57 protein-coding genes, 1 pseudogene and 1 other annotated feature (2 of these 59 cut by a window edge) are annotated in these 56261 nt (G+C 53.8%); of the genes and pseudogenes, 39 read left to right on the top strand and 19 right to left on the bottom strand.

All coding sequences use genetic code 11. The features are described 5' to 3' along the window. Window positions 1-873, bottom strand: the 5' portion of a protein-coding gene (locus tag KXU80_RS13325; RefSeq protein ID WP_219838682.1) for an NAD(P)-binding domain-containing protein. The gene continues 444 nt to the left of window position 1, outside the view; 873 of the gene's 1317 nt are visible here — the first part of the coding sequence; its start codon is at window positions 871-873; its stop codon lies off the left edge, out of view. Between the two features lie 577 nt (window positions 874-1450). Here KXU80_RS13325 and KXU80_RS13320 point away from each other — a divergent pair. The 6 genes from KXU80_RS13320 to KXU80_RS13295 all read left to right on the top strand — a co-directional run bounded on the left by KXU80_RS13320 (window position 1451) and on the right by KXU80_RS13295 (window position 7442). Next, window positions 1451-2800, top strand: coding sequence for a glucose-6-phosphate isomerase (locus tag KXU80_RS13320; protein WP_219838681.1), 1350 nt, complete (start codon window positions 1451-1453; stop codon window positions 2798-2800). A gap of 9 nt (window positions 2801-2809) precedes the next feature. Continuing rightward, entirely contained in the window at window positions 2810-3442 is a 633-nt protein-coding gene (locus KXU80_RS13315) for a YigZ family protein (protein WP_219839026.1), read from the top strand. Between the two features lie 216 nt (window positions 3443-3658). Beyond that, window positions 3659-4462, top strand: coding sequence for a sulfate ABC transporter permease subunit CysT (gene cysT, locus KXU80_RS13310; protein WP_374987787.1), 804 nt, complete (start codon window positions 3659-3661; stop codon window positions 4460-4462). Beyond that, complete coding sequence (locus KXU80_RS13305; RefSeq protein ID WP_219838679.1) at window positions 4459-5256, top strand: sulfate ABC transporter permease subunit; 798 nt, start codon at window positions 4459-4461, stop codon at window positions 5254-5256. The genes cysT and KXU80_RS13305 overlap by 4 nt, the downstream gene beginning before the upstream one ends. Before the next feature lie 3 nt (window positions 5257-5259). Then, window positions 5260-6324, top strand: coding sequence for a sulfate/molybdate ABC transporter ATP-binding protein (locus KXU80_RS13300; RefSeq protein ID WP_219838678.1), 1065 nt, complete (start codon window positions 5260-5262; stop codon window positions 6322-6324). A gap of 38 nt (window positions 6325-6362) precedes the next feature. Continuing rightward, on the top strand, window positions 6363-7442 hold the full coding sequence (locus tag KXU80_RS13295; RefSeq protein ID WP_219838677.1) for a sulfate ABC transporter substrate-binding protein: 1080 nt from the start codon (window positions 6363-6365) through the stop codon (window positions 7440-7442). 73 nt (window positions 7443-7515) lie between these two features. On the opposite strand, the gene KXU80_RS13290 is transcribed toward KXU80_RS13295, so the two are convergent. Then, entirely contained in the window at window positions 7516-8661 is a 1146-nt protein-coding gene (locus KXU80_RS13290; RefSeq protein WP_219838676.1) for a stalk domain-containing protein, read from the bottom strand. Window positions 8662-8871: 210 nt separating this feature from the next. Here KXU80_RS13290 and KXU80_RS13285 point away from each other — a divergent pair, with 210 nt between their 5' ends. Beyond that, window positions 8872-9924, top strand: a complete 1053-nt coding sequence (locus tag KXU80_RS13285; protein WP_219838675.1) for a YeiH family protein — start codon at window positions 8872-8874, stop codon at window positions 9922-9924. Window positions 9925-9999: 75 nt separating this feature from the next. On the opposite strand, the gene KXU80_RS13280 is transcribed toward KXU80_RS13285, so the two are convergent. Further along, entirely contained in the window at window positions 10000-10803 is an 804-nt protein-coding gene (locus tag KXU80_RS13280) for a Cof-type HAD-IIB family hydrolase (protein ID WP_219838674.1), read from the bottom strand. 76 nt (window positions 10804-10879) lie between these two features. Next, on the bottom strand, window positions 10880-11740 hold the full coding sequence (locus KXU80_RS13275; protein WP_219838673.1) for a helix-turn-helix transcriptional regulator: 861 nt from the start codon (window positions 11738-11740) through the stop codon (window positions 10880-10882). A gap of 131 nt (window positions 11741-11871) precedes the next feature. Between KXU80_RS13275 and KXU80_RS13270 the strand changes: the two genes are divergently transcribed. From KXU80_RS13270 to KXU80_RS13260, 3 genes are all read left to right on the top strand, one after another. Then, a complete protein-coding gene (locus KXU80_RS13270) occupies window positions 11872-12819 on the top strand; it encodes an aldo/keto reductase (RefSeq protein ID WP_258171379.1) in 948 nt (315 codons plus the stop codon). A gap of 212 nt (window positions 12820-13031) precedes the next feature. Then, window positions 13032-14474, top strand: coding sequence for a S41 family peptidase (locus tag KXU80_RS13265; protein ID WP_219838672.1), 1443 nt, complete (start codon window positions 13032-13034; stop codon window positions 14472-14474). Window positions 14475-14566: 92 nt separating this feature from the next. Further along, complete coding sequence (locus KXU80_RS13260; RefSeq protein ID WP_219838671.1) at window positions 14567-16069, top strand: IMP dehydrogenase; 1503 nt, start codon at window positions 14567-14569, stop codon at window positions 16067-16069. Between the two features lie 68 nt (window positions 16070-16137). Here the strand turns inward: KXU80_RS13260 and KXU80_RS13255 are convergent, their stop codons facing one another. Further along, on the bottom strand, window positions 16138-16497 hold the full coding sequence (locus KXU80_RS13255; protein ID WP_219838670.1) for an antibiotic biosynthesis monooxygenase family protein: 360 nt from the start codon (window positions 16495-16497) through the stop codon (window positions 16138-16140). Window positions 16498-16515: 18 nt separating this feature from the next. Then, window positions 16516-17124, bottom strand: a complete 609-nt coding sequence (locus tag KXU80_RS13250; protein WP_219839024.1) for a DUF2087 domain-containing protein — start codon at window positions 17122-17124, stop codon at window positions 16516-16518. A gap of 758 nt (window positions 17125-17882) precedes the next feature. Here KXU80_RS13250 and KXU80_RS13245 point away from each other — a divergent pair. Next, a complete protein-coding gene (locus KXU80_RS13245) occupies window positions 17883-18578 on the top strand; it encodes an MBL fold metallo-hydrolase (RefSeq protein WP_219838669.1) in 696 nt (231 codons plus the stop codon). On the opposite strand, the gene KXU80_RS28050 is transcribed toward KXU80_RS13245, so the two are convergent. From KXU80_RS28050 to KXU80_RS13230, 4 genes and pseudogenes are all read right to left on the bottom strand, one after another. Beyond that, a complete protein-coding gene (locus tag KXU80_RS28050) occupies window positions 18567-18959 on the bottom strand; it encodes a WYL domain-containing protein (protein ID WP_258171456.1) in 393 nt (130 codons plus the stop codon). The genes KXU80_RS13245 and KXU80_RS28050 overlap by 12 nt on opposite strands. A 424-nt stretch (window positions 18960-19383) precedes the next feature. Next, window positions 19384-19446, bottom strand: a pseudogene (locus KXU80_RS28045) (hypothetical protein); the annotation flags it as partial. Between the two features lie 82 nt (window positions 19447-19528). Beyond that, on the bottom strand, window positions 19529-20614 hold the full coding sequence (locus KXU80_RS13235; RefSeq protein ID WP_219838668.1) for an RluA family pseudouridine synthase: 1086 nt from the start codon (window positions 20612-20614) through the stop codon (window positions 19529-19531). A gap of 190 nt (window positions 20615-20804) precedes the next feature. After that, the gene (locus KXU80_RS13230; protein ID WP_219838667.1) at window positions 20805-21638 is read right to left on the bottom strand and encodes a phytanoyl-CoA dioxygenase family protein; all 834 of its coding nucleotides are present in this window, start codon (window positions 21636-21638) and stop codon (window positions 20805-20807) included. Between the two features lie 168 nt (window positions 21639-21806). Here KXU80_RS13230 and KXU80_RS13225 point away from each other — a divergent pair, with 168 nt between their 5' ends. The 7 genes from KXU80_RS13225 (at window position 21807) to KXU80_RS13195 (ending at window position 29613) form a co-directional block, all read left to right on the top strand. Then, window positions 21807-22688 carry an AraC family transcriptional regulator gene (locus KXU80_RS13225; RefSeq protein WP_219838666.1) on the top strand — a complete coding sequence of 294 codons (882 nt, stop codon included), beginning with the start codon at window positions 21807-21809 and terminating at the stop codon, window positions 22686-22688. A gap of 140 nt (window positions 22689-22828) precedes the next feature. After that, window positions 22829-24361: a stalk domain-containing protein gene (locus KXU80_RS13220; RefSeq protein ID WP_219838665.1), complete on the top strand. Its 1533-nt coding sequence runs from the start codon at window positions 22829-22831 to the stop codon at window positions 24359-24361. A 119-nt stretch (window positions 24362-24480) separates the two neighbouring features. Continuing rightward, window positions 24481-26298 (top strand): B12-binding domain-containing radical SAM protein, encoded by a 1818-nt coding sequence (locus KXU80_RS13215; RefSeq protein ID WP_219839023.1) that lies wholly within the window; start codon window positions 24481-24483, stop codon window positions 26296-26298. A gap of 34 nt (window positions 26299-26332) precedes the next feature. Then, a complete protein-coding gene (mgrA, locus tag KXU80_RS13210; RefSeq protein ID WP_374987768.1) occupies window positions 26333-27361 on the top strand; it encodes an L-glyceraldehyde 3-phosphate reductase in 1029 nt (342 codons plus the stop codon). A 69-nt stretch (window positions 27362-27430) separates the two neighbouring features. Next, a complete protein-coding gene (locus KXU80_RS13205) occupies window positions 27431-28159 on the top strand; it encodes a DsbA family oxidoreductase (RefSeq protein ID WP_219838664.1) in 729 nt (242 codons plus the stop codon). 228 nt (window positions 28160-28387) lie between these two features. Beyond that, window positions 28388-28561: a hypothetical protein gene (locus KXU80_RS13200; protein ID WP_219838663.1), complete on the top strand. Its 174-nt coding sequence runs from the start codon at window positions 28388-28390 to the stop codon at window positions 28559-28561. 125 nt (window positions 28562-28686) lie between these two features. After that, window positions 28687-29613 carry a phosphotransferase gene (locus tag KXU80_RS13195; RefSeq protein WP_258171455.1) on the top strand — a complete coding sequence of 309 codons (927 nt, stop codon included), beginning with the start codon at window positions 28687-28689 and terminating at the stop codon, window positions 29611-29613. A 92-nt stretch (window positions 29614-29705) separates the two neighbouring features. On the opposite strand, the gene KXU80_RS13190 is transcribed toward KXU80_RS13195, so the two are convergent. Genes KXU80_RS13190 through KXU80_RS13180 form a run of 3 tightly spaced genes read right to left on the bottom strand, consistent with a single transcriptional unit; the run spans window position 29706 to window position 31160 of the window. Continuing rightward, entirely contained in the window at window positions 29706-30077 is a 372-nt protein-coding gene (locus KXU80_RS13190) for an EamA family transporter (protein WP_219838661.1), read from the bottom strand. Further along, complete coding sequence (locus KXU80_RS13185; protein WP_219838660.1) at window positions 30074-30436, bottom strand: DUF2304 domain-containing protein; 363 nt, start codon at window positions 30434-30436, stop codon at window positions 30074-30076. Before KXU80_RS13185 ends, KXU80_RS13190 begins: the two co-directional genes overlap by 4 nt. 19 nt (window positions 30437-30455) lie before the next feature. Beyond that, a complete protein-coding gene (locus tag KXU80_RS13180; RefSeq protein ID WP_219838659.1) occupies window positions 30456-31160 on the bottom strand; it encodes a glycosyltransferase family 2 protein in 705 nt (234 codons plus the stop codon). 151 nt (window positions 31161-31311) lie between these two features. Between KXU80_RS13180 and KXU80_RS13175 the strand changes: the two genes are divergently transcribed. The 3 genes from KXU80_RS13175 to KXU80_RS13165 all read left to right on the top strand — a co-directional run bounded on the left by KXU80_RS13175 (window position 31312) and on the right by KXU80_RS13165 (window position 34593). Beyond that, window positions 31312-32547 carry a glycosyltransferase family 39 protein gene (locus KXU80_RS13175; RefSeq protein ID WP_219838658.1) on the top strand — a complete coding sequence of 412 codons (1236 nt, stop codon included), beginning with the start codon at window positions 31312-31314 and terminating at the stop codon, window positions 32545-32547. Between the two features lie 116 nt (window positions 32548-32663). After that, window positions 32664-33725 carry a hypothetical protein gene (locus tag KXU80_RS13170; protein WP_219838657.1) on the top strand — a complete coding sequence of 354 codons (1062 nt, stop codon included), beginning with the start codon at window positions 32664-32666 and terminating at the stop codon, window positions 33723-33725. A 4-nt stretch (window positions 33726-33729) separates the two neighbouring features. Continuing rightward, window positions 33730-34593, top strand: coding sequence for a DUF8832 domain-containing protein (locus KXU80_RS13165; protein ID WP_219838656.1), 864 nt, complete (start codon window positions 33730-33732; stop codon window positions 34591-34593). 78 nt (window positions 34594-34671) lie between these two features. Here the strand turns inward: KXU80_RS13165 and KXU80_RS13160 are convergent, their stop codons facing one another. The 4 genes from KXU80_RS13160 to KXU80_RS13145 are packed head-to-tail and all read right to left on the bottom strand — an operon-like array spanning window position 34672 to window position 37677. Beyond that, window positions 34672-35637 carry a type I phosphomannose isomerase catalytic subunit gene (locus tag KXU80_RS13160; RefSeq protein ID WP_219838655.1) on the bottom strand — a complete coding sequence of 322 codons (966 nt, stop codon included), beginning with the start codon at window positions 35635-35637 and terminating at the stop codon, window positions 34672-34674. A 49-nt stretch (window positions 35638-35686) separates the two neighbouring features. Next, the gene (locus KXU80_RS13155) at window positions 35687-36082 is read right to left on the bottom strand and encodes a VOC family protein (RefSeq protein ID WP_219838654.1); all 396 of its coding nucleotides are present in this window, start codon (window positions 36080-36082) and stop codon (window positions 35687-35689) included. A 36-nt stretch (window positions 36083-36118) separates the two neighbouring features. Then, entirely contained in the window at window positions 36119-36709 is a 591-nt protein-coding gene (locus tag KXU80_RS13150) for a tRNA 5-(aminomethyl)-2-thiouridylate-methyltransferase MnmM (protein ID WP_219838653.1), read from the bottom strand. Next, entirely contained in the window at window positions 36709-37677 is a 969-nt protein-coding gene (locus tag KXU80_RS13145; protein WP_219838652.1) for a tRNA modification radical SAM protein MnmL/YtqA, read from the bottom strand. The genes KXU80_RS13150 and KXU80_RS13145 overlap by 1 nt, the downstream gene beginning before the upstream one ends. A gap of 314 nt (window positions 37678-37991) precedes the next feature. Here KXU80_RS13145 and KXU80_RS13140 point away from each other — a divergent pair, with 314 nt between their 5' ends. Further along, window positions 37992-38177 (top strand): hypothetical protein, encoded by a 186-nt coding sequence (locus KXU80_RS13140; protein ID WP_219838651.1) that lies wholly within the window; start codon window positions 37992-37994, stop codon window positions 38175-38177. Window positions 38178-38330: 153 nt separating this feature from the next. Next, window positions 38331-39113, top strand: a complete 783-nt coding sequence (gene trmB / locus KXU80_RS13135) for a tRNA (guanosine(46)-N7)-methyltransferase TrmB (protein ID WP_219838650.1) — start codon at window positions 38331-38333, stop codon at window positions 39111-39113. On the opposite strand, the gene KXU80_RS13130 is transcribed toward trmB, so the two are convergent. Continuing rightward, window positions 39032-39580: a phosphatase PAP2 family protein gene (locus tag KXU80_RS13130; RefSeq protein WP_219839021.1), complete on the bottom strand. Its 549-nt coding sequence runs from the start codon at window positions 39578-39580 to the stop codon at window positions 39032-39034. The two genes, trmB and KXU80_RS13130, sit on opposite strands and share 82 nt — an antisense overlap. Window positions 39581-39827: 247 nt before the next feature. Between KXU80_RS13130 and KXU80_RS13125 the strand changes: the two genes are divergently transcribed. From KXU80_RS13125 to KXU80_RS13100, 6 genes are all read left to right on the top strand, one after another. Then, window positions 39828-41006: a glycosyltransferase family 4 protein gene (locus KXU80_RS13125; RefSeq protein WP_219838649.1), complete on the top strand. Its 1179-nt coding sequence runs from the start codon at window positions 39828-39830 to the stop codon at window positions 41004-41006. A 331-nt stretch (window positions 41007-41337) separates the two neighbouring features. Further along, window positions 41338-42576, top strand: a complete 1239-nt coding sequence (locus tag KXU80_RS13120) for a glycosyltransferase family 2 protein (protein ID WP_219838648.1) — start codon at window positions 41338-41340, stop codon at window positions 42574-42576. Window positions 42577-42672: 96 nt separating this feature from the next. Then, window positions 42673-42811 (top strand) — a sequence feature (ribosomal protein L20 leader region). Further along, window positions 42775-43359, top strand: coding sequence for a translation initiation factor IF-3 (infC, locus tag KXU80_RS13115; protein ID WP_219839020.1), 585 nt, complete (start codon window positions 42775-42777; stop codon window positions 43357-43359). (Overlaps the previous feature by 37 nt.) 23 nt (window positions 43360-43382) lie before the next feature. Further along, entirely contained in the window at window positions 43383-43586 is a 204-nt protein-coding gene (gene rpmI, locus KXU80_RS13110; RefSeq protein WP_219838647.1) for a 50S ribosomal protein L35, read from the top strand. 32 nt (window positions 43587-43618) lie between these two features. After that, window positions 43619-43978: a 50S ribosomal protein L20 gene (rplT, locus tag KXU80_RS13105; protein ID WP_219838646.1), complete on the top strand. Its 360-nt coding sequence runs from the start codon at window positions 43619-43621 to the stop codon at window positions 43976-43978. A 212-nt stretch (window positions 43979-44190) separates the two neighbouring features. Further along, the gene (locus tag KXU80_RS13100) at window positions 44191-44601 is read left to right on the top strand and encodes a hypothetical protein (protein WP_219838645.1); all 411 of its coding nucleotides are present in this window, start codon (window positions 44191-44193) and stop codon (window positions 44599-44601) included. Window positions 44602-44641: 40 nt separating this feature from the next. On the opposite strand, the gene KXU80_RS13095 is transcribed toward KXU80_RS13100, so the two are convergent. Next, window positions 44642-45088, bottom strand: coding sequence for a GNAT family N-acetyltransferase (locus KXU80_RS13095; protein ID WP_219838644.1), 447 nt, complete (start codon window positions 45086-45088; stop codon window positions 44642-44644). Between the two features lie 550 nt (window positions 45089-45638). Here KXU80_RS13095 and ilvB point away from each other — a divergent pair. The 10 genes from ilvB to sigI all read left to right on the top strand — a co-directional run. Next, window positions 45639-47384: a biosynthetic-type acetolactate synthase large subunit gene (ilvB, locus tag KXU80_RS13090; protein ID WP_219838643.1), complete on the top strand. Its 1746-nt coding sequence runs from the start codon at window positions 45639-45641 to the stop codon at window positions 47382-47384. Continuing rightward, entirely contained in the window at window positions 47381-47866 is a 486-nt protein-coding gene (gene ilvN, locus KXU80_RS13085) for an acetolactate synthase small subunit (RefSeq protein WP_219838642.1), read from the top strand. Before ilvB ends, ilvN begins: the two co-directional genes overlap by 4 nt. A 132-nt stretch (window positions 47867-47998) precedes the next feature. Continuing rightward, on the top strand, window positions 47999-48991 hold the full coding sequence (gene ilvC, locus KXU80_RS13080; protein ID WP_219838641.1) for a ketol-acid reductoisomerase: 993 nt from the start codon (window positions 47999-48001) through the stop codon (window positions 48989-48991). Between the two features lie 149 nt (window positions 48992-49140). Then, a complete protein-coding gene (locus KXU80_RS13075) occupies window positions 49141-50685 on the top strand; it encodes a 2-isopropylmalate synthase (protein ID WP_219838640.1) in 1545 nt (514 codons plus the stop codon). A 497-nt stretch (window positions 50686-51182) separates the two neighbouring features. Then, complete coding sequence (locus KXU80_RS13070; RefSeq protein ID WP_219838639.1) at window positions 51183-52541, top strand: sensor histidine kinase; 1359 nt, start codon at window positions 51183-51185, stop codon at window positions 52539-52541. After that, entirely contained in the window at window positions 52538-53197 is a 660-nt protein-coding gene (locus tag KXU80_RS13065) for a response regulator (protein WP_219838638.1), read from the top strand. The genes KXU80_RS13070 and KXU80_RS13065 overlap by 4 nt, the downstream gene beginning before the upstream one ends. A gap of 305 nt (window positions 53198-53502) precedes the next feature. Next, the gene (leuB, locus tag KXU80_RS13060; protein WP_219838637.1) at window positions 53503-54582 is read left to right on the top strand and encodes a 3-isopropylmalate dehydrogenase; all 1080 of its coding nucleotides are present in this window, start codon (window positions 53503-53505) and stop codon (window positions 54580-54582) included. Window positions 54583-54765: 183 nt separating this feature from the next. Further along, entirely contained in the window at window positions 54766-55314 is a 549-nt protein-coding gene (locus KXU80_RS13055) for a peroxiredoxin (protein WP_219838636.1), read from the top strand. 163 nt (window positions 55315-55477) lie between these two features. Next, entirely contained in the window at window positions 55478-55903 is a 426-nt protein-coding gene (locus KXU80_RS13050; RefSeq protein ID WP_219838634.1) for a hypothetical protein, read from the top strand. A gap of 108 nt (window positions 55904-56011) precedes the next feature. Beyond that, window positions 56012-56261: the 5' end (the start) of an RNA polymerase sigma factor SigI gene (gene sigI, locus KXU80_RS13045; protein ID WP_219838632.1), read on the top strand. Its footprint extends 572 nt past the window's final position; only the first 250 of its 822 coding nucleotides appear in the window; it begins with the start codon at window positions 56012-56014; the stop codon falls past the right edge of the window.

Raw genomic sequence — 56261 nt, 5'->3', positions numbered from 1 at the left:
CTTATTGATCCACTGCTCGTAGCTGTTTGCCAGCGCTGAGAAGTCCAAATCACCGAGCCCCATGGAATCGCCGACCTGGTACAGGCTTTTTACCGTCTCCAGAACCGGCGTCGGCGTCTTCAGTTCATCCGACAACGTGGAGGCAAGGCGCAGATCCTTCAGCATGAGACCAAGCGAGAATTGGACGCTGAAATCACGGTCCAGCAGCTTCTGTGCTTTCAGATCGGCCGCTTTGCTTGCTGCGCCGCCGGACTGTACAAGCTCGAGGAACGATTTGGCATCAATGCCGCCGCTCGCTGCAATCGCCATCCCTTCCACAAGCGCGGCCAAATTGATGCCGACGATGGTGTTATGGGCTAGCTTCGCGGTAGAGCCGCTGCCGCTCGGCCCCATCGGAATGACTTTGCGTCCCATGGTGAGAAGGAGGTCCTTTACTTTATGAATGACCTCGATTTCGCCGCCGACCATAAACACCAGTGCGCCGCTTTCGGCTGCAGGCTTGCTTCCGGTAACCGGCGCATCGAGGAAATCGCCGAATTTTGCTGCCGTATCCTTATGGATTTGGCGGGAGAGCGCAGGAGAAATCGTGCTGCTGTCAATGACGATTGTGCCGGGCATCAGCGAACTGAGCAGACCGTTCTCGCCATAATAAACAGCGCGGATGGAATCGTCGTTGCTGATCATGGTAATGATGACTTCCGCCGTACGGGCCACTGCGGCGGGGGAATTCGCCGTATCCGCGCCAAGCTCGATCAGCTTGTCCGCTTTCCCAGGCGTGCGGTTATAGACCGTCACGGGGTAGCCTTTGCGAAGCAGATTGGCGGCCATCGGCTCACCCATAACGCCTAAACCGATAAATCCGATTTTGAACATGCCATCTTCATCTCCTTGTTTCCGTATGTAGGTTTCCCCCATTTTAACATAATTTCAGAGGAAGCTGTATCGACCCGGCTTGCCTTGTTTTTGGCTAAGAAATCCATTATTCTTAACCTTAACGAAATGGGATTCGTTCATACGCGCAGCAAAAAGAGCAGAAACTAAGGTGCGGCTTTCGAAGCGAGTTTTTGCTCGCAACGAGGAATAATCAGGAAGTGCCGCAAAAACTAAGCCTATGCTTCCGAAGCGAGTTTTGCTCGCTACGAAGAATAATCAGGAAGTGTCGCAAAACTAAGCCTATGCTTCCGAAGCGAGTTTTGCTCGCTACGAAGAATAATGAGGAAGCTATCGCAAAACTAAGCCTATGCTTCCGAAGCGAGTTTTTGCTCGCAACGAAGAATAATCAGGAAGTTTCGCAAAAACTAAGCCTATGCTTCCGAAGCGAGTTTTTGCTCGCAACGAAGAATAATCAGGAAGTTTCGCAAAAACTAAGCCTATGCTTCCGAAGCGAGTTTTTGCTCGCAACGAAGAATAATCAGGAAGTGTCGCAAAAACTTTTAGGAGGTTCAACCCCATGACGAAAGCAGTTACATTTGATTACAGCAAAGCGCTTGGTTTTATCGGCCAGCATGAGATTGATCATTTGGCAGGACAGGTTCGCACGGCTCACGAGCAGCTTCGCAGCGGAACGGGCGCGGGCTCCCATTACCTCGGCTGGATCGACCTGCCGACGAACTACGACAAAGAAGAATTTGCCCGCATTCAGAAAGCGGCCGCGAAAATCAAATCCGACTCCCAGGTGCTGATCGTGATTGGTATCGGTGGTTCTTATCTAGGCGCTCGCGCGGCTATTGAAATGCTGTCACACTCGTTCTATAACCTGCTGCCTAACGAACAGCGCCAGACACCGCAGGTGCTGTTTGCCGGCAACAATATCAGCTCTACATACGTTACGCATCTGCTCCAATTGCTTGAAGGCCGCGACTGGTCGATCAACGTGATTTCCAAATCCGGCACGACGACGGAACCGGCCATCGCATTCCGCGTCTTCCGCGAAGCGTTGGAAGCGAAATATGGCAAAGCAGAAGCGCGCAAACGGATCTACGCGACGACGGATCGCGAGAAAGGCGCGCTGAAGAAGCTGGCTAATGAAGAAGGCTACGAGTCGTTCGTTATTCCGGACGATGTCGGCGGACGTTATTCCGTGCTCACCGCGGTAGGGTTACTGCCGATTGCAGCTGCAGGGATCAACATCGAAGAGATGATGCAAGGCGCGGCGGACGCATCGCGTGCCTACAACAATCCGAACCTGGCCGAGAACGAGGCCTACCAATACGCTGCTGCCCGCAACGCGCTGTACCGCAAAGGCAAAGCGACCGAGATTCTCGTGAACTACGAGCCTGCGCTTCACTTCGTATCGGAATGGTGGAAACAGCTGTACGGCGAGAGCGAAGGCAAAGACTACAAGGGGATTTTCCCGGCGGCAGTCGACTTCTCGACGGATCTGCACTCCATGGGTCAATTCATTCAAGAGGGCAACCGCAATATCTTCGAAACGGTCATTCAAGTCGAGCAAGTTGCCGAGCAAATCTCGATTGGGCATGATGAAGCAGATCTGGACGGCCTCAACTTCCTGACCGGCAAAACGATGGACTTTGTAAATAAGAAAGCTTTCGAAGGCACGCTGCTTGCGCATACGGACGGTCAAGTGCCGAACTTCGTCGTGAATATTGCGGACATGAAGCCTTACACGTTCGGCTACCTGGTTTATTTCTTCGAGATCGCCTGCGGCATCAGCGGCTATCTGCTGGGCGTGAATCCCTTCGATCAACCCGGCGTTGAGGCGTACAAGAAGAACATGTTCGCACTCCTCGGCAAGCCGGGCTACGAGAAAGAGAAAGCCGAACTGGAAGCTCGGCTGTAATTGCCGTTCATGTTAGATAGCTACCGGACGCTGCGCCAGCAGGGGAGCCAGGAAATCGTAATCAAGAAATCGCGGTTTATCGGTTACGGCAAGCCTGTTGCCTCCGAAGCGGAAGCGGTCGCGTTCATTGAAGAACTGAAGAAGCTTCACTGGAACGCGACGCATAACTGCTCGGCGTATGTCATCGGCGAGCGCGACGAATGCCAGAAGCAGTCCGACGACGGCGAGCCGAGCGGAACGGCGGGCAAACCGATTCTGGAAGTCATTAAGCACCAAGGCCTTAAAAATGTCGTCATCGTCGTAACCCGTTATTTCGGCGGTATTATGCTTGGAGCAGGCGGGCTGATTCGTGCGTATACGGACGGAGCGGTCACGGCCATTGCAGCAGCCGAACCGATCACGAAGCTGCTCCACCGCGAAGTCATTGTCGATGTCGATTATACGTGGTACGGCAAGCTCGAGAATGAATTTCACGCGCGAAACGTACGGATCGGCGATACGGCATTCTCGGATCGGGTTGTAATCGCGTGCTTGCCCGAAGCGCGGGAGGCGGAGCGATTTGCAGCCTGGATTACGGATTTGACGCAAGGTCAGGCGCGGATCAGCATCGGCGAAGATAAATATTATATTGAAGGCGAATAATCATCGGCCTTCATGACAGCAAACACCCCGGCGATTCCAAGCGCCGGGGTGTTTGCCGTTTGGCAAAAAGACTAGTTTACTTCGAATAATAAGGATTGACTAGACGTTCTGCCCTCTGCTAAAGTATTAATACCAAGTAAAATAATAGGGATTACAAATTGGACTACGCGATTCCTCAAGGAAAGCGTCGGGAGGTAACTCAGCTTGAATTTCATAATGCGCGGCCGCTTGTGGAGCTTCGGTTTTCGCAGCACGATTATGCTCTATTTCATTCTGCTGATTGTACTGCCGATTATCGGGATCTACTCGCAATCGTTTAAACTTGGCTGGCTTCCCTTCTGGGAAAGCATTTCGGACCCTCTGGCGTGGGAAGCCGTACTTCTCACCGTTAAACTGTCCGTTATTGCAGCGGCCACGAATGTGATTCTTGGCACGTTGATTGGTTGGGTGCTGATTCGCTACCGGTTTCCGGGGCGCAGAGTTTTGAACAGCTTGGTCGATTTGCCGTTTGCGCTGCCGACTGCAGTGGGCGGCTTGATGATTTTGCTGCTGCTAGGACCGAACAGCTGGGTCGGCGGCATGGCTGATAAGCTCGGCTTCCAGATTGTCTTTCACGAGCCAGCTATTATCGTGGCGATGGTGTTCGTTACGTTTCCTTTCGTCATCCGCGGCGTACAGCCGCTGCTGGAGGAGCTCGATAAATCGGAAGAAGAAGCGTCTTACACGCTCGGCGCTTCCAAGGCAAGAACATTTTTTCACGTTATTTTTCCATCCATGCTGCCGGGCATTATAAGCGGGGCCATGCTGGCCTTCTCCCGCGCGCTTGCCGAATTCGGTGCAGTCGTGCTCGTGGCGGGCAATATTCCAGGCAAGACGCTGATCGCGGCGGTTTATATCTTCGGCGAAATTGAAAGTGATAACGCGCTAGGCGCCGCGGCCGTTTCCGTGCTGTTATTGACGTTGTCTTTTCTCATTCTTGGGGCCGTCAACCTCCTGCAAGCAAGGAGGCAGCACAAATGAGGAAGCTGTGGATTACATTAACCTATCTGGTCTTTCTGATTTTGCTGATCGCCCCGCTGATCAAGATTTTTACAGGTTCGTGGGAAGACGGCTGGAGCGGCTTTACGGATGCGTTAACGCGCGCCCAGTCCCTGCATGCGCTTATGATGACGGGGCTGATCGTGGTCGTCGTCACGCTGCTGAATACGATCTTTGGCGTGATGCTGGCACTCTATCTAGTCCGCGCCGCATGGCTGCCCCGCCGGATCAAGGGGCTGCTGAACAGCATAGTCGATCTTCCGTTTGCGGTTTCGCCGGTCATCGGCGGGCTTATGATCGTGCTGATGCTGGGACCGACTTCCGTTCTCGGCGCGTTCTTTGAGGATATCGGATTTAAAGTCGTGTATGCGCTGCCGGGAATGATTCTTGCGACTCTGTTCGTGACGTTCCCGTTAATGGTGCGCGAGGTCATGCCCGTGCTGCAGGAAATCGGCGCGCAGCAGGAGGAAGCGGCTTCGACGCTCGGCGCTTACTCGTGGTATACGTTTTGGAAAGTGACATGGCCGTCCATCCGTTGGGGCGTCATCTACGGCGTCGTGCTTACGGTAGCCCGCTCGCTTGGGGAATTCGGGGCTGTGCTCGTCGTTTCCGGGAATATTATGAACAAGACGCAGACGGCGACAACGCTCGTCTACCAGGATGTTGAGAATTTCGACGTGACGTCGGCCAGCAGCGTGGCGCTCGTGCTCGCCGCCTTCTCCGTAGGGCTGCTGCTGCTTATGGAATGGGCGAAGAAGAGAAAGGAAGTGCATTAGACGATGCATATCGAGGTGCGCGGTTTAAATAAACAGTTCGGTGATTTCCATGCAGTGCGCGACGTGAGCTTCGACATCGCCAAAGGGCAGCTGATCGGCCTTCTCGGCCCGAGCGGCGGCGGTAAGACATCCATTCTGCGCATGCTGGCGGGATTGGAATCGCCATCGGCCGGCGACATCGTATTCCACGGTAAGCGGGTGAACGACCTGCCTCCGCAGGAACGCGGCATCGGCTTCGTCTTCCAGAACTATGCATTATTCAAACATATGACGGTCTATGACAACGTGGCATTCGGCTTGAAAGTGAAGAAGGCAAGCAAGGAAGTCATCCGCGAGCGCGTATTGTCGCTGCTTGAACTGACAGGATTGAAGGGCTTCGAGCATCGTTATCCGCATCAACTGTCCGGCGGCCAGCGCCAGCGCGTCGCATTCGCAAGAGCGCTTGCTCCAGAGCCGCAGCTGCTGCTGCTGGATGAGCCTTTCGCGGCCATTGACGCCAAGATTCGCACAGAGCTTCGCACTTGGCTGAAGGATATGATCGAACGGCTTGGCATCACGTCGATCTTCGTTACGCATGACCAAGACGAGGCCATTGAAGTCGCCGATGAAATCATGATTATCAACAAAGGACGTCTAGAGCAGAAAGGGACGCCTTGGGATATATACAAAAACCCGCAAACCCAGTTCGTGGCGAGCTTTATCGGCGAATCGACGATCGTTGAGCGCGTGGAGCAGCTGAAGGGCTTCGAGGAAGCCGCCAATTGGCCGGGCACGCAGGCGCTGATCCGTCCGGAATATATCGAGATCGGCAAGCGCAGCGAATTCCGCATCGCTTCCGCGACGGTGCCGGGCAAAGTAAAGCATCTGCATTTCCGCGGCAGCGAATGGATGGTGGAGGTCATGGTGGGCGATATCAAGCTGATCACCTACCGCTCGTTGGAGAAGGAAGTGCTGCAGCCGGGCGAAGAGGTTAGCGTACTCATTCACCGCGCGTATCTGTTTAACGACAGCGACACCTGGATTATGGAGAACAAGCTGAAGGAAGATCCCATGCCTATTCATATTTAATAGCCAATAACTTGCTAAATAGAAAGTGTGTGTACACTATGAAACCTACCCTAACAAAAGGATGGCGCATCGCGGGTACGGCACTGCTCTCCTTGACGCTGCTGCTGACGGCCGCCTGCGGCAAAGACGGCAACGGAACCACGGCGAACGGAGACGCGCAGCCAGGCGCAGCGGCAAAGGGCGACGTGACGCTCGTCATCGGTGCTTACTCGGTGGCGAAGGATGCGTTTGCGGTGCTGCTTCCCGCGTTTGCGAAGCAGTGGAAGGCGAAGACAGGGCAGACCGTGGCATTTCAGGAATCCTATGAAGCTTCAGGCACGCAGGCTCGCGCCATCGCAGGCGGCTTTGAAGCCGATGTGGCGGTCCTTGCGATGGAGAGCGATATCGGCAAGATCGAGAAGGCGGGCTTCATTACGAATGATTGGCGCAAGGCCGGGGACAACGGCATGATCACGCGCTCGATCGCGGTACTCGGCACTCGCAAGGACAATCCCAAGGGGATTCACGATTGGGAGGACTTGACCCGCAAAGGCGTTAAAGTGCTGTATCCCAATCCGAAGACCTCCGGGGGCGCGCAATGGGACATCAACGCGATGTACGGCGCGGGCCTGAAGGAATCCGAGGCGAGGACGGGCAAGAAGGACCCGGCATATGCAAAAGCATTTCTAGAGCGGATTCACCACAACGTGGAATCGCTCGATAAGAGCGGCCGCGCATCCATGGCGGCATTCGAATACGGGGTCGGCGATGTCATCGTCACCTACGAGAACGAACTGCTCGCGCGAATTAAGCAGGGCGTCCCTTACGAGGTCGTCGTGCCGAAATCGACGATCCTGATCGAGAACCCGGCGGCCGTCGTGGATAAGAACGCCGATAAGCACGGCACGCGCAAGGTAGCGGACGCTTTCGTGGCGTATCTGCACACGAAGGAAGCACAGCATATTTTCGCCGATTACGGTTTCCGTCCCGTTGATCCAACTGTTATGGAAGAGGTCAAAGGCAATTACGTTAATCCGGTGGATTTGTTCGATATTCAGTACCTCGGCGGCTGGGATTATGTGCGCAAGACGCTTTACTCGCCGCGCGGCGTCTGGTACCAAGTGTTGGCCGGCATTTAAAATGGCATAAAGAATGGCCCTGACCGTATGAAGCGGCAGGGCCATTCTTGTGCTTCCGGGCTTTTACTCCCTCTTATTTCGACAACGAGAGCTCCACGGCTTGCTTCGTATAGGTGATTTTCGCGTTCAAAACCTTAGAGAAGAAGGCAAGCGGCACGTATAGCTGGCCGTTCTTTAGCACCGGCGCGGCGCCGAGCGTAAAGGAAGCCTTATCGGTAACGGCGTAGCGGTCCTTGCCCTTCGTAAGCGAAGTCCATGCTTGGCCTTTGCGCACCTCGTATGTGCGGGAAGCCGCATTCCAGCCCAGCTTGAAGCCAAGCGCTTCGGCAAGCGGACGAAGCGGTGCCATAACGACTCCGCCGGCGGCGGTGTAGAGCTTCGTACCATGTAGGCTCTGGCCATCTGCGACGACGGGCAAGGAGGCGATACCTGCCGGAACGGTTACGCCGGTATCGGGAATGACCAGCGCAATTTCAGGCAGGCCGGCGGCGTAAGGAGCAATCTCGTACTGCTGGAACACGAGATAAAGAATGCCGTCCTCCACATAGAACGCTTGTTGATCGGTGATGGATTTGAACGCGTCCTTGAAGAAGTCGGCAGGCCGGGATGCGATTTCGGCTTTTACCGTACGATTGATGATGCTCAGGTAGCTTGGGCCGAACAGCTCCTTCAGCTTGATCGGGGATGCTTTCGCCGTGTTATGAATGTTATACGTATCGACGACGGTTATGCCATGGGCGCCGCCCGTAAAGGTATAGGTCAACATTTTGAACGAAATCACATTACCGCTGTTCTGGCTGCCGTCCGAAATCAGCTCGAATTTGATCGTCGCGCCATAAGGGCGGAATTCATAGGAGCCGTCGGCAGCTGCGGCGTCGTTCTTGGCCTGCTTTGTTATGGCGTCTACGACGGCTTTGGCACGTGCGGCCAAGTTCGCGTTCAGCGCATTCTGGTAGGCCGTGTCTTTCATCCCGCTGATGACGGGTACGTTCAAATCCGTTTCGAGCAGGGCGGTGGATTGTTTCACGCTCTTGCTTGTCAGCTTGACGGCTCCGGTCGGCTGATTGCTCACGACCTGCACGGCTGTCGTGCTGCTCTGAGCCGGGCTGGATGAATCCGCCGCGAAAGCAAGCTGAGCGGATGCGGTGAGGAGAAGCGCAGTGCTCAAGACGGCAATGGATGCGCGTTTCATGGGATGTTTACTTTTTGGCTGGTTCAACTGTAATCCCTCCATAAAGGCTGTTATAGCTCTACTATAGTGGATGCATAGGTTATGAGTGTAACAAAATGGTTACGATCTACGAGTTAACGAGAAACGCATACGAGGCATAACGATCCTTTATCTTTTTCATCAGCAGGATTGATTTCAATTATCAGAGACCGGGCAGTATAATGGGAACCATCTTACTTGTACCGGAGGCGGCTCAGCATGGCAGTTCCCTATACGATCAAGCCGCTTCATTATCTCGCGTTGCTGCTGGGCGCATGCAGGCCGCGCATAGGCGGTATTGCCTTTACGTTCGCGATTGCGGCCGCAGGCTACGGGTTATCGCAATTGCCTGGGCTTCATTATGCCGGCCAGATGGCCTGCGCGATTTTGCTCGCGGTGCTCTATCGTCATTTCCTAGGCTATCCCCATTCGCTTCAGCAGGGCATTCAATTCTCCAGCAAAAATCTGCTCCGTCTCGCGATCATCCTCTACGGCGTTAAGCTCAACGTTAATCAGGTGCTGCAGGAGGGCATGGGATTGCTGGCTCGTGATGCTTGCGTCGTGGTCTTCGCAATCGGCGTCACGCTGCTGTTGGCTAAGTGGCTGCGTGCGGACATGAAGCTGTCACTCCTGCTCGGCATCGGCACGGGAATTTGCGGGGCGGCGGCGATTGCAGCCGTATCGCCGATTCTGCGGGCGAGAGAGGAGGACACGGCCGTCAGCGCCGGATTGATTGCCCTTGCAGGCACGCTGTTCGCGGTCACGTACACGCTCATTCGCCCGCTGCTCGGATTGACGGCGATGCAGTACGGCACCTGGTCGGGCACGAGCCTGCACGAAATCGCGCATGCTGCACTGGCCGCGGCTCCAGCGGGTGAAGACGCGCTGGCACTCGCGCTGCTGGCGAAGCTAGGCCGGGTTTTCTTACTCGTCCCGCTCTGCTTGGCGCTCATCTTCATTCAGCGCCGGATCAGCAAGCGTGCAGGCGGTGCCGGCGAAGAGCAGGCACCCCTCCAATATCCATGGTTTCTGGTCGGATTTGCAGGCATGAGCCTGCTCGGCAGCAGTAGCTGGGGCCAAGCGGTCATTCATGCGGCGCCTGCCGCCATGAACGGACTGACGATGGTTACGACGTTCCTGCTTACGATGGCGATGGTCGGCTTGGGACTGAACGTCAGCCTCCGCAATATGGGCGCTGGGGTGCTGAAGGCATTAGCTGCGATGCTGATTACCTCGCTGCTGCTTGCAATTTGGACGTATGTGTCCATTTAACGAAACATGACAGCACACCGACAAAAAAGAGCCGCAGCTCGGGTCGCATTCGGCTCGGGCGGCAGCTCTTCTTCGTTATACCGTTTGGAGAATAAATTTATCGATGACGTGCTTGACGCCCTCTTCATTGTTCGATTTGGTGACGAACTGCGCGATTTCCTTCAGCTTCGGCAGAGCATTGCCCATCGCGACGCCGAGACCGGCAGCTTCGATCATCTCATGATCGTTCCAGGAATCGCCAATGGCGATGACTTCATCCAGCGTGCAGCCAATATGCTCCGCCATGAAGGCGATCGCATGGCCTTTCGTGCCTTCTTTGTGCGTGACTTCCAGGTAGTGTGCCTTCGATTTCGTAATATGCACCCGATCGCCGATCAAGGGAGCGAGCTGCAGCGCGACTTCGTCCAAACGGGCCGGGTCGTCGATCATGAGCATCTTAGCGGACGGCTGGGCGATGAGCGATTCGAAATCCGGTTCCACGACGAATGGGATATTCGCCAAGGCGGAGTAATCGCGCGCGTACTTGTTGTCCTCCCGGACATAGAGCGTGTCGTTGATGTACAGCTGCAGATAGACGTTGTTCGCCTTGCAGAAAGCGATCAATTCCTTAGCTGCATCCTGAGGGACGTTACGTTCGTACAGCACCTGCTCGTCCAGCAGTGTCTTCACGAGCGAGCCTTGGTACGTGATGATCGGGACGTTCAGCTCGATTTGCTTGGCAATCTTCTTGGCGGACGGGAACATGCGGCCCGTCGCGAGGGTTACAAACACGCCTTGCTCAATGGCGGCTGCAAGCGCGGCCTTCGTGCCTGGCGTCACTTGAATATCATCTGTAAGCAGCGTGTCGTCGATATCGATGGCAATTAATTTGTAGGTCATTCTCTTCCGCTCCTTCTCTCTATAAGCCTCATGCATTTTCATTGATTGTAACGAAAATCGAGGGGGGGAACAAGCGTTATCTTCGTAAAGCGGCGGTTCCCGCGAATTGCCCGCGGTATGCGGTCGGCGTCATGTTCTCGCTTTCCTGAAACCGTTTATTGAAGTAGCTCGCCGTATCGTACCCGGACAATCGGGCGATTTCGCTGACGCTGAGCTCCTGCCGCTCCACGAGCAGCACCTTAGCCCTCTGTATGCGGCACATCGTTAGAAACGCAAGCGGCGTCTGGCCGATGGCGCGGCGAAACGACCGGCAGAACGTATAGCGATTTGTTGCTGCTCGTGCGGCCCAAGCATCCAAGTCGAACGGCTCGGAGGCCGCGGCCTGCAGCTCGGGCAGCAAGGCGAGAATGCGCTCGACGGCCGAGGCGCTTCCGCCGGCCGCGGAGATTGGCTCCGCCTGCTCGATGAATTCCGCAACGATCCCGTACATGAGCATGGCGACTCGGCTGGGCCGCAGAAGCGTATGGCGCTCGATTTCGCCGAGCAGCTCGTCTATGCGGCCATCCAGCTCGGCCGATGTGCGGAGCCGCCAAGCGATGGAACGGTGAAAGCCGCGCTCGGTCAGATCGGTCTGCACGCCGCTGCCGTAGAAATGCACCCATTTGATCTCCCACGGATGATCGGGATGCGCGTAATAAAATTGCTTTTCCTCCGGAAAATAAAGAAAAGCGTCGCCGGCCTTCAGCTCGAATCGTCCTTTCTCGAGCTCGACAAAGCCGCTGCCCGCGGTGATGAGATGCAGATTGAACTCCTGAAGCACGCCCGCAGGACGGCGAACCTCGTGCTTCGTATAAGGCTCATAATGGCCGGCTGATTCGGGAAAACAGTAGAACCGCTCCTTACGCAGCAGGGGAAGTGTAAGATGGTGCTGGGCCACGATATGCTCACCTCTTCGGAAATAAGGTCAATATTGTTTTATGAGAAGCAATATATTTCGATATTATAACGCGAAATCCTCATTTATAATAATCAATATAGCGCAATAGTTAAGGAAGAGGAGCGGAATAGATGACGACAATGAAACGCATTGAAGTAGCAGGCATTCAGCAGGGGATCACGCAGCTTATTCAAGGGTCCATGATGCTGAAGGCGGATGACATGGATTATTCCGGCGAGCTGCTGGATGCCTATGCGGCAGCGGGAGGAAATACGATCGACAGCGGCCATATTTACGGCGCAAGCTCCGCGCAGGCCATCGGCAAATGGATAACTTCGCGCGGTAACCGGAGCGAGATTGTTATTATTGGCAAAGGCGCGCATCCGTACGAGAAGCCGCGCATGACGAAAACCTGCATCCAAAGCGACCTGGTGGAGTCGCTGGAACGGATGGAAACCGACTACATCGATTTGTATATGCTGCATCGTGACGATCCCAATGTCCATGTCGGTTACATTCTGGAAGGGCTGAACGACCAGCTTGCCGCAGGCCGCTGCCGTGCGCTAGGCGCCTCCAACTGGAGCGTCGCGCGCATTCGCGAGGCGAATGCATACGCGGCCAAGCAGGGCATGACCGGCTTTGCCTGCAGCAGTCCTAATCTCAGTCTTGCGCGGCCGAACGAAGCGCGCTGGGCGGGGTGCGTCTCCACGACGGCGGAAGATGAAGCGTGGCATACGGAATCCCATCTCCCGATCCTGTCGTGGTCCTCGCAATCGGGCGGCTTCTTCACGGACCGCTACGCGCCGGAGAAGCGTGACGATGCTGATATGGTCCGCGTCAATTACAGCGAAGAGAATTGGGAGCGTAAGCGCAGAGCAGCCGAGCTTGCAGCCAAATACGGCGTGACCGCCAATCATATCGCGCTGGCCTACGTGCTGAACCAGCCGTTTCCCGTCGCTGCGATCATCGGACCGCAAACGCCTGCGGAACTCCAGGACAGCGTCAAGGCGCTGCCTGTCATACTGACGCCTGGGGAACGCGCTTGGCTGAATTTATCGGCGGAGACTGTTGCACAATAACAGGTGCATGGAACGTACCCTATTGGTGTACCGTTTAGGGAAATAACCGGCGCATCTTTAATCAAGACTCCCCCGCGGGGCGGAAGGACAGGTCTCAAGGCCGGTCCTTTACGCTCGCGGCGGGAGTCTTATTGTCTTTCGGCGGCTGAACTTGCTACCGCACTTGGAATGCGATAGAGTGGGTTACAGGTTCATTTTGGAAGAGGTGTCGTATGAGTATTTATGGCGAGAAAGCGGTCAAACAGCGGCGGCAGGTTAAGCTGGCCGTGCTGATCGTTATTGTTTGTGCAGTGGGGTTCGTGGGAGGACGCTACAGCATGGTGCTGCAGAATCCCATTATAAAGGAAAAGGCATTCGGCAATTTATCGTATTCCTATAAAGAAATTATGAAGGATTACTTAAACGGCGCAGATGCCAAGAAGCTTATCGACGGAGCCTCCGAAGGCATGGTGAATTCTCTCGGGGACCCGTATTCGGTCTTCCTCTCCGGAGAAAAGGGCGAGGCGTACATGCAATCCTATCAGGATCATTTTGTCGGCATCGGCGTGGAAATTCGTCAAGAGGACGGCGCGTATATCATCGACAATCTGATTAAGGGCGCTCCTTCGGCCAAAGCCGGACTGAAGAAAGAAGACGCCATCGTCAATGTTGACGGGAAAAGCGTAAAGGGCTTGGTGTTCGATGACTTGAAAAACCTGCTGCAGGGCAAAGCAGGCACAACGGTTAACATTCAAATTCAGCGGGCGGGCGCAAGCGGGCTTCTTACCATTCCCGTCATTCGGGGCGACGTGCCGGTGCTGACGGTTTCCTCGGAGATGAGAGCAGGGGGAATCGGGGAGATTACGATCAGCCGCTTCGCCGAGAAGACGGCAGAGGAATTTGACGCGGCCGTCAAGAGCCTGCAGAAGCAGGGAATGAAGTCGCTGCTGCTCGATCTTCGCGGCAATCCCGGCGGACTGCTGAATCCAACGATCGAGATCGCGAACCGCTTCGTGCCGAAAGGCAAAACGATCGTGCAAGTGGTCTATAAGGATGAGAAACAAGTGCTGACGCATAAATCGAGTCAGAAGGAGCCGTGGAGGCTGCCGATCGCTATTCTCGTGGATTCGCATACGGCGAGCTCCGCTGAGGTACTGACTGCGGCGCTCAAAGATACGGCAGGCGCGCAGGTTGTCGGCGAGAAGACGTTCGGCAAAGGAATCGTGCAAAACTTCAATCAGCTGAACGACGGCTCCGTGCTGAAGCTGACGGAAGCGCAGTGGCGGACGCCGAACGGCCAATGGATTCATAAGAAGGGCATCGAGCCGAATGTTACGGTGGCGGCACCCGATTACGCGCTGCTTCCAAGATTGGATGCAGGCCTGAAGCTGACGGTCGGCGATTACGGCGACAACGTTGTAACGGTGCAGAAGATGCTGCAGGCTATCGGCTACCAGGTCGGTGCCGGCTTCGGCATTTACAATGCGAGCATGGCGGCAGCCGTCCGCACGTTCCAAGAGCAGGAATCGCTGCCGGTTACCGGGGACATGAACGACCGGACCGCATATCGCATCCTGAATCGCCTGACCGACAAATTCCAGTCGGAAGATCCGCAGCGAAACAAAGCGGTTGAACTGCTCGAAACGGCGGAAAGCGGGTCTGCCGCGGCGAAATAACGGAAATATAGAACTTCCATTGCTTGTTTCAGGGCTCTGTGATATGCTTGTAAAAATTTATTTCGGAACCCATCCAACAGGAGGCGACAATTTTGGCTCACTATTACATGGAACCATCCCGCACCTTCAGTGAATTTCTGCTGGTGCCAAATTTGACGACCAAGGCGTGCAACCCTTCGAATGTTTCGCTGAAAACGCCGCTTGTGAAATTCAAGAAAGGCGAGGAGCCGGCTTACCATCTGAACATTCCGTTCTCGTCCGCGGTTATGCAGGCTGTATCGGATGACCGCATGGCTGTATCGCTGGCGCGCAGCGGCGGCATCTCGTTCATCTTCGGTTCGCAGTCGGTCGAAGGTCAGGCGGAGATGGTCCGCAAAGCGAAGAGCTACAAAGCAGGATTCGTCGTCAGCCGTTCCAACTTAACGCCTAGCCATACGCTGAAGGATATACTGGAGCTGAAGGAGCGCACCGGTCACTCCACGGTTGCCATTACAAGCGACGGATCGCCGAAGGGCAAGCTGCTCGGGATCGTGACGGGACGCGACTACCGCATAAGCCGCGATTCGCTTACGAAGTCTGTCAGCGAATTCATGACGCCGTTCTCCAAGCTGATTTACGGCAAATCCGGCATTACGCTGTCGGAAGCGAACGATTTGATCTGGGATCACAAGCTGAACTGTCTGCCGATCGTTAACGAAGACGGCAACCTGGATAATCTCGTTTTCCGCAAAGACTATGACGAGCATAAAGAAAACCCGTCCGAGCTGCTCGATGCCAACAAGAGCTACATCGTCGGCGCGGGGATTAATACAAAGGATTATAAGGAACGCGTTCCTGCGCTTGTCGCTGCTGGCGTTGACGTTATGGTAATTGACTCCTCCGACGGCTATTCGGAATGGCAGCAAGATACGATTCAATATGTCAAATCAACCTTCGGCGACGTTAAGATCGGCGCCGGCAACGTGGTTGACCGCGAAGGCTTCCTCTATCTCGTCGAAGCAGGCGCGGACTTCATCAAAGTCGGCATCGGCGGCGGCTCCATCTGTATCACGCGTGAACAGAAGGGGATCGGGCGTGGACAAGCTTCCGCCATGATCGAAGTAGCGGCAGCGCGCGACGAATATTTCGAGAAAACAGGGATTTACGTGCCGATCTGCTCCGACGGCGGCATCGTTCATGACTACCACATCACGCTTGCGCTCGCAATGGGCGCGGATTTCGTCATGATGGGCAGATACTTCGCCCGTTTCGACGAGAGCCCTACGCGCAAATTGAAGGTAGGCAACAATTTCGTGAAGGAGTTCTGGGGCGAAGGCTCGAACCGTGCCCGCAACTGGGAACGCTACGATACGGGCGGCAAGGCCGGCCTGATGTTCGAAGAGGGCGTCGACTCCTACGTGCCGTATGCCGGAAGCCTGCATGAGAACTTGAGCAAGACGCTGCACAAAATCAAATCCACGATGTGCAACTGCGGATCGATTTCGATTCCGGAGCTGCAGCGTAATGCGCGGATTACGCTTGTATCGGCGACAAGTATCGTCGAAGGCGGCGCGCATGACGTGATTCTGAAAGAAAACAACATTACCGGCGAATAAGAGCCGGTCAATGCTTCAAAGGCGGTCAAGAATCGATGCTACGATTCTTGGCCGCCTTTTCTTCGAGTTCAAAACAAATATTCCCGCTCCACGCGGCAAATGCGTACGCTGTAGGCGGCATACCAATCGTCCTGCCCTTGCTTCTGGGCGAGAAGATGGGCGGGATTGGCCTTCCAGCTTCGAATGGCCTCGAGCGATGCCCAATAGGAAACGGTGATGCCGACGCCATCTGCTTCGCGGGCGCTCTCCATGCCGAGGTATCCGGGCTGCTCTGCAGCCAGCTCCTCCATGCGCGATGCCATGTCGCCGTAGCCGTTGTCTCCGTCCGTGCGCTCTGAGGTGAAGATGACGGCATAATACGGCGGCTCCGGTGTCCGGGCAATGCCAGGTGACCGGTCGTCACCGCCCTTGCGTTGCTCCTTGTTCATCGAATGAAGCAGCCTCCTTTAGGATAGGTTGTCCCAGCGTTCCCACATTTCCTTCGGATTGCGTTCATACACTTCCTGCTCCCGGTACAAATAAGCGTGCATGATGAACTCCCGGCGAATGGTGGCGAAGTCGGGGTGGAACTGTTGAATAAAGCTGTTTAATTCTTTCTCCGTATAGCTTCGACCTTCCTGCAGCTGATCGGCCAGATGCTCCAGCACGATGCGTTTCTTCTTCAGCTGGGCTGGAATATGCTTCAGCTTGCCGCCTTCCGTAAAGAAATTGCGCAGCACGGACTGCTTCAGCTTCTCGTTCTTCTCATCCATCTCTTGAGGCTCCTTGTCCATATATTGTTCCGGCTTGGCAAGCACAGCCTGAAGCGCGCCTTCATACTGCTTCAAGAAATAAACGTCCAGCGAGAAATAAATCGCATTCTTGTCGCGGCGCTCATGAATGAGGCTGACGGCGCGCAGCTTGGCGGCGTGATGCGTAATGGTAGCGGGGGAGAGACACAGCTTCTCGGCAAGCGTCTGCCCGGTCATCTCGCCCTCCGACAGCAAAATAAGTATTCGAATTCGGTTCGGATCCGCCAGCGCCTTATGATAATTGACGATCTTGTCGAGCTGCATCACAAGCATAAACCGCCTTTCTTATATTAAATAAGTATCTAATTAGATAATATTCTAATTAGATATTCGCGTCAAGTCCCCAGATGCCCATTCATGCCTCGTTCTCAGAATGTGCAAACAACGTTAATAGGGATCCCGCTTGTCTGATGACAACCGGAATCCCTATTGGACCAATCTACAACTATTCAATTGTTTACCGCTCTCCATTTCAAAATGCATAACCACATTTTCAGATTTTGTTTGCTGCAATTCTCATCCTGGAACCCGAATGCCCCGACCTCGTTAATCCGCCTTACTCCTTTCGCGGATCATTCTAGGACATCCTTCGCTGACTCGCTTCAATGGACTATCCCCTCTCTGCTTGAAAGTGGACTGCCGATCAGCCCGATTGCGATTGCTATTCTGCAGCATCTTGCTCCTCTGAAGAAGCAGCGCCATCGTTTGATCTGACTTCAGTGTACAGGCGTTTTTATATTTTGTAAATATTCAGAATATTATAAAAAGTATCGTTAACCGCCCATAACTTTCGGTTTTCTCCTGTTTGCTCGCCTATATTTACAATTCCTCAATTTGGCGAAAATTGTCGGTGTAAATTCGTCGTCCGGATCGAGAGTGCGGCGAGGACGAGCAGCGCTGCGCGATGTCCTTATTTCGTGAATCGAAACATAAACTTGTTGTTGACAGTTTGAATGAGGTGACATATATTATAACCGACGGTTAGTAACCAGTGGTTACAATTGAGAGGGAGCGAATAAACGATGAGAATCGAACAGATTTCCGAGCATATTTGGAGCTTGAGCACATGGGTCATTATTCCGATTCATATTTGGGCTATCGTCGAAGAGGATGGCATTACGCTTGTGGATGCGGGCATTTCGCTAATGAATAAGGGGATTGTCAGGTTCATCGAGCAGGAGATAAAGCGGCCGCTTCGCCGCATTGTTTTGACGCATGGTCATTCCGATCATACGGGAGCTATCCGAGGGTTGCTGGCTAAGTACCCAGACGTTACGGTGCACGCGCATGAAGTCGAAATTCCGTACATGGAAGGCCGGATGCCGTATCCGCGCCGTAAGAAAGCGCAGCAATCCGTAGCGGCGGGGCTTGCCAATCCGCTCGCGGAGACTTCACGCGGAGAATTGGCTTCCGTGGGTGGGTTATCCGTGCATTTGACGCCAGGGCATTCGCCGGGCCATGTCGTCTATTATCATGAACGGGACGGCGTCATGCTGGCGGGGGATTTGTTCACGTCGAAGAAGGGAAAGCTTCGCAAGCCGATGCCGATGTTTACGGCCGATATGGAGGAAGCGGTCAGGAGCAGCGAGATCGTTCGCAAGCTGCGTCCGAAGCGGTTGGAAATTTGCCATGGCGATTCTGTCGTTCAGCCTGCGGAGCAGATTGACGCTTACCTGAGCCGTCATGGAGCGTCGGAAGGCATTCCGCTAAATCGTTGATTTGTAGTGCACGTGAAGCTCCTCCGTAAGGGCAATTAACCGCTCCTTCAGCGAGCGGGGTGCCTCGACCTGAAGCCGAGTGTCGTAGCCTAGCACATGGTAGGGGAGATACGTATCGATCGCGGTCTCATCCAGAAGGAAATGGGCTTCGTCCTTCGTACGCTCGGCCAGTGAATCGCTGAACAGCCAGGTTTCGCACAAGGCGTTCAACGTTTCGGGCTTGCCCCTCAGGATGACGCGGGTGAGCTCCTCTTCTTCCTTGTATGCCCAAGGCTTTAATTCCTGGAGCATATAGCTCCGTGCGGAGAAGTTTGCCGGACGCTCGAATACAGCCTCCGTGGTCAAGGTCGAAATGATTCGATCGACCCGGAAGCTGCGAATGTCCCGGCGGAGATGGCAATAGGCGACGAGATACCAGTTGTCTTTGCTGCGGGTCCATTCCGTAGCCCTTCTGATGTTTGATCAGCAAGGTGCTGCAGATGGAAACGGCAAGCTCCAGCTGCCGCAAAGTGTTTTCCATACCCATATCCGCACCCGAGCTGATGACCTCGAACCCGTCTAAATAATGCTCCATAGCGATGCGCTGTTCTGCATTGGTGTAGCGCTTCAGCTTCACCATTGCCCCCTTCAGTTCTTCGCTGTATGGATAGCCGGCTTCCTGGGCGAAGACGGCTGCTTGTACGAGCGCCTTCTGTTCCGCTGCATTGAAGAAGAGCGGCGATGTTTTGAATTGCTCCAGCAGGCTGTATCCCCCGTTATGCCCGGAGTCCGCCACAATCGGAACGCCGCTCGCGCACAGCGCGTCGATGTACCGGTATACGGTGCGGATATGCATTTCCAGCGCATCTGCCAGCTGTTTGGCCGTCATGCGTTTATTTGCTTTCAGCAGCCATAGGATGGCGAGCATGTTATCTGCTTTTGACATGGGGAAGCTTCCTGGATGCATAGGCTTACTTGCGGTTAAAGCCTTCCTTGAACGGGTTCAGGAACAGCTTGGGAATGTCGGTCTCGAAACGAACCAGCTTCTCTGTTGTCGGATGATGGAAGGCTAGTACGCGGGCATGCAAGCCGAGCCGGCTGATGGCTCTGGATTTGGAGCCGTACTTCTTGTCTCCGACGATGGGATGGCCGATGTCTTCCATATGAACGCGAATTTGATTCTTGCGGCCGGTTTCAAGCGACACCTCCAGCAGCGAGAAGTTGTCATTGCTTTGCAGCACTTTATAATGCGTGACGGCATGCAGCGCATCGACTGGACTTGCGCTGGAGTACATTTTAAGCGTCTTGCTTTCCTTCAAATAGGAGGAAATCGTCCCTTCGGGCTTCTTGACCTTCCCTTCTACAAGCGCGATATACGTGCGCTCTTCCACGCTTTCCTGCCAGGTTGTCTGCAGCTTCTGCTGCACGGCCTCGCTCTTCGCGAACATCATGACGCCGGACGTATCGCGGTCCAGACGGTGCACGACGAAGATACGGCTGCGCGGATCGCCGAGGCGGACGTGGGCGGTCAATTGGCGGTATGCGGTCAGCTCGCTCTCTTGGTTGGACGCGATAGAGAGCAAGCCTGCATCCTTCAGCACGACGATGATGTCATCGTCCTCGTGCAGAATGGTCAGACCGATCAGCGGCGGAGCCTCTACGATGCGTTCCTTGGACACGGTGACGGTGTGGCCCGGCAGAAGCGGATGGTTGTAGAGCTTCGTTACCGTACCGTTCACGGCAATTTGACCGCGGCTAAGCATGGCTTTCAAGGCATTGCGGCCTTCGCCGCTTACGGCGTGAATCAGGAAAGCCAGCAGCTCGGCAGGCGCTTTCACTTCATAGGTGCGGCTTGCAGGCTTGGCCGGCTGCGGGGGAGCAGGTGCTCTGCCCGGTGCTGGTTTGCTTTGCGCTGCGGTTTTGCCGTAAGCGGCTGGTTTGCCGTGCAGGGCAGCGCGGTTGTGAGAGGCTGAGGCAGGCTTGCCGCGTCCGGCTGGTTTGCCTGGAGCAGCGGATCTTCCGGCTGCCGATGTGGTGCGCGTACGATTTTTTTCCATTTCAAACGCTCCTAAGACGAATTCTATCTGCCTCTTACTATACCGAAAGTATCCCGGGCTTACAAACGGCGGCGTTCGGGCTGCATGTCGGCCAAGGTGTTTCATATACTTGACTTTTGACAAACCGTATCGGTTGGTCCAATGCGTACAGGCCGTTCATCCGGTGATGAACGGCCTGTATTTGATTCTCCTACGCTTGCACGATTTGCTTTTTAAATACCTCTGGAAAATGATCCCCGACCAGAAGTTCGCCCGGCTGTACGTTCACGTACGAAAGCATGGCATGCTTGCCGATCGGCTCATAGCGCGTATGGCCAGGCATGTAATGAACGGCGATGGCGCGGCGTTTCATATCGGAGCGGTTATGCGGGCTGCCATGCCAGGTGAGGCAGTGATGATAGCCGACCTGCCCTTTCTTGATTTCGAACGGCACCGCTTCGACGACCGCGTTGTTCGGCAGCATTTCCGGCTGCTTGTGGAACGGCTTGAAGTCTTTCGTGCTGGACAGGTAACGCTGGTGATTGCCCCACTTATGGCTGCCCGGCACCATCCACATGCAGCCGTTCTCGATGACCGCGTCGTCAAGCGCAACCCATGCGCTTACGAGATCGGCCGGCTGAATGATCGGCCACAGCGGATGATCCTGATGCCAAGCGGTAGGTCCGCCCGTCACCGGCGGCTTGTATTGAATCTGATCATGCCAGATGCGAAGGGAATTCGTATGAGACAGCTGGGCGACTTCCTCGCAAATTTTGGAATTAGCCGCATGCTGCAAGAACAAATCGCTTGCCATCCAAATATTGACGATTTGCACGACTTTCTCGCTCGCAATCATCTTCATGTTGTCATAGGGAGAATCGGAGGACAGCATGTTGTGGTTCAGAACGGGCTTCTTTACGCTTTCGCCGTTCATAACTTTATCCAGCTCTTCGCGCAGCGATTCCACCTCGGCGTCACTCAGAACGACATCCCCTTTTAGAAAACCGTTGTTTTCAAATTCTGTCATTTGTGCTTGACTTAACATAGAATCAATCCTCTCTGTGTCCATAACATGTGAATCGTATTGGCTGTGAGTTAAGCATACTTCATCATGAAAGCGGTGTATTTACACAGACGAAACAGGGCTTTGCACTTTTCTAATATCCTTTCAAACCAATGATGATGAGGGCTGTGAGAAGGGAGTGTTTTCCGTATGGGCCTGAGTAATCGGGATGTACATATCGGCACGCTCGAAGAGCTGCTGCCGACCGTTAATTTTGCCAGCCACGCCGAGGTGGAGCCTTCCGTCTATTGGGGGCCGCGCCTGATCCCAGACTTTCAGCTATTCTATGTATTGTCCGGCCAGGCGGAAGTTGCCGTCGGAGATGAGGTCATTACGCTGGCCCCCGGAGAGTGCGCATTGTACGGCCCTCATTGCCCGCATGCGATTAGGGTGCTGCAGGAGACCGTATTCATCGGCATTCATTTCAACTTCATTCAACCATCGCCGGTTCCCGTCCATCCGGCATTCTCGATCCATACCAGCACAGCGGATCAGCTGCAGGGAAGCGAGCGCCCTCGCTACATGCTGTCCATTACGGAGGACGAGCAGCTGGAACTGCCTCCGAGGATGGCCGTCCAGGGTCTCGACCCGATTCTGATGCGGATCGTCAGAGAGTATATGAACGAACAGCCCGGCTATACGATGCTGCTGCGGTCGCTGCTGACGGAGCTCATTCTGATGCTGGTCCGCGGTCAGCTGTCCGATCGGCCCAAGTCCGTGGAGCAGAGCAAGATCGAGCCTGCGCTTCATGCGATTCATATGGAGCCTGAACGAAACTGGGCCGTTGGCGAGCTTGCTGCCCTGTGCGGCTATCACGTCATTTATTTCTCATCGTTGTTCCGCAAGTGCACCGGCGAGAATCCGAAGCAGTATCTCATATCGCAGCGCATCCGCAAGGCCAAATATTATCTGCTGAGCGGAGAGAAGATGGAAATCATCGCGGAACGGCTGGGCTACGCAAGCGTCCACTATTTCTCGCGCAATTTCAAAGAGGAGACAGGACTGACGCCCACAGAATTCAAGCAGCAGTAAGTCTTCGGCTGAACGGCTTGCTGTGTATCCTTCTGCCTATAAAACTAGTACGATCTTCATCTTGAATTCATAGACAAAATAGAGTCGCAGTGATACGATGAAATGACGCAAGATTTAGGAGATTATTGGAGGAAATAAGCGTGAATTGGAAAATTGATTGGAAGCAAATGATGCTCTCATCCGTACTAGCCGCTGGACTTATTTTGACCCCGGTTTCCATTCTCGGAGCGCCGAGCACGGCAGCAGCCGCAACGACGCACGCGAAAGTGACCGCCGTCTTCGTCGACGGCGCCAAGCTCTCGCTTAACCCTTCGCCGCTTCAGCTCAAGGGAACCACGTTCGTGCCGATGCGCGAAATCTTCAAGGCGCTGAATTCTAGCGTCACCTGGGAGCCGGCTACGAAGACCATTCTGGCCGTGAAGGGACGTACCACGATCTCCCTGCAGATCGGTTCGAAACGAGCCGTCAAGAACGGAAGTACGATCGCGCTGCCCGAAGCGCCGCAGCAAATCAATGGCGCGACGATGGTTCCGCTTCGTTTCGTAGCAGAAGCCTTGGGCGCGGACGTGCAGTCCGATCTGGCGAAAGGAATCATTCGCATTACTTCGGCCGAAGCAATTGCGAAGCATTTGCAGGAAGAAGAGGAGAAAGAAGAGCTGGCGAATCAGCCGAAGCTGTCGACGAAGCAAATCGTGGACATGAATGACGGCAAAGTCGTGATGGTTACAACGGACGTCGGCCAAGGAAGCGGCGTTGTCATCGGTGAGGATGAAATATTGACGAACTACCATGTCATTGTCGACACAGCCAAAGGCAGCATTACGCTGTTGAATGGCAAGCAAGTGGAGCTGCAGGGTATTGTCGGCTATAACGAGAATTATGATTTGGCAGTCGTGAAGACGAAGACCCCGCTTAACATTAAGCCTGTCACAATTGGCGTTGGCGCGTCGAAGGGCGATCACGTCGTCGCGATCGGCAGCCCGCTTGGCTTTCAAAATACGATTTCCGATGGCGTTATCAGCAATTTTATGTATGACGGTGCGGACTATTACCAGATCAGCGTGCCGATCGATCATGGCAGCTCCGGCGGCGGCTTGTTCAACGATTACGGCCAGCTGATCGGCATTACCGCTGCGGGGATCGAATCCACTCAGGCGGATTTGAACTTCGCGGTTTCATCGATGAACATCATGATGCTGCTCTATGATATCGAGGACAGCCCGCCTGCTAAGATCGAATTCCTGCCGAAGCAGCTGCCAGATTCGCTCGCTGGCGCTTCTACCGATACGATCCGCGAGCTAATGGAGAAGGAATTTGCTCAGATTCAATCTTCGCAAGGTACGACGGAGCTCAAGAAATTCGAAGTGACCCGAGATGCGGAAGGCTGGCTTGTCATTAACGCAGTCATCGACCCGGCTTTCTACATGCTGTATGGCGGCTCGGCGAGCGACGATATGCGCTACTGGGCAATCGATACCGGCTATAAGCTGCACAAGATGCTGCCGGACGAGAAGATTCAGCTGACCGTCTACTACGATCAAGTGTTCACCTTCAAGCCGCGCGATTTTGCGGACAATGAAGTAACGGCTGTAGGCGACGGAACGTGGCGCGTTCGTTTCCCGGTCATCGAATTCCAAGGCAAAGAGAAAGTTTTCGTGAAAGTGCGCGCGTAGCGAAAGCGAGCGGAAGAGCAGTAACCGTGTCTAGCGACCGGGGGCTGCTCTTCTTTTTTGTTCAAAATTTCGTTACAATGGAAACTGGTCCTAATTTGCAAGGCGAAGGAATGAACCGGATGAAAGTCGTACTGGCGACGTTGAACGCCAAATATATACACACCTCGCTGGCTTTGCGCTGCTTGAAAGCGTTCAGCGAGAAGGATTTTGACATTGATATTGCTGAATACACGATCAAAGACCCGGCGATGAACATCGTAGCGGATCTATTCGCGCATAACCCGGATGTCGTAGGTTTCTCCTGCTATATTTGGAATATTGAAGAGACGATTACGGTCATCGATATGCTGCGCAAAATCAAACCCGAGCTTCGCATCGTCTTAGGCGGTCCCGAGGTCAGCTATGACACAACGGGCTGGATGGAGCGGCTCCCGCAGGTCGATTATATCGTCGTCGGCGAAGGCGAGGAAACGTTCCATCATCTGCTGACAGAGCTGTCGGATTCCTGCAAGTTTCATATGGTGTTCGGGCTTGCGTACCGCAAAGAGCACGGCGACGGGAGGATCGAGACGATCGTCAATCCGCCGCGTCCGAAGCTGGACCTGGCGAAGCTGCCGTCTCCGCACCGGTTTGCGGAAGATGTGAAGAGTCTCGGCAGCCGCGTCGTTTATTTCGAAACGAGCCGGGGGTGTCCGTTCAGCTGCCAGTTCTGCTTATCGAGCATCGAGGTCGGCGTCCGTTACTTCGACATGGAGCGAACGAAGTCCGATATTCTGTATTTGATCGATGCCGGTGCGAAGCTGATCAAGTTCGTCGATCGCACGTTCAACATTAAGCGCGACTATGCACTCGAAATTTTCAAGTTTCTGATCGAGAATCATCGCGGCTGTGTCTTCCAGTTTGAAATCACGGCCGACATTATGCGTCCCGAGGTGCTGGATTACTTGTCGGAGCATGCACCGCCCGGCATTTTCCGCTTCGAGATCGGTGTCCAGTCGACCAATGATCTTACGAACGAAGCCGTGCAGCGCCGCCAGAATTTTATGAAGCTGTCGCGGACGGTCATGAAGGTCAAGGAAAGCGGGAAGATCGATCAGCATCTCGATTTGATCGCCGGCTTGCCGCACGAGAACTACGACTCGTTCCGCACTACGTTTAATGATGTGTTTGCGCTGCGGCCGGAAGAACTGCAGCTCGGCTTCCTTAAGATGCTGCGCGGTACCGGCATGCGGATTGATGCGAAGAAGCACGGCTATATTTATATGGATAAAGCACCGTATGAGATTTTGGGCAATGATATTTTGCCGTTCTCCGATATCGTTCGCATCAAGCGCGTCGAGGACGTGCTGGAGAAATATTGGAACGCGCACCGGATGGACCATGCCCTGCTCTATCTAATCGAGCGGGCATTTCCTTCGGCCTTCGATTTCTTCCAGCTGTTCGGCGACTTCTGGGAAGGGCGCGGCTGGCAGAAGATCGGCCATCAGCTGGAGGATTTGTTTTCGCGTCTGTGGATGTTCCTTTCGGAAGCGTACATTCATCAGCCGGAGAACCAGAACAGCGGCGAATGGCAGCTCGAAACGGCGCTTGGTCTAATGAAGCTGGATTACTTCCTGGGCCACAACTACAAACCGCGCAAAGTATGGTGGGACTTCAGCATGGAGAAGGACGAGTGGAGCAGCTGGATGAAGCGGCTTGCGGACCGTCCACTGGACGTATCGGAGTCGTTCGCCGCCCGCGGCTTGAATGAGAAGGAGCTGCAGAAGCACGCCGTCATTGAACGGCTGCCGTTCGATTTGAAGCGATATCTTGCGGAAGGCGTCGTGTCTAAGGCAGAAGAAACGCTGCTCATCGTTATTTACAGCGGCGGCGGCAAGGGAGAACAGCGCGCGGCCGAGTTCTACACGATGCCGCTGGTACCGGTCGGACAAGCTTGAGCCAGCAGGTACACTGGTGTAAGATGGAAGAGGCATGATCAAATCGATTCGCGAAGGAGAGATAGAAGTGGTATACGCAGCAAACCAAGAACGATATGCATCGATGACATACAACCGGGTTGGACGGTCGGGACTTAAGCTGCCCGCGATCTCCCTTGGACTTTGGCATAATTTCGGCGGCGTGGATACGTTCGAGAACGGACGCGCCATGCTTCACCGTGCGTTTGACCTCGGCATTACCCATTTCGATTTGGCCAACAACTATGGTCCGCCAGCGGGCTCCGCGGAGGAAATGTTCGGCCGGATGATGCAGTCGGACTTCAAGCCGTACCGCGATGAAATGATTATTTCATCCAAGGCCGGCTATTATATGTGGCCGGGTCCATATGGCGAGTGGGGCTCGCGCAAATATTTGATGGCGAGTCTGGAGCAGAGCCTGAAGCGGATGAACCTGGAATACGTCGATATTTTCTACTCGCACCGCTTCGACCCGGATACGCCGCTCGAAGAAACGATGGGCGCGCTCGATCATATGGTCCGCTCCGGCAAAGCGTTGTACGTTGGGATTTCCAGCTACAGCGCGGAGAAAACGGCGGAAGCGATCGCCATCATGAACAAGCTCGGCACGCCGCTTGTCATCCACCAGCCGAGCTACAACATGTTCGACCGCTGGGTGGAGGACGGCCTGCAGGATGTGCTGCAAGAGAACGGAGTCGGCAGCATCGCGTTCTGTCCGCTTGCGCAAGGCTTGCTGACGAACAAGTATTTGGGCGGCAGCATTCCAGGCGATTCCCGCGCAGCCAGCTCCACGGGAGCCCTGCAGGAAACTGCTGTCACGCCGGCAGTTGTAGCTAAGCTGCAGAAGCTGAACGCGATCGCAGCAGAGCGCGGCCAATCGCTTGCACAGCTGGCGCTGGCTTGGGTGCTTCGCGGGGGCCGCGTGACCTCGGCATTGATCGGCGCGAGCCGCGTCACCCAAATCGAAGACAACGTTGCAGCGCTGCGCAATCTTTCATTTACGAACGAAGAGCTTGCGGGCATCGAAGCGATTTTACGTTCATAAGGTGTAGAAGCCCTTGGAGCAGGAGCTCCAGGGCTTTCTTCTTATCCCTAAAGGAGTGTGCAGCAAGTCATGAAAGTGGAAATATGGTCGGATATCGCCTGTCCGTTCTGTTATATCGGAAAACGCCGGTTCGAAGCGGGACTCGCGGATTTTGCGCATAAAGACGAAATCGAGATTGTGTATCGGAGTTTTCAATTGGATCCGAGCGCGGAGAAATATCCGAAGGAGGACGCGTACGGCCATGTAGCCGCGAAATACGGCGTCAGCCGAGAGCGCTCCATCGCGATGCATGAGAACCTCGTTCAACAGGCGGCGGAGCTTGGATTGACGTACAATTTCGAGCATGCGGTTCCGGCGAATTCGCTGGACGCGCATCGGTTAATCCATTATGCCGGACGTTACGGGAAACGGACAGAGGCTGCGGAGCTGCTGTTCAAAGCGTATTTTACCGATTCTAAGCATATCGGCGAGCTGGATACGCTTGTCGGCATCGCGGCGGAAATCGGCTTGAATCCCGATGAGGCTCGTGATGTGCTGAACGGTGACGAATTTACGACAGAGGTGCAGGCGGAATGCTCGGAAGCCTCGCAGCTTGGCGCAACAGGCGTGCCGTTCTTCGTGATTAACCGCAAATATGCGGTAGCCGGCGCGCAGCAAAGCGATGTTTTCCTCGATGTGCTGAACAAGAGCTGGGAAGAGGTCAAGCCATTGATTATTCTGGATCCGTCCTCGACGGACCGCACCACGGGACAAGTATGCTCGGATGATGCCTGCGGCATCGGCGAAGAAGACGCGTAGCAGCCAGGATGCGGCCAGTGGATTGATTATAGGCAGCCATTCGATCCGCAGCTTCGCTGCAAAACACAAAAGCACGATCCGGTCAAAAGCTGCGCTTCGCGTGCAAGCAGCTGAGGAGGATCGTGCTTTTATCGTTTAGGCTATGTTAAATTTCATTGTTGATATTTGAAGTTCTCGAACATCTGTTCTATAATGAGGGTAATCATATGGCTCGGAGCTGATTACCCTATGGAATTTAAGGAAATGATAAAACTCGCAAAGGGCTTGGACAGTAAGGACAAGCAACAGCTTATTCTCATTTTGCAATCAGAAACCAAGGGTAGCAACCAAGTATTTGGAGCATTACCTGGCGTGGTTCCGCTATCTCGACAGCAAGGAATACGAGAACACAACGTCGAATAAGAGAAACATGTTGTTGTCTTCATGCCTGTTTTCTGTGAAGTATACAAACGCCAGACTTCGACGGATGGCTTACTGTTGAGCTATTGGGCAGTTTAACGTAAAGGGTGATTTTACTGGTGGAATCAATGGAGTTAATTCTAAAATATTTAGGGTCAATAGAATTTCCTTTAGGAACACCGAAAACACTTATAAAAATGTCTAGTGGATTCAGTAACTATAATTACTTGCTTACGACCAGTCTAGGTAAGTATAGAATTAGAGTTTCCCAATATTCCAGCAATGTAGACGAACTGAAGGCAGAACAAATGATTTTGAAATGGGCGGCGGAAAAAAATAATCTGATCGTTCCGATGCTTGGCCTTGCTAGACTGCCGAACGGGACGGATTTTAGCATATTCCCCTACCTTGATGCCGACCCGAAATTCGATATAAATAACGAAAAATTGATACGTGATGCGGGCAGAGTACTAGCTAAATATCACCTCTCTGTTGATGGGTATAAGGGTAAATTGCCGTGGAAGCCCTTAACCGAGACATTCAGTAATGAGACGATACATGTTGAAGAACTTAGAAAAATTATAAATGAACAAACGTTATCAGAGTACCCAGGATTATGGGATAGCGTTGAAAACCTGCTGCAACGCATGAAAAATGCTGAAAAGTTTTTGAACCAAGAGCCATACTCTTTGCTGCCTCATCTGCCTTGTCATGGAGATTTCGCACCTGTTAATCTGTTGACACTCGGAGAAAATGTATTAGGCATTATTGATTTTGAGTGCTGTCGTTTGGCACCAAGGTTATATGATTTAACTACTTTTTTGCTTTCTTTGCAGCAAAGTGAGGGGTATGAGGCGGTTATGTCATCATGGTTCATAGAAGGATACCAATCGATAATTACCTTATCACAGATTGAACTGGTACTAATCCCCGTTCTTCAAAATATCCCTTCTTTGGAGTCGGCAAATAGACATTTAAAAAGAGTAATTCGCGGAGACCAAAAAATGCACGCTGGTTTAGTTATGTACTGGGAACGTATTACTATTAACTTCTGAACTAACGATACTTTAGCTTAATAAACCGCCTTTATAAGGGCGGTTTTTCTTTTGGCTGAAAATCAACAATAAGACATAACATAGCCTTCATTTTAAGCGTATCTGGCGGATAGTCCGATGCAAGCGACGCCGGCTAGGATCAGCAGGCAGCCGATGATTTTGAGTGCGGAGAGCGATTCGCCGAACAGATAATACGCACCAATGATGGAGATGATGTAAGCCAAGCTTTGGATGGGGTAGGCCAGGCTGAGATCTACCTTGGAGACGATGAAGAGCCACAGCACCGTTGCGCAGCCGTAAATGAACAAGCCGCCAAGAATATACGGCGAGAATACGAGCTCCAGAATGGTGCGGAGGGATTCGAACGGCTTCTCCCGCTGCATCAATCCGTATTTCCATAGAAACTGCCCCGTAACGAGCATGAGCGTGTTCGCTAGAATGAGCAGGAATTGCACAAGATTCATGTCCGCTCACGTCCTTCCGCGGCCTGCCGGAGCTCTAGCAGCTGCTTCTCCATGACGGCAAACTCCTGCGTCAGCGTCTTGATTTTATCGGATTGCTTGGACAAGCTCATCGTTTGCCTTACGAGCAGCGCGAGGATGAATATGATGGTGATGAGAAAAACAAAGGTCGGCATGTACGCGATACCGATCCAAAGCGCGAAACGGTTCAGCAGCGGAATGCAGACTGCGGCAAGGACGCCGGCGATGGCGGTCACGAGCCATAGGAACGCGTAGCGGTCCTTCAGCTTATGCGTTACCGTGAAGGAGACGATGAGCCCGAGAAAAAACAACGTAATCAAGATGGCGACGAGCTGGTTCATGACTTACGATTCCTTTCGTTTAAGAGAAGCTTTTGCGGATGAGGGAGAATAGGGTCACTTTCATCATGTAATAAATAGACTTGGTCCAATTGATCGAGGAGGTGCCGCCCTGACGGCCTCGCATCTCGACGCTGATTTCCTTGATCTTGCAGCCTTGCTTGGACAAGCTAACCAGCACCTCAACCTCGGGGTAGTCCGTCGGATAGCTGCGGGAGAACTGCTCAATGGCCGCGCGCCCGACGATACGAAAGCCGGAAGTCGGGTCATGGACGGGAATGCCCGTCAGGAGCCGAATGAGCTGATGGAAGTAGAAAATTCCGATTCGCCGGGTAAGGCTGCCTCGATAGCTGCTCTTCGCAACGAACCGGGAGCCGATGACCATATCGTAATCACTGGACGTGATTTCCTGGACGAGCTTCGCGATGTCCTCCGGCCGGTGCTGACCGTCGGCATCCAGCTGGATCGCGTATCGGTAGCCGCCGCGGTCGGCATAGCGGTAACCGCTTTGCATGGAGCCGCCGATGCCGAGATTAACGGCATGGCGCAGGGAAGGGAAGCCCTCCTTGCGGATGATGTCCGGGGTGCGGTCCTTGGAGCCGTCATCAATGACCACGAAATCGTACGGCGTGTGCCGCTTGAGCTCATGGACGGTTTTAGCCAAGGCGGCTTCTTCGTTATAGGCCGGAATAATGACCAGAATATCGCTGTTGCGCTGCTGCATCATAACGTGAACCTTCTTTCCTGTCCTTCGGTGCTGCGGAGGTTGCTTTCTACCAAACTTTATATAGTATAATAGAAAACGATCTTGAAAAGAATACCAGTTATTTGAGAAAGGGGTTAGATCCGTGTATTCACTCCGATCGGAGACCTCCCGCATGAGGATGTTCGTTTGGATTCTGATAGCGGCCGTGTTTCTGATTCATATGACGGTCGTGCTGTGGCTGGGGGACCATTTCCTGCTGGGCGAGTATGCGAAACGAAACAACGACGACGTCAAATACGTGTACGCCGCGCAGGTGCTGCTCGAACATGGCACGCTCGTCTACAATAGCGGCATGTATCCTACCAATTTCATCATGCCGGTCGTGCCGATTCTAGTCAGCGGCTTCATGACGTTTCTAGATCATGATGCGGCCGTCATGGGCTTTCGGCTGCTGCAGTGCGCCATGCAGGCTGCATCTGTTTATCTGATTTACGTGGTGGCGAGGGAAGTGCTGGGCCGAAAGACAGCCGTCGCGGCGGTCATTCTGGATGCGCTTTACGTCCCGAATTTGTTTGCCTCGGGAGCCATTCTAACGGAATCGACGTTCAAGCTGCTCTTTTTGCTCTTGATCAGCAGCTTTCTTTATGCGCTTAAACGTAAAACAGCCGGGGCGTACGCGTTCGCGGGCATCATGCTGGGCTTGTCCTGCTACGTAAAGCCGCAGTGCGCGCTGATTCCGGTCTGCCTGCTCATCATGTGGCTGATCAAGCGGTACAGCTGGATCGACATTATGAAATATACGGCGATCGTCGGCGCTTGCAGCATGCTTCTGCTTACGCCCTGGTGGATCCGCAACTATGTGGACTTCCACGAGTTCATTCCCTTTACGAAGTCAACTGGCAACCCTATGCTGCTCGGCGCCTTGATCAAACGCGGGGCACCGCCGAAGGGCTTCTTCGCGGAGTACCCGGAATACAAAGATACCGAGGCGCTGTTTGCCGGCAATGATACGACGCAGAAGCTGGCCGCGAAGCGGCTCATTGCATATGGCTTCACGCATAAGCCGTTCGATTACGCGTATTGGTTCACGATCGGCAAGTCCATTCAGCTGTTCAGCAGCCCGTTCTACTCCAGGCCGGTGCCGGGGCTGCCAAGACCCGCAATTAACGTCGTACATATCATTTATGTGCTTGTCGGCTTTATTGGCATTGTGCTGGCGGGACTGCGGGGACGCTTGATGCGTGTGCTGCCGCTTCTTCTTCCATTTTTCTATTATTGGTTTATTCATATACCATTTATTACCTTCGGACGCTATGGCTATCCGTTAATGGACATATTAACGATTTTTGCCGCATTTGCCGTTGTCTCTTTGCTGGAGAAGCGGGGAAAATGGCAGGAACAAGACTAGGCTGCCGGTTGATCCGGCGGCTTTTTTTTGCCGGAATTATTTGGCTCAGATGTAGTGAAAGCGCTGCTCATTATCGTACAATGAGGATATATCAACATTTGGGAGGAGCGGGATGCATGCAGGTACCATTATCGGCGCCGGCGGCTGGGCGGCCGGCAGTTCGAGTATCGACCGGCAAAGAATATTGGACGGTTTTATTCGGCGTGTGGCTGATCGGCGGGGTGTTCGTTGACGGCTTTGCGCATAACCACGGCGTCGTGGAGACGTTCTTTACGCCTTGGCATGCGATTCTCTATTCGGGCTTCTTGGCTTCCGCGCTATGGATGGGTTGGCTTCTTTACCAGTCCAAGACCGTAAACGGTTCATCGTGGACGGCTGCCGCTCCGGTCGGCTACGGCCTTGGGTTGATCGGCACGGTAGTCTTCCTGCTAGGCGGTCTAGGCGATATGTACTGGCATACGGTGTTCGGCATCGAGCAAAACACGGCCGCGCTTCTAAGTCCGACCCACCTCGTCCTGCTGCTAGGCGGTCTGCTCATCTTGTCCAGCCCGTTTCGGGCGAGCTGGCACAACACGGCGATGACGCGGCCGCGCTGGCCGGAGTTTGCGCCCGCTTTCCTGTCGCTTATGTTCACGACCGGAGCGGTCAGCTTCTTCCTGATGTACGCCTGGATGTTCCGCTACAATCTGCCTACGGCGTCATCGGTCGACTGGTACGCCAGCCAGTTTGGAGGCGGCATGATTGCCGAAGATAACGCCATGCGCGGATTATCGTACATTCTACTGGATACGCTGGTTTACATGTTTCCCGTGTTTCTGCTTATGAAACGCTGGCGGCTGCCGCTTGGCGCGATCACGCTGCTCTTCACGATCATCACGGTCATGATGAATGTACTCGACGGCTTTCAGAACTATCCGTCCATCTTCATCGCCGGCGCCGCGGGTCTGCTGGGTGATCTCCTCTACCATACGCTGCGCGCGGGTGAAGGGCGGCTTCATGCCGAACGGATCTTGGCGGCTGTAATCCCTGCCGCGCTATGGAGCTTCTATTACGGCTGGATGTATGCTTCGGGAGGCATCGGCTGGGAGACGGAGCTGTGGTCGGGGTCCATTGTCGAAGCCGCACTGCTGTCGCTGGGTCTTCATTTGCTGGCATCGCAGAAGATCACGAAGGGATAGCGCCATGCCCAATCGAATCTGCAGCACAGGCCTGAAGGCACTCGTTCTGCTCACGGCGCTGCTGCTCGGCGGCTGCGCTGCCGGCAGCGTGCTCGACAACGTTGAAATTCATCCGCCGACGAAGGGGCTGCTGCATGCGCTCCAGTCGGATGGGATGGCGAATGTGTCCGACCGGGGCTATAGCGTGACGGTGGAGCCGGAGGTGAAGCCGCCGTCAGGCGCTTCGGAAGCTGCGCTGATCCTTCAGGTGCGCGATTCGGGGGGACGGCCTGTCGAGGTCTTCGCCGAGGATATGACGAAGCTGCTGCATCTGATCGTCGTCAGCCAGGATCTTTCTTCCTTCGACCACGTTCATCCCGTGTACGAAGGACACGGGAAATTCCGGGTGAAGCTGACGTTTCCGCATGGCGGCACGTTTCTGCTCCTCACCGAGTTCATGCCGGACGGCAAGGGGCTGACCGTCTGCAAAACGCGCATCGCCGTAAACGGCGACGAGCCTGCTGCCGTCCCGCTGACGGCCGGTCCTCCGTGGAAGACAACCGTTGACGGCGTTGAGATCACGCTTTCGGCGGAGCCGATGCCAGGCGAAATTCAAGCTGGCGGGATGGCCATGCTGAATTTCAAGCTGAAATCGACGGAGACCGGAGAGCGGACTGTGCTGGAGCCCTATCTCGGCACAGTCGGACATTGCGTGATTCTGGATGCGTCCGCGAAGCAGTACCTCCATGTGCACGCCGCCGCCGAGATGAGCGCCGGTGCAAGCGTCATGTTTCACACCCAATTCCCGAAGCCGGGCACCTATAAGCTATGGGCGCAGTTCCAGGTGAAAGGTAAGGTGATCGTTGCGCCTTTCGTCATTGTCATCTAACCGGAACGGGTGCATAGCAAAAAACGACATCCCAAGCCGCTGTCTGCGGTCGGGATGTCGTTTTTTGCTATAAATCGCTTATGGCGTTACGCTGCGGAGCACAGTCAGATTACCGTCCAGCTCATAGCCGCCAAGGCTGGCAGGAAGCAGGAAGCACTCGCCTGCTTTCACGTCCTGCTTGCCGCCGTCCCAGCTAAGCGTGCCCGTGCCTTCGGCGATCACGAGGATCACGAACGATTCCGGCGTCGTCGACAGCTTCCAAGGCGCGCGCACAAGACCCTTCTCGACAACAAAATAAGGTGATTCCGCGATAACGAGCCATTCATTCTCGCCGATGCTGTCCGTTTTCATACGGCTAGCGCCTGCGCCCTCGTAAGCGGTCACGTTGAGCGAGTCCTCGACATGCAGCTCGCGCAGCTTGCCGTCCAGACCCGGGCGGTTATAATCGAACACCCGGTACGTCGTATCGGAGTTTTGTTGAATTTCCGCCACGACGACGCCAGCGCACAGCGCATGGACCGTACCGGCCGGAATATAGAACGCATCGCCGGCTTCAACCGGAACTTCCTGCAGGCAGTCCATGACGCGGCCTTCTTCGATTGCGGCAGCAAGCGCAGCGCGGTCTACGCCGTCTTTCAGCCCGTAGATGATTTTGGCGCCCGGCTCGGCGGCCAGGATGTACCACATTTCGGTTTTGCCGAGCTCGCCCTTCGGCAGCCCTTCATAAGCGTCCGTCGGATGAACTTGAATCGACAGGTCGTCATTGCAGTCGAGCAGCTTAATGAGCAGCGGGAAGCGGCCGTCCTCGGCGTAGCCTTTCGTGCCGAAGTATTCGCGGCCGTATTTCTCGCGGATCTCATCGAGCCCGAGTCCGGCAAGCGGGCCATTCATGACTTTGGTCGTTCCGTTCGGGTGGTCGCCGATCATCCAGCCTTCGCCGATGGCACCTTCGGGCAGCTCAAGACCGAACTGCTCCAGCGCGCGTCCTCCCCATATGCGTTCTTTCATTTCAGGTTTGAATTGCAGCGGATACGTTTGTGTCATTATGGTTCTCTCCTCTATCTGTATGATGATCTATGCGTGCATGCGTGAATTACGCACGGCTGCTGGGTTGAAACATTTCAAGAAACTCGCCGTCCGGACCGTAGAAGAAGAAATAGCGCGCGCCGTTCGGAAGCGTCGTAATTTCCGTATCGCGAAGCGGTACGCCGAGATCGGTTATTCGTTTGAACTCCGCCTCCACGTCATCTACCGTGAACGCGACATGATGGGTACGGCCTTCGGGAGCCAGCTCGGCGGTGTAGCCCTCCACGAGCTCGATCTCGCTTTCTTGACCGTCGGTGCCGGAGAGGAATGCCATCCGGATGACGCCGTTTGTATGCGTCATGGTGTACAAATGATTGAGACCGACGACCTCCGTGTAGAATTTGACCGAGTTCTCGATGTTGTTGACCATAATACCTACGTGCTCAAGTTTACGAACTGCCATGAATAATTCCTCCTTGTAATGGGTAATCGGATTGGCTTACTTCTTCTCGATTGCGATCAAGTATGGGGCGCTCGGTTTCTGGGCCATCCGGTACAGCAGCGTTTGGCCCGCCGCCTGCGGAAGGGAGGCTGCCCATTCGCAGACGGCGTCTGCTTCCTCCGAGCCGCCGGGATGGCAGGGATAGAGCACCGCCGTAATGACGCCGCCGCTCCGCAAGAGCGCCAAGGCGGCCTTGATCGCGGGCAAGGTGGACTCGGCCGTCGTAATGACGGCTTGGTCCGCGCCGGGCAGGTAGCCGAGATTGAACATCACGGCATCAACGACGCCGCGGTGTGCATCGTCTATATGCGCGTCCATGGCGCTATGGCTGTCATGGACGAGACGAAGCGCAGCAACGCCGCCAGCAGGCTTGTCCGATCCGCCGGCAGCGGCAAGGCGTGCTTCCGTGCGCTGAAGCGCCGCTTCCTGGATGTCGAACGCGTAAACGGTGCCGCGCGGTCCGACAAGCTCCGCCAGAAACTGCGTATCCACGCCGTTGCCGCAGGTGGCGTCAATGACGATGCCGCCCGCCATGGCGCGCTCCTTCACCAGCTTATGCGCCATGCCGAGCACGCTCAGAAAGCCCATTAGATGGCCTCCCAGAGTCGGCCCTGCCACGTATTGCGGCTGGCCAGCTCGTGATCAATCGCGTTAAGCACTTCCCATTTCTTCAGACTCCACATCGGCCCAATCAGCAGATCGCGCGGCGCGTCGCCCGTCAGCCGATGAACAATCATATCCGGGGGCAGGAGCTCCAGCGTATCGACGATCAGTTTGATGTATTCGTCTTGATCCAAGAAGCGGAGCAGACCGGCTTCATACTGCCTCACCATCGGCGTCTTGCGCATGAGGTGAAGCAGATGGATCTTAATGCCTTGAACATCCATGGCCGCAACGGCCCGGCCTGTATCCATCATCATCTCATGCGTTTCCTGCGGCAGCCCGTAAATAATGTGCGCGCAGACGCGGATACCGCGGGCTCGCAGTCGTTTGACGGCATCCTCGTAGCAGGCGGTATCATGCGCGCGGTTAATGAGCGTCGAGGTCGATTCATGAATCGTCTGCAAGCCCATCTCCACCCACAGGTAGGTGCGTTCGTTCAGCTCGGCCAAATAATCAACGACATCGTCCGGCAGGCAATCCGGCCTTGTTGCAATGGACAATCCGACAACGCCGGGCTGCGCCAATATCGCCTCATAATATTCCCGCAGCTCTTCAACCGGCGCATAGGTGTTGGTATACGCCTGGAAATAGCCGATATACTGCGCTTCCGGCCATTTCTGATGCTGCAGGTCGCGGATTTTATTGAACTGCGTAATCAGGTCATCCCTGCGGCTTCCGGCAAAATCGCCCGAGCCCCGCGCGCTGCAGAACGTGCAGCCGCCCGCAGCGATGGATCCGTCCCGGTTCGGGCAGGTGAACCCCGCGTCCAGCATGACTTTGAAAACCTTGCCTCCGAATTGCTCGCGCATTTCGAAATTCCATGTATGAAACCTTTTGTCGCTCCACAGTCTAGGAGAAAGGGCGGCGGCAGCCGGTGATGTGTGTACAGGCATTTGCATAGACTCCTCTTGCTTCTTCATTCTCGTATTCCATTACGTATAATCATAACGAAAAACAGCGCAAAACGCCATGTCAGCACGGTTTGTTTTAAGTCTAAATCGCCGATTGAAGCGGACAAGCCCGTGAAACGGCTGGGAATTGAAAGCGAATTATTTTAGAAAAGGGCTTGCAATACCTGACATGAGCTGTTATATTAAAAGTGCGACAGATCAAGGAAAACACAACATTTACCACCTTCCCACTACTGCTCATAGCAGGTCGATTTTTTGGAAATTCCGTTCGGAAAAAATCAGTGAGGTGATGAGGAATGAACACGAACATTAAAATTCCGCAAGGTGATGAGAAAGTAACGATTGAGTTGACCCGCAAAGAACTGATGTCGCTGGCAGGCATCCGTTTCTATGGCAACCATAATATCGAAGTTTCCGCACGCAAGAAACTGCATGATATTTTGGAATCGCAAGAAAGCACGCCAAGTCAGCTGCTGAATTGATGGTTCTTCCTAAAACCGGTTAAGCCGCAGGTGCTCACAAGCGCCTCGGCTTTTTATTTTGTCTGCTTGCCGGGTGGGGCGGACTTTACAAAAAGCCTGTCGTTCGGGCACAATAGGGACTAGTTTATGAAGACGTGGAGGAATGGATGCACGATGCGCCTTAGAGGAAGAAAAGGAATTTTGGAAAGTATTGAAGCCCAGCCGGAGCTGGTCGTATTGGACGCGGCGCCTTATAAGGGCCGCTGGCGGGAGTTTTTCGGCAACGATAACCCGATCTACATTGAGCTCGGGATGGGAAAGGGCAGATTCATCAGCGACATGAGCGTCCGGAACCCGCATATTAATTTTATTGGTGTCGACATGTACGACGAGCTGATTCGCCGGGCGAGCGAGAAGGCACGCGCGGCTTGGGATGAGCAGGGCGCTGCCCAGCCGCCGAATTTGGCGCTGCTTCGCGCCAACATCGAAGGGATCGAGGACATGTTCGCGCCGGGCGAAATCCAGCGTATCCATCTGAACTTCAGCGATCCGTGGCCGAAGGCGAAGCACGCCCGCCGCAGATTGACGCATCCGCGGTTCGTGGCGAAATATATCGAAATTCTGAACGACCTCGGGGAAATTCATTTCAAGACGGACTCGCAGTCGCTGTTCGAGTTCTCGCTTAACAGCTTTGCCGACATGGAGCTTCACATGCGCAACATCGCGCTTCACTTGCACCGGGATACGCTACGCGATGATCTTGTTCTTACGGAATACGAAGCAAAATTCGTCGAACGCGGAAACAACATTCACCGCGTGGAGGTCGTGATCGGCGAGAAGGCGATCGCTGCCCATAAGGAAGCGAAGCGCGCCGCTCAGATCAAGGACCAGGCTGCGGATATGAGCACGGATGTCAATGTGCCGAGCACGGCGCCGACCGTAACGTCGGAAGGATAATGCAAGCCTAAATACATGCGCGACCATGCCACCGAGCAGCCGACGATGATCGCGGCAGGCACCAGGATGGGAAGTAGCGCGGCGTCAACGAGAAGCCAAGGCATCAGCCAGGCAAATACAGCCGTTGTGTGACCGGATGGGAAAGACGAGTCGCGCAGCGGCTTTTGGCATGTATGGACGGCCGTGAGCGCTTGGTAAGGCCGAAGCCGGCGGAATTTCCGCTTGACGATGGCGACGGGAATATGGCTGATGGCAACGGCGGCGAAGCTTTTCCAGCCTGCGGTGCCCCATAAGCCCGGTGCGGCAAGAGCTGCGAGAAGCGCCGTCAGGAGCGTGAAGGAGGCGCCGCCCGTATGGGTGACGGTTCCCAGCCAGCGGCTTAGCCACCGGTTCAATCCTTGATGCGAAGGTCTGCGATTTGCCCAGAAGAAAACGCGCTGCTCCTGCGTAATGGCCCAGAAAACCATGTTTACCACGTCAATCCACTCCCCATACCATGATGACGTTCCTTCTTCTCCTTCGATGATAGGGGAGAAATGTTTGCGCCGTATCAACAGTTTGCTAAGCCGAAATTAATATCTTCACGATCCCTTCACGCCGCATTGATCTCGCCGTAATACAAATCCGTTATAGTTGCTTCCAAATACCCGGCCGCACCGCTGCCGATGCCTCAACAAGCAGACTGCGTAAGCCGGAGTGACGGAGGGGATAGCAATGCGGCTCGCGTTATTCACGGATACGTTTGCGCCTGATGTAAACGGAGTTGCCCGAACGCTGGAACGGTGGTCGGATTATTTGCGTGCTCAGAATATACCTTGCCTTGTTTTTGCGCCTGACCCTGCATACGACAAGTCATACCAGGCTTCTTCCACGGTGGAACGCTTCGCGAGTCTTCCCTTTTTCCTCTATCCGGAATGCCGCCTTGCGCTGCCGAATCCCCTTCATGTGCGCCGGGCGCTGGATGCGTTCAAGCCCACGGTTATTCATGTCGCAACCCCATTCAACATGGGGCTTTTCGGTATTCACTATGCCAAAAAGCACCATTTGCCGCTCGTTGCTTCTTATCATACGCATTTTGATCGCTATTTAGCGTTTTACAATATCCAATGGATGGTTAAGATGTTATGGAGGTATATCAACTGGTTCCATGCGGATTGCCGGTATATATTCGTACCTTCCAAATCTACCCTTCAGGTGCTGAAGGAACGGGGGTGGGATGAGAAACGACTCGCCGTCTGGACGCGCGGGATCGATACGAAGAGCTATCATCCGAATGTAGATAGAGCGCTGTGGCGCGCCAAACACGGGATTTCGCCGGATTCGTACGTCGTGCTGTACGTGGGCAGACTGGCTCCCGAGAAAAACGCGGATACTGCAATCGCCGCCTTTGCGAAGTTTCAGCGTGATGTATGCCGCAATGCCGTGCTTGTCATGGCCGGCGACGGTCCATCTATGGAAACACTCAAGCAGCAGGCGCTGCGAGAGGGAGTCAATGTCCGCTTTCTTGGATTTACGGCCCTGCCCGAGCTTCAGCAGTGGTACGCGGGATCGGACGTGTTTCTATTCCCTTCATCGACGGAGACGTTCGGCAACGTCGTGCTTGAGGCAATGGCCTGCGGCACACCTGTCATCTGCGCGGATACGGGAGGCGTCGTGGATACGGTGCAGCATGAATGGAACGGCCTTCGCTGCGAGCCGGGCAATGCGGATTCGTTCAGCAAAGCGCTGGAGCGGATTTATCGCGACGAAGGGCTGCAGAGCCGTTTCCGGGCGCGCGGGCTCGCCCACAGCATGAGGCAATCGTGGGATGCCATTTTCGAAGAGCTGCTGACCAAGGTGCGCGAAGCGTCGGAGCCGGAGGTTCGTTCATTAATTCGTCACATTAGAGGATGAACGGCATGAAACTTAACCACTTTTTTGTACGTTAAATGAAAAAGAGACATGATTTATTCGTAAATGGATGAAAATAAGGGTGAAACGGAAGAAAACTGGCCATCAGAACCGATCAGACCCTAATGCAAGCGTTTTTCTTCGATTTCTTGGCCGTTGAACGACGATTTCAACTTTTGACAAAAGGCGGCTTTGTGTGGAAAATCAGTAGGGTTGCGGTAAAAAAGAAAAATCCGCGTACACCCAAACCAACTATGACCATCAACATGAAGCAAGGTAAACAAAAAACAGAGAAAATATGAAAAATGGGGTCTCAAGGGGGTAACACCAAGTAATGGTTAACACGATCATTATTCTGTTTCAAATTTTTCTTGCCTTTGTAGGGATTTATCAGTTCGGCATTTCCCTATTCGGCATCGTGAGAAAACGGAGAACACTGACGCACAAGCCAAAAAAATCATTCGCAGTCCTAGTCGCCGCCCATAACGAGGCGCAGGTCGTCGGGGCACTTGTCGAGAATCTCAAGAATCTCGATTATCCAAAAGAGCTTTATGATATTTTCGTGATTTGCGATAACTGCACGGATAACACGGCAGAAATCGTCCGCAGCTATGGCGTTACCGCGTGCGAACGCAAGAATCCGCATCTGCGCGGCAAAGGCCACGCCATCGAATGGATGCTGAAGGAATTGTGGGCGATGCCTCGTCAATACGACGCAATCGTCATGTTCGATGCCGATAATCTGGTTGGCAACGACTTCTTGACGCACATGAACAACGATCTTTGCGAAGGTCACAAGGTCATCCAAGGCTATCTGGATACGAAGAATCCAACAGATTCCTGGGTTACCGCTTCTTATGCCATCACATACTGGTACTGTAACCGCCTGTGGCAGCTGTCCCGCCGTAACCTGAACATGGCCAACTACCTGGGTGGAACGGGCATGTGCTTTGATACCGAGCTGATGAAGGAAATGGGCTGGGGCGCCACAAGCCTCGTGGAAGACCTGGAGTTCTCCATGCGCTGCGTGAAGCGCGGCATTCACCCGGTACTGAACTATGACGCGAAAGTTTACGATGAGAAGCCGCTCAGCTTCAAAGCCTCTTCTCGTCAGCGCCTGCGCTGGATGCAGGGCCACTTTACCGTTGCGCGCAGCTATTTTTTCCCGCTGCTGTGGGCGAGCATCAAGGAACGCAGCTTCGTGAAATTCGATGCTGCACTGTACTCGATATCGGTGTATAACACGTTCCTCGGTTTTATCGTAACGGCGTTGATCTGGCTCGATAACATCATTCCGGCGGATAATGTGTTCACGTCCATTTATTATTATTTGCCGAACTGGGTTGCCGGCGTTGCGATTGCCGCGACGGTCATTATGTTCCCGCTCGTCATGATGCTTGAAGGCATCAAGTCGTGGAAAATGTACGCGCATCTGTTCTCGATGATTTTCTTCCAGCTGTCCTGGCTGCCGATTACGTTCTATGCATTCTTCACGCAGAACAATAAGCAGTGGAGTCATACGCAGCATACACGCGTGCTTCGTCTCGAAGAGGTGCAGAGCAAGCAGGTATAGCACAAAATTAAAAAGCATCATGCATGTTGACAGCTTATATCCGCTGTGTTATATTATTTCGGTAGCATGTCTTGAATGAAGTAGTTATTCATGGTTACGCATAAGTAGAGGCACCCGCTTCTCACCTTTACGGCTTCGGCTGTCAGGTTCGCGATCGATGATTGGAACAGGCTGATGCCTTCAATCTTGGTTAATGGAATGCGGGTCCCTTGCGGATCCGCATTTTTTGATGATTGCTTGATTCATAATTTTTGGAGGTGGCAGGTTATTAGCAGGGAACATCAAATCAACGATGAGATTCGCGCCAGAGAAGTACGCGTCGTAGGTGCTGAGGGCGAGCAGCTCGGCATCAAGCTCTTCCGCGAAGCATTGCAATTGGCGATCGATTTGAACTTGGACCTCGTAAACGTTGCACCGACAGCGAAACCGCCGGTGTGCCGGATTATGGACTATGGCAAATTCCGTTATGAGCAGCAGAAGAAAGACAAGGAAGCGCGCAAGAACCAGAAGATCGTCGACACGAAGGAAGTTTGGTTCCGTGCCAACATTGACGAGAACGACTACCAAACGAAGTTCCGCAATGTCGTGAAGTTCTTGGGTGAAGGCGATAAAGTGAAATGTTCCGTCCGTTTCCGCGGTCGTGAAATCACACATGCTTCTGTCGGTCAGAAGATTTTGGACCGACTTGCAACCGAAGTTGCTGATTTGTGCGTCATGGAGCGTGTCCCCAAGCTTGAGGGCCGCAGCATGATCATGATTTTGGCACCTAAACCGACTAACTAACATTCTTTGAGGAGGAACACCACATGCCTAAAATGAAAACTCACAGCAGTTTGAAAGACCGTTTCAAAATTACGGGTACCGGTAAAGTGAAACGCTACAAAGCGTACAGAAATCATCTTCTTTCCGGCAAATCTGCTCGTCAAAAACGTGTTCTAGCTACACAACCGCTTATGGCTTCAGGCGATATCAAACGTCTGGCGCAAGGTCTTGCAAACATCAAAGGTTAATCATATAACTTATACTCGGGAGGTTTCTACTCATGGCAAGAGTTAAAGGCGGATTCGTCCGCGCACGTCGTCGTAAAAGAATTTTGAAGCTGGCAAAAGGTTATTTCGGTTCCAAGCATCGCCTGTTTAAAACAGCAAAAGAGCAAGTCATGAAATCCTTGCTTTATGCATACCGTGACCGTCGTCAACACAAACGCGACATCCGCAAACTGTGGATCGTTCGTATCAATGCTGCAGCTCGCCAAAACGGTCTGTCCTACAGCAAATTCATGTTCGGCTTGAAACAGGCTGGCATCGAAGTAAACCGCAAAATGCTTGCTGATCTTGCAGTGAACGACATCACTTCGTTCAACACGTTTGCAAATCTTGCAAAACAAAAAGTAAACGCGTAAGTTGTATAACCCGCGTTTCATATAAAGCGCCCTCCCGTTCGCCGGGAGGGCGCTTTTTTTTGGTTTCCTGCCCTATGGACATCGGTACAATCGCTAACAGGTGCTAGTGAATAGAGTATAGGACAACGCCGTTTAACCTTTCCGTACAAATGCCGGTTATGAGCATTTGCCGCGGAAGGGCACAAGCAAGACATCATGAGGAGGAAAATCCTATGGCTCGCGTCACAAAAAATCAAGTGCAGAGATTGGTCGGCAAGACCATTTTTGCCGTTCGCAAGGATGGTTCCGTCGTCACGGGCAAGCTGGTGCACGCCCATAACAATCAGCTGCAGCTGCGGCCGCTCAGCAACGGCAAAGAAGTACAAACAAGAGCGATCATACCGCTCGTCTTGTTCGATCTGCTTGCCATCGGCTTGTTCTCCGGAGGCGGATTTGGATGGGGCGGCGGTTTCGGTGGTCCTGGTTTCGGCCCCGGCTTCGGTGGTCTCGGGTTTGGAGGTCCCGGCTTCGGAGGTCCCGGCTTCGGAGGTCCTGGTTTTGGTGGTCCCGGCTTCGGAGGCCCAGGCGGGTTCGACCAGTGCTGCCAGCAAGGCCCGGGCTTCACGAACGGCCCGTTCTACTAAAGGCTCGCATCAAGCGCCTTACAACAGGCATGCGGTCCGCTTACACCAGCGCCTTCAGCATCTCGTAACAGCGAAGATCGGAGTAATAACGGACAGTCTGGAAGCCCAGCCGCGCATAGAGCCGCTGGGCTCTTGGATTGCCGTAATCTACGAAGAGCCTCGCGTGGGTGGCGCCTTGCTGACGGCTGTGCAGTTCCGCCTCGTTCATGAGCAGCGTGCCGATTTGTTTGCCGCGATGCTGCGGATGAACGACAAGCATATCGTAGAGGAGCAGCTGCCCCCGCGTATAGAAGTGAATGAACCCGAGCGGCATGCTTTTTTTCGTGCGGGAGTAGACAAGGGATACGCCGTCGCTGAGACGTTTGGGCAGCTCGCGGATCGTCTGGGCATCTCGGGGCGATGCCGTATAGGAAAGTGGAATGAGCTCCTGCTTGATGAGGCGGATGATCTCCTGGTCATCCGTGCGTGCCCGCCTTGCTCGAATCATAAGTCATCATCCTGCTTTCTTAGGCTCAAGTATGCTATATCGTATGTGAATGCCCCGCGGCACGCGCATCGGAAAGGGGTATACATAACTTTTTATAAATATGCACGTCCTTCTTCTTGACGAATGAAATGTCAAAGCATATAATAAGCGATAAGCCAAGTTGAAGCAGGCTGACGTGCTTGCACGAAACACCCGTTTCAACCCATAAAGTGATCTGCTATGAAGAGGACGAAGTGTTAAGGGCTCTTTTGCTCCAGAGAGCGTACGGAACTGCTGAAACCGACGCCAAAACCCCTTTCCAACGAGCTCACCTCGGAGCTGTTTTCCTGAAAAGCTTCACCGTTAAGGTGAAGGGTATTAGGGAAAATCGTAAGGCACACGTTAATGTGCCAAGGTATGAACGGTTCTCGTTCTTACCTTATGAGGTTATGCGCTGTGAGGCGTATAACAATTTGGGTGGTACCACGGAAGATCAACCTTTCGTCCCTGGATGCGATAAGCGTCTGGGAACGGAAGGTTTTTTTGTTTTTAAAGAAGGGAGGACGACTTAATGGTCGCTCAAAACGCAACGTTAAGGTCAAAAGAAGAAATTAAGGAAAACCTGAGAAAACCGGAGGTTATCACCGGCTCAGAAATTTTGCTCCGCAGCTTGGTGCTTGAGGATGTGGAATGCGTATTCGGCTATCCCGGCGGCGCTGTGTTGTATATTTATGATGCCATGCACGGATTCTCGGACTTTAAGCATCTGCTGACCCGCCACGAGCAAGGCGCCATTCATGCGGCCGACGGTTATGCGCGGGCTAGCGGTAAAGTTGGCGTATGTATTGCTACATCGGGACCTGGAGCTACAAATCTAGTCACGGGTATCGCAACTGCGTATATGGATTCGGTGCCGCTTGTCGTCATCACCGGCAACGTAGCGACGACTTTGATCGGTACGGATGCTTTCCAAGAAGCTGATATTACCGGCATCACAATGCCGATTACTAAACATAGTTATTTGGTTCGCAAGGCAGCGGACCTGCCGCGGATCATTCATGAAGCTTTCCACATCGCCAATACTGGCCGCAAAGGTCCTGTCCTGATCGATATTCCGAAGGACGTATCCGCAGAGCTGACGCTGTTTGAACCCGTTACGGAAGTAAGCATCCGCGGCTACAACCCGACCGTACAGCCGAACAAGCTGCAGGTCGACAAAATGCTGAAAGCCATCAGCGAAGCAGAACGTCCGATCGTTCTAGCTGGCGGCGGCGTCGTATACTCCGGCGGTCATGAAGAGCTGCACGAGTTCATCATCAAATCGGGCATCCCGATTACGACAACGCTTCTCGGACTCGGCGCATTCCCGAGCGGCGAAGATCTGTGGCTTGGCATGCCGGGCATGCACGGCACGTATACGGCGAATATGTCGATTCAATCGGCGGATCTGCTCATCAACATCGGCGCGCGTTTCGACGACCGCGTTACCGGCAAGCTCGCCGGCTTCGCGCCGCATGCCAAGATCGTTCACATCGATATCGATCCGGCTGAAATCGGCAAAAACGTGCCGACGGATATTCCAATCGTAGGCGATGTGAAAACGGTGCTGCAGCTCGCGAACAAAGACGTGAAATACGCGGCGAAAGCCGATGCATGGCGTGCACAGATCGCGGCTTCAAAGCTGGAGAAACCGTTTAAGTACCAGGACAGCGATGAAGAGCTGAAGCCGCAATGGGTTATCGAAATGCTTTATGAAGAATCCAAAGGCGAAGCCATCGTAACGACGGACGTTGGCCAGCATCAAATGTGGGCTGCACAATATTACAAGTTCAACAAGCCGCGCTCGTGGGTGACTTCTGGTGGTCTCGGCACGATGGGCTTCGGTTTCCCTTCGGCGATCGGTGCTCAAATGGCGAATCCGGACCGTCTCGTTATTTCGATTAATGGTGACGGCGGCATGCAAATGTGCGCACAGGAGCTTGCGATTTGCGCCATCAACAACATCCCGGTTAAAGTGGTTATCATCAACAATCAGGTACTCGGCATGGTTCGCCAATGGCAGGAACTGATCTATGATAACCGGTACAGCCATATCGATCTGTCCGGCAGTCCTGATTTCGTGAAATTGGCGGATGCGTACGGCGTGAGAGGCTTCCGTGCTTCGACGAAGGAAGAAGCGCGCGCGGCATGGATCGAAGCGATGAACCACCCAGGACCGGCCGTTGTGGAGTTTGTTGTCCGCAAGCACGAGAACGTGTATCCGATGGTTACGCAAGGCTCGACGATTGATCAAATGATAATGGGGGATGCGGAATGAAAAGGCATACGATAGCCGTTATCGTCAACGACCAGCCCGGCGTCCTCCAACGCGTATCCGGATTGTTCGGACGCCGCGGCTTCAATATTGAAAGCATCACCGTCGGGACAAGCGAGGAAGCCGGCTTGTCCCGGATGGTCATCGTAACTACGGGCGATGATAAAACGCTGGAACAGGTCATCAAGCAATTGTACAAGCTCATCGACGTTATTAAAGTCGTGGACCTGAGCGCGAACCCGATGGTTGGCCGCGAGCTGGCTCTCATTAAAGTCAATGCGGAACCAGCGGCTCGTCCCGAAATCATGGGCGTCGTGGAAACGTTCCGCGCAGCCGTCGTCGACATCGGCACGCATTCGCTAATGGTACAGGTTGTCGGCGACACGGAGAAAATCGATGCCATGGTAGAGCTGATGAAGCCATACGGCATTCGCGAGCTGTCCCGTACCGGCGTTACTGCAATGATTCGCGGCAACGCGAAATAAATCAAACACCGCCGCTTTTGAGCGGGGGTTAGAGCACGGGATTCGGATCGGCCGCGATGGCTGCGATAAATCTTGCATCCCGCCTGTAACACCCGCTCAAAAGGGTTAATTAAAAGGAGGCTTCATTTACAAATGGCAGTTACATTGTATTATGAAAAAGATGCAGACCAAAGCGTTCTGCAAGGTAAAACCATCGCAGTTATCGGTTACGGTTCCCAAGGTCATGCACAAGCGCAAAACCTGCGCGACAGCGGTCTGAAAGTCATTATCGGTCTTCGCGCCGGTAAATCCGCTGAGAAAGCTAAAAACGACGGTTTCGAAGTATTGTCCGTTGGCGAAGCGGTTAAGCTCGCTGATGTTGTACAAATCTTGATGCCTGACGAAACGCAAGCCCGCGTTTACAAAGAAGAAATCGAGCCGAACCTGAAACAAGGCGCAGCACTGATGTTCTCGCATGGTTTCAACGTTCACTTCGGCCAAATCAAACCGCGCAAAGACAACGACGTATTGCTCGTTGCTCCTAAATCGCCGGGTCACATGGTTCGCCGTACGTATGTTGAAGGCTTTGGCGTACCTGGTCTGATCGCAATCGAGCAGGATGCAACAGGCAACGCGCAAGCGATCGGCCTTGCTTATGCAAAAGGCATCGGCTGCACGCGTGCAGGGGTTATCGAAACTTCGTTCCGCGAAGAAACAGAAACCGATCTGTTCGGTGAGCAAGCCGTTCTTTGCGGCGGTGCAACTGCACTGGTTAAAGCGGGTTTCGAAACATTGGTTGAAGCCGGCTATGCGCCTGAAATGGCATACTTCGAATGTCTGCATGAGCTGAAGCTCATCGTTGACCTGATGTATGAAGGCGGCCTTTCCACAATGCGCGATTCCATCTCCAATACAGCGGAGTATGGCGACTATGTAACAGGTCCTCGTATCGTTACTGACGAAACGAAGAAAGCAATGAAAGCTGTTCTGACGGATATTCAACAAGGTAAATTCGCTCGCGACTTCATCTTGGAGAACCAATCTAACAATGCATTCATGTCGGCAACTCGCCGCAACGAAGCACAGCACCCAATCGAAGTGGTTGGCAGTCAACTTCGTGAATTGATGCACTGGATCAAGAAATAAGAAGCATGTACCGGTTCATACCGGTCATAGGATAATCGTAAACATGGTTGCCCGGATGTACGGACCGGTCCCTGCGTCTTTCGCTCTCGCGAATGACGTCAGGGCCGTTTCGCTATCCGGGATTATTCTTGAAGTCCGAGGTGTGGCTAATGCGCAAAATTTATATTTTCGATACGACGCTTCGTGACGGTGAGCAGTCTCCGGGCGTGAACCTCAACACGAATGAAAAAGTTGAAATTGCCTACCAGCTCGAGAAGCTCGGCGTAGACCGGATTGAAGCCGGCTTCCCTGCCGCTTCTCCCGGTGATCTTGCTGCGGTTGACGCCGTGGCCCGCGCCGTGAAGAATGCAACGGTTATCGGCTTGTCCCGTTCACGCGAACAGGATATCGATGCGGCGCGCGAAGCGCTGAAGAATGCGCAGGATCCATGCCTGCATCTGTTCCTTGCTACTTCCCCGATTCACCGGAAGTATAAGCTGCGGATGGAGAAGGATCAGGTGCTTGAAGCAGCGGAGCGCGCGATCCGGTATGCGAAGCAGTATTTCAGCAAGATCGAGTTCTCGCCGGAGGATGCGGGACGCACGGAACTCGATTTTCTGTGCGAAGTGACGGCAATGGCCATTCGGGCAGGCGCAACGGTTGTGAATATTCCGGATACGGTAGGGTATATGAACCCATCCGAATACGGCCATATTTTCAAGACGCTGAAGCAAAACGTACCTGGCATCGAGAAAATCCAGCTTAGCGCGCACTGCCATGACGATCTTGGCATGGCGACGGCGAATGCGTTGGCCGCGATTCTGAACGGCGCGGATCAAATCGAAGGCACGATTAACGGAATCGGCGAGCGCGCAGGCAATACGGCGATTGAAGAAGTGGCGATGGCGCTTGCTACGCGCGCGGACTTCTTCCAAGCGACGACTTCACTGAACCTGAAGGAAATTGCCAAGACGAGCCGGCTGGTTAGCAAGCTAACGGGTATGGTCGTTCCAGGCAATAAGGCAATCGTAGGTGCCAATGCGTTTGCTCATGAATCCGGCATCCATCAGGACGGCATGCTCAAGGAGAAAACGACGTACGAGATCATTTCTCCGGAGACGATCGGTTTGGTCGATTCCAAGCTGGTCCTGGGCAAACACTCCGGCCGCGCTGCATTCCGCGAGAAGCTGATCGACCTCGGTTACGAGCTGGGCGAAGATGCCGTGAACACGGCGTTCGCGAAGTTCAAGGATTTGGCGGACCGGAAGAAGAACGTCAGCGACGAGGACATTCGCGCGATGCTGGAAGAGAAGCTGGTGGATACGCCTGAGGTGTATGCACTAGAGCAGATCGAAGTCAGCTACGGCAACAAGTCTACGCCAAGCGCGACAATTCGAATCCGTCTTACGGACGGCAGCGTGCAGGAGATGAAAGCAGAAGGCAACGGCTCGGTAGATGCGATCTACAACGCGATTGACGCGCTGACTGCGGAGAACGTGGAGCTGGAGGATTACTCCATCAAATCCGTTACGCACGGCAAAGACGCGCTCGGCGAGGTTCATGTCGTGCTGAAGCAGGATGAAGTATCCGCGCAAGGCCGCGGCGTGAGCACGGATATTCTTGAAGCTAGTGCACGCGCCTACGTGGACGCGCTGAACCGGTTGATCGAGAAGCGGAAGTCGCCGGGACGCCGCGATAAAATGAGCCTGATTTAACGGTGAATTGAACAAGTTCATGCCCTGCGGGCGGGACGGGCCTCCGATCGCTGTTGTAAATAGAATTCTTCGATTATAAGGGATGAGCGGTAGAATTCGATTTACAAAGGCGAACTAGGTGATTGGTTTGCGTTCATTGTCGGCAGACAAGGAGTGCAGCATTCACCGACTTCGTAAGCATATGCTTCATTTCTCCGACTCCGTCCCGCCCTCCGGGCACAGGTCAAAGCCCGTTAATCTTAAAGAGAACAGTAAAAGAAAATGCTCCAGCGGCCCGGTCGGGCTGGCTGGGGCGTTTTTTGTTTGATAGCGCTGGCTGCGAAGGGCTTGGGGGCGGCCGCTGCGGATTGCAGGGACAATCGTCCTTGTCTGTCCCGTTGTAAATGATGCTAATGTCGCGGTTTGTACCGGATGACGGCGACAGTCGTTTCACCTTGATGCTATAATAAAGAAAAAATAACAATATCGGGACCTGTGGAACGGGGGAACAGCAGGGGATGTTTTTTGTATGGATTGTGCTTTGGATCGCTGCCGCGCTGCTGATTATCGCGAACCGCCGAAATCCGGCAGGACGCTGGCTCAGCTTCGTCGCTTTTTGCGGCGGTATGGGGGCGCTTGCATCGGTGCTTGAAGGCTGGATTACGACAATGCAGCAGAACGGCGATATCGATGCATCCGGCGAGCATGTGCTGCGGGTCATTCAGCGCTGCTGCTCATGGACGAGCTACTATGGACTGCCTTACGGCTTTCTATGCTTCGGTGCGGCCTATAACCGAGAATCGATTCCCTCGCGATTGGCTGAGTGGCTGCCGCTATTAGCTGCCTTGCTGCCGCTCGGCATGCTGAGTTTGCCGCTGGCCGAAGATTATCCTGTTCATTACTCGATTCTTGCTGGATGGGCAATCCCTTATTTTCTAGCCGGAGCCGCGCTGCTGCTAACCAAACGCCATGTTCATCCGGCAGAACGCCGCGCGCATGCCGTACTCCTGCTTGCTGTTCTGCCTGCCGTATTGATCGCGCTGATGATGAACTTTGTGCTTCCGTTGTTCGGTCTATACCGGCTCTGGGTGTATAACGTTTGGCCGATCGGATTCGCCTTCGTCGTCTTTATCGCGTCGCTGTTCAGCTACGGGTTTCTGGGCGTGCAGCTGCTGATTGAGCGGCGACAGCTCAATTATTCCCTGCGGGCAATCACGAGCGGGACGGCGATGCTGAATCATGCCATCAAGAACGACATCGGGAAGATCAAGCTGTTCACGGATAAGATGACCCGTGAAGCGCAAGGCAATGAAGAGCTAACCGCGGATATACGCGTTGTCGGCACGGCTGCGGCGCACATCGAGGCCATGATTAGAAGCGTGCACGAACGGACGCAGGAGCTGCGCCTGCAGCTTAAGCTCGTCTCGCTCGCAGAGCTGGTCCGCAGCGAGCTGGCCGCCGTCGAAGAGCAGTGCGAGACGAAAGGAATTATTCTTCATATAAAGCTGGATGAAGCGGCTGTCGCCACAGCGGATTTCGAACAAACGAAAGAAGCGATTCATAACGTGCTGCAAAATGCGATAGACGCCATGCCAAGCGGAGGCGAGCTGACGGCTTCCGTCATTAATAGCAGAAGGGGCGGAACGATCGAAATCCGAGATTCGGGAACGGGGATCGACAAAGCCAGCCTCCGCAAAGTGGTGGAGCCTTTCTTTACGACCAAGAGCGGTAAAGCGATGAATTTCGGCCTGGGGCTGGCCTACTGTGCCCAGCTGATGAGCCGCCAAGGCGGGGAGCTGCGCATTAGCAGCGAGCTCGGGGCGGGTACGGTCGTGCGTTTTCATTTTCGAGCAATAAAAAAGGAGCGTAAACGATGAACGGCACACCAATACGCGTCATGCTGGTCGAAGACGATCCGGACTGGCGAAGAGGGTTGATCGCCTTCCTGAACGGCGAACCCGATATGACGGTCGTTGGCGAGACGGACGATCCCGGCGCAGCGCTGCAGCTGGCAGCCGAAACAGAGCCGGATGTCATCCTGCTTGATATTATGATGGCGGACAACCCCGAGGGTCTCCGTCTTGCAGGAGAGCTGTCGGGGTCGACGACCGCTCGCATTATGATGCTGACCTCGATGGAAGATAGAGCTTTCGTCGCCGAAGCGTTTCGTGCAGGTGCGGTCAATTATTTGGTCAAATCCGAATTCGCCTCGATTCCGGCGTCCATCCGGCAGGCTGCGGCGAATCAATCCGACATTGACGCCTCCGCGGCGAGGCAGATGCTGGAGGAATTCCGCAGGCTGAAGAAGCTGGAGCGCGACTATGAGACGGATAAGTTCAAACGGATGCTGACGCCGTCCGAAGTGCAGCTGCTTGCCATGATTCACGAAGGGTACAGCCAGACGCAGATTGCGGAGAAGTCGTTCTTGTCGCTCCGTACGGTGAAGAATCACGTGAACAACATTCTACGCAAAATTGGCGGTAAAAGCAGTAAGGAAGCTGCGCAGAAGGCGAAGGACCATGAGCTTTTCTGACAATCTACAAGATCATTGCTTTCGCCGTTTTGGGCTTCATCTGTTTCGGCATTACTTGGGTGAATCAACGATGGCGGAATCGTTTTGTCGATAATGATGGTCCGGAACGGGAATTCGATGCGCTGAGCGCGGACAATCAGGTGTAACACCTGGGTGTCTTTTTCCTCCTCTTATATCCTCAGCCTATAAAAGTCATAGCTTTCATATCTTTGTCTTTATTGCGTTCTTATGGTACAACTAAGGTTAGACTGAGAATCATAATCAAAGGGCGTACATGAAGCCCTTCATACAAAGGAGATATTACTATGGCAGACGTGAAGAAAATTGCTGTTATTCCCGGCGACGGCATCGGACCCGAGGTGGTCGGCGAAGCGCTGAAAGTACTTAAGAAAACGGAGGAATTGTTCGGCTATCAATTCGAAACCGAGCACGGCTTGTTCGGCGGAATTGCCATCGATGAGAAAGGCACGCCGCTTCCGCAAGAAACGCTCGATATTTGCAAAAGCGCCGATGCCGTTCTGCTCGGCGCGGTAGGCGGTCCGAAGTGGGACAACAACTCGAAAGAGCTTCGTCCTGAAACAGGCTTGCTCGGCATCCGCAAAGCGCTTGGCTTGTTCTCGAACATCCGCCCGGCGAACGTATTCGATTGCTTGAAAGAAGCTTCCACGCTGAAGCCTGAAGTGCTGGACGGCACGGACCTGATCGTCGTGCGCGAATTGACGGGGGGCATTTACTTCGGCGAGAAGTTCCGCCGCGAAGGAGAGTTCGGTGAAGAAGCGGTCGATACCTGCGTATATAACGTAACGGAAATCGAGCGTATCGCGCGCCAAGGCTTCGAAATCGCCCGCACTCGCCGCAAGAAGCTGGCGTCTGTCGACAAAGCGAACGTACTTGAAACTTCGCGCCTATGGCGTGAAGTCGTGAACCGGATCGCCGTTGAATATCCGGATGTTGAGCTCGAGCACGTATTGGTCGACAACTGTGCGATGCAGCTGCTGCGCCGTCCTTCGAGCTTCGACGTTATCGTAACGGAGAACATGTTCGGCGACATCATCAGCGACGAGGCAGCGATGCTGACAGGCTCCATCGGCATGCTTTCCTCCGCTTCGCTTGGAGAAGGCAGCTTCGGTTTGTATGAGCCGGTACACGGCTCGGCGCCTGACATCGCCGGCCAAGGCATTTCCAACCCAATCGCTACAATCCTGTCCGTTGCGCTGATGTTCCGTTTGACATTCGGTTATGCGGAAGCGGCACAATGCATCGAGGATGCGGTTAAATCTGTGCTGGATGCGGGACATCGCACGGGAGACATTGCCGTAGATAAGAGCAAAGCGATCGGAACGACGGCAATGGGCGATTTGATCGTTGCTGCGATGGTGAAGTAATTTAGAATAGTTATAAATAACTAATTGTTTTAATATTGACTTCGTTCCAAACTATTGGTATCATTTGAGGCATAGATTCTAATTGAATTTCATTCTCAATCGATATGCTGCGCATGCTTGACGGATAGATTTTAGAAAGGTCTATTTGATGGAGCGCGCAAAAACATTTAGGAGGTTTCACAAATGGCAGAACGTTTGGTAGGTCGTCCGGCTCCTGATTTCTCGCTGGAAACGGCAACAGGAAATGGTCAAGATTTTAGCACGGCAGCACTTTCCGATTACAAAGGTAAATGGCTGGTCCTTTTCTTCTATCCGCTTGACTTCACATTCATTTGCCCGACTGAAATTACGGCGCTCAGCTTGGCAGCCGAAGAATTCAGCAAGCTGAACACGGAAATCCTCGGCGTCAGCGTAGACAGCAAGCACAGCCACCGTGCATGGATCAACACGCCTGTTAACGACAACGGTCTTGGCAAGCTGAACTTCCCGCTTGCTGCCGACATCACGAAATCCGCAGCACGCGACTACGGTGTATTGATCGAAGAAGAAGGCGTTGCGCTCCGCGGCCTGTTCATCATCGATCCGGAAGGCGAACTTAAATACCAAGTCGTTAACCACAACGACGTTGGCCGTTCCGTTGAAGAAACACTCCGCGTATTGCAAGCTCTGCAATCCGGCGGTCTGTGCGCAATGAACTGGAAACCAGGCGACAAAAACCTGGTTGCGAAATAAGAATAGCAAGATTAGGCAAACCCGGGGTCTTCACAGATCCCGGGTTTTTCTATACACTTTAGGGAAGAGGCAGCAGGAATTTTGCCTTCAAAAGGCGAATAAGTTAAACCATGTTTCAAGTTGGATTGGATTGAGGTAATGGAGGTTAAGGAGGGAGTCTGGCATGAGCTTCTGCTGTGGAGCCAGTATGATCGGCACGAATGGTACGTTAAAGCATTTTCGTACGCATATTCACAATGTCCCTATTCTGTTCTGTCCAGTATGTCACCGCGTCGAAATCCATTACTTGATCGAGAATGAATATGAGATATTAGCGGAGTATGCGCATGGAGACGGCGCTTCCGAGGTCGATTTTATCGAATATGTCGAGCAGAAAGACAAGGAACTGTTTGAGAACTGCGTGAATAATGAGAACGAGGATCCTATGGATGTCGTCAGCAATCAAATCGACATGGCGCTGGATCTGCTCTGCTTTGCCAAGCAAATCGGAGATGAGACCTGGCAGGGTGATTTGAAACGGCGTCTCGGCGTGCTGAACCAGCGGCGCAATAAGCTTAGGCAGCGCAGAACCTCTGAAGGATATTGTTGAGAAACGAACGCCTCCTGAAGAAGGAGGCTTTTTTTGTTGATCGTGTGAAGATCTACCCCCTCAAGCAAGATGGACAGCACGAAAAATGTAAATGTGAGGTGGAGCGGTTTGTTACTTGTTCTGTTCAAACGAATTTTCGGCGGCAAGCATGATTCGACCTCAGTCCCTCCGGATCACCCGACAGCACCAGAGGAAATTGTGGAGCTGATTCGCCGCGGCGAAGCTTCGCGCGATGATTTTATCGCCGCGTATAAGCCGTATATCGCGAAGGTGACGAGTCGATTCTGCAAACGGTACATCGATCCCGCCCGTTCAGACGAATTCAGCATTGCTATGGCAGCATTTGACGAAGCGATCG

It is taken from the genome of Paenibacillus sp. R14(2021), assembly GCF_019431355.1.
In the GTDB taxonomy this organism is placed as follows: domain Bacteria; phylum Bacillota; class Bacilli; order Paenibacillales; family Paenibacillaceae; genus Paenibacillus_Z.
This window is presented reverse-complemented; position numbering and strand designations above follow the sequence as displayed.

Excerpts from the sequence above, each read along its gene's own strand:
- KXU80_RS13185 (WP_219838660.1), bottom strand. The coding sequence starts at position 30,436 with ATGAACCAGCTCGTCGCCATCTTGATTACGTTGTTTTTTCTCGGGCTC.
- KXU80_RS13225 (WP_219838666.1), top strand. The coding sequence starts at position 21,807 with ATGGGCCTGAGTAATCGGGATGTACATATCGGCACGCTCGAAGAGCTG.
- KXU80_RS13235 (WP_219838668.1), bottom strand. The coding sequence starts at position 20,614 with ATGGAAAAAAATCGTACGCGCACCACATCGGCAGCCGGAAGATCCGCT.
- KXU80_RS13130 (WP_219839021.1), bottom strand. The coding sequence starts at position 39,580 with ATGGTTTTCTGGGCCATTACGCAGGAGCAGCGCGTTTTCTTCTGGGCA.
- KXU80_RS13255 (WP_219838670.1), bottom strand. The coding sequence starts at position 16,497 with ATGAACAAGGAGCAACGCAAGGGCGGTGACGACCGGTCACCTGGCATT.
- trmB (WP_219838650.1), top strand. The coding sequence starts at position 38,331 with ATGCGCCTTAGAGGAAGAAAAGGAATTTTGGAAAGTATTGAAGCCCAG.
- leuB (WP_219838637.1), top strand. The coding sequence starts at position 53,503 with ATGGCAGACGTGAAGAAAATTGCTGTTATTCCCGGCGACGGCATCGGA.
- KXU80_RS13180 (WP_219838659.1), bottom strand. The coding sequence starts at position 31,160 with ATGATGCAGCAGCGCAACAGCGATATTCTGGTCATTATTCCGGCCTAT.
- infC (WP_219839020.1), top strand. The coding sequence starts at position 42,775 with ATGCGGGTCCCTTGCGGATCCGCATTTTTTGATGATTGCTTGATTCAT.
- KXU80_RS13155 (WP_219838654.1), bottom strand. The coding sequence starts at position 36,082 with ATGGCAGTTCGTAAACTTGAGCACGTAGGTATTATGGTCAACAACATC.
- KXU80_RS13055 (WP_219838636.1), top strand. The coding sequence starts at position 54,766 with ATGGCAGAACGTTTGGTAGGTCGTCCGGCTCCTGATTTCTCGCTGGAA.
- KXU80_RS13270 (WP_258171379.1), top strand. The coding sequence starts at position 11,872 with ATGACGACAATGAAACGCATTGAAGTAGCAGGCATTCAGCAGGGGATC.
- KXU80_RS13285 (WP_219838675.1), top strand. The coding sequence starts at position 8,872 with ATGGCAGTTCCCTATACGATCAAGCCGCTTCATTATCTCGCGTTGCTG.
- KXU80_RS13265 (WP_219838672.1), top strand. The coding sequence starts at position 13,032 with ATGAGTATTTATGGCGAGAAAGCGGTCAAACAGCGGCGGCAGGTTAAG.
- ilvN (WP_219838642.1), top strand. The coding sequence starts at position 47,381 with ATGAAAAGGCATACGATAGCCGTTATCGTCAACGACCAGCCCGGCGTC.
- KXU80_RS13245 (WP_219838669.1), top strand. The coding sequence starts at position 17,883 with ATGAGAATCGAACAGATTTCCGAGCATATTTGGAGCTTGAGCACATGG.
- KXU80_RS13160 (WP_219838655.1), bottom strand. The coding sequence starts at position 35,637 with ATGACACAAACGTATCCGCTGCAATTCAAACCTGAAATGAAAGAACGC.
- KXU80_RS13145 (WP_219838652.1), bottom strand. The coding sequence starts at position 37,677 with ATGCCTGTACACACATCACCGGCTGCCGCCGCCCTTTCTCCTAGACTG.
- KXU80_RS13200 (WP_219838663.1), top strand. The coding sequence starts at position 28,388 with ATGGAATTTAAGGAAATGATAAAACTCGCAAAGGGCTTGGACAGTAAG.
- KXU80_RS13150 (WP_219838653.1), bottom strand. The coding sequence starts at position 36,709 with ATGGGCTTTCTGAGCGTGCTCGGCATGGCGCATAAGCTGGTGAAGGAG.
- KXU80_RS13125 (WP_219838649.1), top strand. The coding sequence starts at position 39,828 with ATGCGGCTCGCGTTATTCACGGATACGTTTGCGCCTGATGTAAACGGA.
- KXU80_RS13075 (WP_219838640.1), top strand. The coding sequence starts at position 49,141 with ATGCGCAAAATTTATATTTTCGATACGACGCTTCGTGACGGTGAGCAG.
- KXU80_RS13195 (WP_258171455.1), top strand. The coding sequence starts at position 28,687 with ATGGAGTTAATTCTAAAATATTTAGGGTCAATAGAATTTCCTTTAGGA.
- KXU80_RS13295 (WP_219838677.1), top strand. The coding sequence starts at position 6,363 with ATGAAACCTACCCTAACAAAAGGATGGCGCATCGCGGGTACGGCACTG.
- KXU80_RS13050 (WP_219838634.1), top strand. The coding sequence starts at position 55,478 with ATGAGCTTCTGCTGTGGAGCCAGTATGATCGGCACGAATGGTACGTTA.
- ilvB (WP_219838643.1), top strand. The coding sequence starts at position 45,639 with ATGGTCGCTCAAAACGCAACGTTAAGGTCAAAAGAAGAAATTAAGGAA.
- KXU80_RS13230 (WP_219838667.1), bottom strand. The coding sequence starts at position 21,638 with ATGTTAAGTCAAGCACAAATGACAGAATTTGAAAACAACGGTTTTCTA.
- KXU80_RS13205 (WP_219838664.1), top strand. The coding sequence starts at position 27,431 with ATGAAAGTGGAAATATGGTCGGATATCGCCTGTCCGTTCTGTTATATC.
- KXU80_RS13140 (WP_219838651.1), top strand. The coding sequence starts at position 37,992 with ATGAACACGAACATTAAAATTCCGCAAGGTGATGAGAAAGTAACGATT.
- mgrA (WP_374987768.1), top strand. The coding sequence starts at position 26,333 with ATGATCAAATCGATTCGCGAAGGAGAGATAGAAGTGGTATACGCAGCA.
- KXU80_RS13280 (WP_219838674.1), bottom strand. The coding sequence starts at position 10,803 with ATGACCTACAAATTAATTGCCATCGATATCGACGACACGCTGCTTACA.
- KXU80_RS13170 (WP_219838657.1), top strand. The coding sequence starts at position 32,664 with ATGCAGGTACCATTATCGGCGCCGGCGGCTGGGCGGCCGGCAGTTCGA.
- rpmI (WP_219838647.1), top strand. The coding sequence starts at position 43,383 with ATGCCTAAAATGAAAACTCACAGCAGTTTGAAAGACCGTTTCAAAATT.
- KXU80_RS13165 (WP_219838656.1), top strand. The coding sequence starts at position 33,730 with ATGCCCAATCGAATCTGCAGCACAGGCCTGAAGGCACTCGTTCTGCTC.
- KXU80_RS13300 (WP_219838678.1), top strand. The coding sequence starts at position 5,260 with ATGCATATCGAGGTGCGCGGTTTAAATAAACAGTTCGGTGATTTCCAT.
- KXU80_RS13320 (WP_219838681.1), top strand. The coding sequence starts at position 1,451 with ATGACGAAAGCAGTTACATTTGATTACAGCAAAGCGCTTGGTTTTATC.
- KXU80_RS13305 (WP_219838679.1), top strand. The coding sequence starts at position 4,459 with ATGAGGAAGCTGTGGATTACATTAACCTATCTGGTCTTTCTGATTTTG.
- KXU80_RS13065 (WP_219838638.1), top strand. The coding sequence starts at position 52,538 with ATGAACGGCACACCAATACGCGTCATGCTGGTCGAAGACGATCCGGAC.
- KXU80_RS13120 (WP_219838648.1), top strand. The coding sequence starts at position 41,338 with ATGGTTAACACGATCATTATTCTGTTTCAAATTTTTCTTGCCTTTGTA.
- ilvC (WP_219838641.1), top strand. The coding sequence starts at position 47,999 with ATGGCAGTTACATTGTATTATGAAAAAGATGCAGACCAAAGCGTTCTG.
- KXU80_RS13215 (WP_219839023.1), top strand. The coding sequence starts at position 24,481 with ATGAAAGTCGTACTGGCGACGTTGAACGCCAAATATATACACACCTCG.
- KXU80_RS13315 (WP_219839026.1), top strand. The coding sequence starts at position 2,810 with ATGTTAGATAGCTACCGGACGCTGCGCCAGCAGGGGAGCCAGGAAATC.
- KXU80_RS13070 (WP_219838639.1), top strand. The coding sequence starts at position 51,183 with ATGTTTTTTGTATGGATTGTGCTTTGGATCGCTGCCGCGCTGCTGATT.
- KXU80_RS13250 (WP_219839024.1), bottom strand. The coding sequence starts at position 17,124 with ATGCAGCTCGACAAGATCGTCAATTATCATAAGGCGCTGGCGGATCCG.
- KXU80_RS13190 (WP_219838661.1), bottom strand. The coding sequence starts at position 30,077 with ATGAATCTTGTGCAATTCCTGCTCATTCTAGCGAACACGCTCATGCTC.
- KXU80_RS13095 (WP_219838644.1), bottom strand. The coding sequence starts at position 45,088 with ATGATTCGAGCAAGGCGGGCACGCACGGATGACCAGGAGATCATCCGC.
- KXU80_RS13100 (WP_219838645.1), top strand. The coding sequence starts at position 44,191 with ATGGCTCGCGTCACAAAAAATCAAGTGCAGAGATTGGTCGGCAAGACC.
- cysT (WP_374987787.1), top strand. The coding sequence starts at position 3,659 with ATGCGCGGCCGCTTGTGGAGCTTCGGTTTTCGCAGCACGATTATGCTC.
- KXU80_RS13175 (WP_219838658.1), top strand. The coding sequence starts at position 31,312 with ATGAGGATGTTCGTTTGGATTCTGATAGCGGCCGTGTTTCTGATTCAT.
- rplT (WP_219838646.1), top strand. The coding sequence starts at position 43,619 with ATGGCAAGAGTTAAAGGCGGATTCGTCCGCGCACGTCGTCGTAAAAGA.